General features: G+C 69.9%; 55 protein-coding genes and 1 pseudogene (1 of these 56 cut by a window edge). 21 read left to right on the forward strand and 35 right to left on the reverse strand.

The window, feature by feature from the left end; all coding sequences use genetic code 11:
• The 3 genes and pseudogenes from MMF94_RS01065 to MMF94_RS01075 form a co-directional block, all read right to left on the reverse strand.
• Positions 1-696, reverse strand: a pseudogene (locus tag MMF94_RS01065) (acyl carrier protein); the annotation flags it as partial.
• Positions 697-1,682: 986 nt separating this feature from the next.
• Entirely contained in the window at positions 1,683-2,123 is a 441-nt protein-coding gene (locus MMF94_RS01070; RefSeq protein WP_241034461.1) for a hypothetical protein, read from the reverse strand.
• A gap of 267 nt (positions 2,124-2,390) precedes the next feature.
• Positions 2,391-3,221: an enoyl-CoA hydratase/isomerase family protein gene (locus MMF94_RS01075; protein WP_241034462.1), complete on the reverse strand. Its 831-nt coding sequence runs from the start codon at positions 3,219-3,221 to the stop codon at positions 2,391-2,393.
• 114 nt (positions 3,222-3,335) lie between these two features.
• On the opposite strand from MMF94_RS01075, the gene MMF94_RS01080 reads away from it, so the two are divergent.
• Positions 3,336-3,893: a hypothetical protein gene (locus MMF94_RS01080; protein ID WP_241034463.1), complete on the forward strand. Its 558-nt coding sequence runs from the start codon at positions 3,336-3,338 to the stop codon at positions 3,891-3,893.
• A gap of 13 nt (positions 3,894-3,906) precedes the next feature.
• On the opposite strand, the gene MMF94_RS01085 is transcribed toward MMF94_RS01080, so the two are convergent.
• The 5 genes from MMF94_RS01085 to MMF94_RS01105 all read right to left on the reverse strand — a co-directional run bounded on the left by MMF94_RS01085 (position 3,907) and on the right by MMF94_RS01105 (position 8,409).
• Positions 3,907-4,218 (reverse strand): PadR family transcriptional regulator, encoded by a 312-nt coding sequence (locus MMF94_RS01085; RefSeq protein ID WP_241034464.1) that lies wholly within the window; start codon positions 4,216-4,218, stop codon positions 3,907-3,909.
• A 148-nt stretch (positions 4,219-4,366) separates the two neighbouring features.
• A complete protein-coding gene (locus MMF94_RS01090) occupies positions 4,367-5,794 on the reverse strand; it encodes a DHA2 family efflux MFS transporter permease subunit (protein ID WP_241034465.1) in 1,428 nt (475 codons plus the stop codon).
• A gap of 135 nt (positions 5,795-5,929) precedes the next feature.
• Positions 5,930-6,703 (reverse strand): GNAT family N-acetyltransferase, encoded by a 774-nt coding sequence (locus MMF94_RS01095; RefSeq protein ID WP_241034466.1) that lies wholly within the window; start codon positions 6,701-6,703, stop codon positions 5,930-5,932.
• A gap of 41 nt (positions 6,704-6,744) precedes the next feature.
• Positions 6,745-7,863: a Nickel transporter NicT gene (gene nicT, locus MMF94_RS01100; protein WP_476748547.1), complete on the reverse strand. Its 1,119-nt coding sequence runs from the start codon at positions 7,861-7,863 to the stop codon at positions 6,745-6,747.
• 120 nt (positions 7,864-7,983) lie between these two features.
• Entirely contained in the window at positions 7,984-8,409 is a 426-nt protein-coding gene (locus MMF94_RS01105) for a MarR family winged helix-turn-helix transcriptional regulator (protein ID WP_241034468.1), read from the reverse strand.
• A gap of 79 nt (positions 8,410-8,488) precedes the next feature.
• On the opposite strand from MMF94_RS01105, the gene MMF94_RS01110 reads away from it, so the two are divergent.
• On the forward strand, positions 8,489-10,294 hold the full coding sequence (locus tag MMF94_RS01110; RefSeq protein WP_343962137.1) for an ABC transporter ATP-binding protein: 1,806 nt from the start codon (positions 8,489-8,491) through the stop codon (positions 10,292-10,294).
• A gap of 1,150 nt (positions 10,295-11,444) precedes the next feature.
• On the opposite strand, the gene MMF94_RS01115 is transcribed toward MMF94_RS01110, so the two are convergent.
• Entirely contained in the window at positions 11,445-14,996 is a 3,552-nt protein-coding gene (locus tag MMF94_RS01115) for an indolepyruvate ferredoxin oxidoreductase family protein (protein ID WP_241034469.1), read from the reverse strand.
• Between the two features lie 119 nt (positions 14,997-15,115).
• Here MMF94_RS01115 and MMF94_RS01120 point away from each other — a divergent pair, with 119 nt between their 5' ends.
• The gene (locus MMF94_RS01120) at positions 15,116-16,330 is read left to right on the forward strand and encodes a PucR family transcriptional regulator (protein WP_241034470.1); all 1,215 of its coding nucleotides are present in this window, start codon (positions 15,116-15,118) and stop codon (positions 16,328-16,330) included.
• Positions 16,331-16,358: 28 nt separating this feature from the next.
• Here the strand turns inward: MMF94_RS01120 and MMF94_RS01125 are convergent, their stop codons facing one another.
• The 8 genes from MMF94_RS01125 to MMF94_RS01155 all read right to left on the reverse strand — a co-directional run bounded on the left by MMF94_RS01125 (position 16,359) and on the right by MMF94_RS01155 (position 25,708).
• Positions 16,359-17,018, reverse strand: a complete 660-nt coding sequence (locus tag MMF94_RS01125; protein ID WP_241034471.1) for a methionine ABC transporter permease — start codon at positions 17,016-17,018, stop codon at positions 16,359-16,361.
• Positions 17,019-17,090: 72 nt separating this feature from the next.
• Complete coding sequence (locus tag MMF94_RS01130) at positions 17,091-18,068, reverse strand: methionine ABC transporter ATP-binding protein (RefSeq protein WP_241034472.1); 978 nt, start codon at positions 18,066-18,068, stop codon at positions 17,091-17,093.
• Positions 18,069-18,133: 65 nt separating this feature from the next.
• Positions 18,134-19,027: a MetQ/NlpA family ABC transporter substrate-binding protein gene (locus tag MMF94_RS01135; protein WP_241034473.1), complete on the reverse strand. Its 894-nt coding sequence runs from the start codon at positions 19,025-19,027 to the stop codon at positions 18,134-18,136.
• Positions 19,028-19,313: 286 nt separating this feature from the next.
• A complete protein-coding gene (locus MMF94_RS01140; protein WP_241034474.1) occupies positions 19,314-20,939 on the reverse strand; it encodes an ABC transporter substrate-binding protein in 1,626 nt (541 codons plus the stop codon).
• A 244-nt stretch (positions 20,940-21,183) separates the two neighbouring features.
• A complete protein-coding gene (locus MMF94_RS43245; protein ID WP_277398634.1) occupies positions 21,184-21,312 on the reverse strand; it encodes a hypothetical protein in 129 nt (42 codons plus the stop codon).
• An 87-nt stretch (positions 21,313-21,399) separates the two neighbouring features.
• On the reverse strand, positions 21,400-23,088 hold the full coding sequence (locus MMF94_RS01145) for a PEP/pyruvate-binding domain-containing protein (RefSeq protein ID WP_241034475.1): 1,689 nt from the start codon (positions 23,086-23,088) through the stop codon (positions 21,400-21,402).
• A gap of 349 nt (positions 23,089-23,437) precedes the next feature.
• The gene (locus MMF94_RS01150) at positions 23,438-24,526 is read right to left on the reverse strand and encodes a TerC family protein (protein WP_241034476.1); all 1,089 of its coding nucleotides are present in this window, start codon (positions 24,524-24,526) and stop codon (positions 23,438-23,440) included.
• A 318-nt stretch (positions 24,527-24,844) separates the two neighbouring features.
• Positions 24,845-25,708: an alpha/beta fold hydrolase gene (locus MMF94_RS01155; RefSeq protein WP_241034477.1), complete on the reverse strand. Its 864-nt coding sequence runs from the start codon at positions 25,706-25,708 to the stop codon at positions 24,845-24,847.
• 537 nt (positions 25,709-26,245) lie between these two features.
• Between MMF94_RS01155 and MMF94_RS01160 the strand changes: the two genes are divergently transcribed.
• Entirely contained in the window at positions 26,246-26,425 is a 180-nt protein-coding gene (locus MMF94_RS01160) for a hypothetical protein (protein WP_241034478.1), read from the forward strand.
• 114 nt (positions 26,426-26,539) lie between these two features.
• Positions 26,540-27,889 carry an MFS transporter gene (locus MMF94_RS01165; protein ID WP_241034479.1) on the forward strand — a complete coding sequence of 450 codons (1,350 nt, stop codon included), beginning with the start codon at positions 26,540-26,542 and terminating at the stop codon, positions 27,887-27,889.
• A gap of 26 nt (positions 27,890-27,915) precedes the next feature.
• Here the strand turns inward: MMF94_RS01165 and MMF94_RS01170 are convergent, their stop codons facing one another.
• Positions 27,916-28,335 carry a DUF5313 family protein gene (locus MMF94_RS01170; RefSeq protein WP_241034480.1) on the reverse strand — a complete coding sequence of 140 codons (420 nt, stop codon included), beginning with the start codon at positions 28,333-28,335 and terminating at the stop codon, positions 27,916-27,918.
• A gap of 57 nt (positions 28,336-28,392) precedes the next feature.
• On the opposite strand from MMF94_RS01170, the gene MMF94_RS01175 reads away from it, so the two are divergent.
• Genes MMF94_RS01175 through MMF94_RS01185 form a run of 3 tightly spaced genes read left to right on the forward strand, consistent with a single transcriptional unit; the run spans position 28,393 to position 30,063 of the window.
• Complete coding sequence (locus tag MMF94_RS01175; RefSeq protein WP_241034481.1) at positions 28,393-28,872, forward strand: MarR family winged helix-turn-helix transcriptional regulator; 480 nt, start codon at positions 28,393-28,395, stop codon at positions 28,870-28,872.
• A gap of 43 nt (positions 28,873-28,915) precedes the next feature.
• Entirely contained in the window at positions 28,916-29,677 is a 762-nt protein-coding gene (locus MMF94_RS01180) for an SDR family NAD(P)-dependent oxidoreductase (protein ID WP_241034482.1), read from the forward strand.
• A 14-nt stretch (positions 29,678-29,691) separates the two neighbouring features.
• On the forward strand, positions 29,692-30,063 hold the full coding sequence (locus tag MMF94_RS01185) for a MerR family transcriptional regulator (protein WP_241034483.1): 372 nt from the start codon (positions 29,692-29,694) through the stop codon (positions 30,061-30,063).
• Between the two features lie 22 nt (positions 30,064-30,085).
• On the opposite strand, the gene MMF94_RS01190 is transcribed toward MMF94_RS01185, so the two are convergent.
• Entirely contained in the window at positions 30,086-30,445 is a 360-nt protein-coding gene (locus MMF94_RS01190) for an ArsR/SmtB family transcription factor (RefSeq protein ID WP_241034484.1), read from the reverse strand.
• A 267-nt stretch (positions 30,446-30,712) separates the two neighbouring features.
• Here MMF94_RS01190 and MMF94_RS01195 point away from each other — a divergent pair, with 267 nt between their 5' ends.
• Entirely contained in the window at positions 30,713-31,942 is a 1,230-nt protein-coding gene (locus MMF94_RS01195) for a sodium:proton exchanger (protein WP_241034485.1), read from the forward strand.
• A gap of 9 nt (positions 31,943-31,951) precedes the next feature.
• On the opposite strand, the gene MMF94_RS01200 is transcribed toward MMF94_RS01195, so the two are convergent.
• The gene (locus tag MMF94_RS01200; protein WP_241034486.1) at positions 31,952-32,353 is read right to left on the reverse strand and encodes a GlcG/HbpS family heme-binding protein; all 402 of its coding nucleotides are present in this window, start codon (positions 32,351-32,353) and stop codon (positions 31,952-31,954) included.
• A gap of 372 nt (positions 32,354-32,725) precedes the next feature.
• On the opposite strand from MMF94_RS01200, the gene MMF94_RS01205 reads away from it, so the two are divergent.
• From MMF94_RS01205 to MMF94_RS01230, 6 genes are all read left to right on the forward strand, one after another.
• Entirely contained in the window at positions 32,726-33,112 is a 387-nt protein-coding gene (locus MMF94_RS01205) for a diol dehydratase small subunit (protein WP_241034630.1), read from the forward strand.
• A 2-nt stretch (positions 33,113-33,114) separates the two neighbouring features.
• Positions 33,115-34,824 (forward strand): propanediol/glycerol family dehydratase large subunit, encoded by a 1,710-nt coding sequence (locus tag MMF94_RS01210; protein WP_241034487.1) that lies wholly within the window; start codon positions 33,115-33,117, stop codon positions 34,822-34,824.
• On the forward strand, positions 34,821-35,405 hold the full coding sequence (locus MMF94_RS01215) for a propanediol/glycerol family dehydratase medium subunit (protein WP_241034488.1): 585 nt from the start codon (positions 34,821-34,823) through the stop codon (positions 35,403-35,405). Before MMF94_RS01210 ends, MMF94_RS01215 begins: the two co-directional genes overlap by 4 nt.
• Before the next feature lie 29 nt (positions 35,406-35,434).
• A complete protein-coding gene (locus MMF94_RS01220) occupies positions 35,435-37,300 on the forward strand; it encodes a diol dehydratase reactivase subunit alpha (protein ID WP_241034489.1) in 1,866 nt (621 codons plus the stop codon).
• On the forward strand, positions 37,297-37,686 hold the full coding sequence (locus MMF94_RS01225) for a glycerol dehydratase reactivase beta/small subunit family protein (RefSeq protein ID WP_241034490.1): 390 nt from the start codon (positions 37,297-37,299) through the stop codon (positions 37,684-37,686). The genes MMF94_RS01220 and MMF94_RS01225 overlap by 4 nt, the downstream gene beginning before the upstream one ends.
• A gap of 245 nt (positions 37,687-37,931) precedes the next feature.
• Positions 37,932-38,459, forward strand: a complete 528-nt coding sequence (locus tag MMF94_RS01230; RefSeq protein ID WP_241034491.1) for a sigma-70 family RNA polymerase sigma factor — start codon at positions 37,932-37,934, stop codon at positions 38,457-38,459.
• A 31-nt stretch (positions 38,460-38,490) separates the two neighbouring features.
• Here MMF94_RS01230 and MMF94_RS01235 read toward each other — a convergent pair whose 3' ends face one another.
• The 7 genes from MMF94_RS01235 to MMF94_RS01265 form a co-directional block, all read right to left on the reverse strand.
• Positions 38,491-38,661, reverse strand: a complete 171-nt coding sequence (locus MMF94_RS01235; RefSeq protein WP_241034492.1) for a hypothetical protein — start codon at positions 38,659-38,661, stop codon at positions 38,491-38,493.
• A 21-nt stretch (positions 38,662-38,682) separates the two neighbouring features.
• The gene (locus MMF94_RS01240; RefSeq protein WP_241034493.1) at positions 38,683-39,450 is read right to left on the reverse strand and encodes a GAF domain-containing protein; all 768 of its coding nucleotides are present in this window, start codon (positions 39,448-39,450) and stop codon (positions 38,683-38,685) included.
• A gap of 84 nt (positions 39,451-39,534) precedes the next feature.
• Positions 39,535-40,479 (reverse strand): LLM class flavin-dependent oxidoreductase, encoded by a 945-nt coding sequence (locus MMF94_RS01245; RefSeq protein ID WP_241034494.1) that lies wholly within the window; start codon positions 40,477-40,479, stop codon positions 39,535-39,537.
• Positions 40,480-40,579: 100 nt separating this feature from the next.
• Entirely contained in the window at positions 40,580-40,813 is a 234-nt protein-coding gene (locus MMF94_RS01250; protein WP_241034495.1) for a ferredoxin, read from the reverse strand.
• Positions 40,813-42,117, reverse strand: coding sequence for an NADH-ubiquinone oxidoreductase-F iron-sulfur binding region domain-containing protein (locus tag MMF94_RS01255; protein ID WP_241034496.1), 1,305 nt, complete (start codon positions 42,115-42,117; stop codon positions 40,813-40,815). The genes MMF94_RS01250 and MMF94_RS01255 overlap by 1 nt, the downstream gene beginning before the upstream one ends.
• Positions 42,114-42,749 carry a ferric reductase-like transmembrane domain-containing protein gene (locus MMF94_RS01260; RefSeq protein ID WP_241034497.1) on the reverse strand — a complete coding sequence of 212 codons (636 nt, stop codon included), beginning with the start codon at positions 42,747-42,749 and terminating at the stop codon, positions 42,114-42,116. Before MMF94_RS01260 ends, MMF94_RS01255 begins: the two co-directional genes overlap by 4 nt.
• The gene (locus MMF94_RS01265) at positions 42,746-42,928 is read right to left on the reverse strand and encodes a hypothetical protein (protein ID WP_241034498.1); all 183 of its coding nucleotides are present in this window, start codon (positions 42,926-42,928) and stop codon (positions 42,746-42,748) included. Before MMF94_RS01265 ends, MMF94_RS01260 begins: the two co-directional genes overlap by 4 nt.
• 810 nt (positions 42,929-43,738) lie before the next feature.
• On the opposite strand from MMF94_RS01265, the gene MMF94_RS01270 reads away from it, so the two are divergent.
• The gene (locus MMF94_RS01270) at positions 43,739-44,437 is read left to right on the forward strand and encodes a DUF998 domain-containing protein (RefSeq protein ID WP_241034499.1); all 699 of its coding nucleotides are present in this window, start codon (positions 43,739-43,741) and stop codon (positions 44,435-44,437) included.
• Between the two features lie 12 nt (positions 44,438-44,449).
• Here the strand turns inward: MMF94_RS01270 and MMF94_RS01275 are convergent, their stop codons facing one another.
• Positions 44,450-45,487, reverse strand: a complete 1,038-nt coding sequence (locus tag MMF94_RS01275; protein ID WP_241034500.1) for an aromatic ring-hydroxylating oxygenase subunit alpha — start codon at positions 45,485-45,487, stop codon at positions 44,450-44,452.
• A 1,124-nt stretch (positions 45,488-46,611) separates the two neighbouring features.
• Here MMF94_RS01275 and MMF94_RS01280 point away from each other — a divergent pair.
• Entirely contained in the window at positions 46,612-47,520 is a 909-nt protein-coding gene (locus MMF94_RS01280; RefSeq protein WP_241034501.1) for a universal stress protein, read from the forward strand.
• Between the two features lie 56 nt (positions 47,521-47,576).
• Complete coding sequence (locus MMF94_RS01285; RefSeq protein WP_241034502.1) at positions 47,577-48,146, forward strand: Rv1733c family protein; 570 nt, start codon at positions 47,577-47,579, stop codon at positions 48,144-48,146.
• Positions 48,147-48,190: 44 nt separating this feature from the next.
• Here the strand turns inward: MMF94_RS01285 and MMF94_RS01290 are convergent, their stop codons facing one another.
• From MMF94_RS01290 to MMF94_RS01320, 7 genes are all read right to left on the reverse strand, one after another.
• A complete protein-coding gene (locus tag MMF94_RS01290) occupies positions 48,191-48,451 on the reverse strand; it encodes a DUF1876 domain-containing protein (protein ID WP_241034503.1) in 261 nt (86 codons plus the stop codon).
• A 41-nt stretch (positions 48,452-48,492) separates the two neighbouring features.
• The gene (locus MMF94_RS01295) at positions 48,493-48,966 is read right to left on the reverse strand and encodes an Hsp20/alpha crystallin family protein (RefSeq protein WP_241034504.1); all 474 of its coding nucleotides are present in this window, start codon (positions 48,964-48,966) and stop codon (positions 48,493-48,495) included.
• A gap of 129 nt (positions 48,967-49,095) precedes the next feature.
• Positions 49,096-50,100, reverse strand: coding sequence for an Acg family FMN-binding oxidoreductase (locus MMF94_RS01300; RefSeq protein WP_241034505.1), 1,005 nt, complete (start codon positions 50,098-50,100; stop codon positions 49,096-49,098).
• A gap of 136 nt (positions 50,101-50,236) precedes the next feature.
• Complete coding sequence (locus MMF94_RS01305; RefSeq protein ID WP_241034506.1) at positions 50,237-50,887, reverse strand: response regulator; 651 nt, start codon at positions 50,885-50,887, stop codon at positions 50,237-50,239.
• Positions 50,888-51,003: 116 nt separating this feature from the next.
• On the reverse strand, positions 51,004-51,723 hold the full coding sequence (locus MMF94_RS01310) for a type 1 glutamine amidotransferase (RefSeq protein ID WP_241034507.1): 720 nt from the start codon (positions 51,721-51,723) through the stop codon (positions 51,004-51,006).
• A gap of 130 nt (positions 51,724-51,853) precedes the next feature.
• A complete protein-coding gene (locus MMF94_RS01315) occupies positions 51,854-53,416 on the reverse strand; it encodes an acetyl-CoA acetyltransferase (protein WP_241034508.1) in 1,563 nt (520 codons plus the stop codon).
• A 104-nt stretch (positions 53,417-53,520) separates the two neighbouring features.
• On the reverse strand, positions 53,521-54,126 hold the full coding sequence (locus MMF94_RS01320) for a TetR/AcrR family transcriptional regulator (protein WP_241034509.1): 606 nt from the start codon (positions 54,124-54,126) through the stop codon (positions 53,521-53,523).
• 194 nt (positions 54,127-54,320) lie between these two features.
• On the opposite strand from MMF94_RS01320, the gene MMF94_RS01325 reads away from it, so the two are divergent.
• From MMF94_RS01325 to MMF94_RS01335, 3 genes are all read left to right on the forward strand, one after another.
• Positions 54,321-55,049: an enoyl-CoA hydratase gene (locus MMF94_RS01325; protein ID WP_241034510.1), complete on the forward strand. Its 729-nt coding sequence runs from the start codon at positions 54,321-54,323 to the stop codon at positions 55,047-55,049.
• 337 nt (positions 55,050-55,386) lie between these two features.
• Positions 55,387-55,983: a DUF308 domain-containing protein gene (locus MMF94_RS01330; protein ID WP_241034511.1), complete on the forward strand. Its 597-nt coding sequence runs from the start codon at positions 55,387-55,389 to the stop codon at positions 55,981-55,983.
• A 140-nt stretch (positions 55,984-56,123) separates the two neighbouring features.
• Positions 56,124-56,314, forward strand: partial view of a class I SAM-dependent methyltransferase gene (locus MMF94_RS01335; RefSeq protein ID WP_241034512.1) — the start only. The gene runs 886 nt beyond the window's last position; the window shows 191 of its 1,077 coding nt (coding positions 1-191); the start codon lies at positions 56,124-56,126; its stop codon lies beyond the right edge, outside the window.

Below are 56,314 nucleotides of genomic sequence, written 5' to 3' on the forward strand. Positions count from 1 at the left end.
CTTCCTGACTCGTGCGCAGAAGCGGGCCATGAGTAGTGAGTCGGCGCCGAGGTCGTCGAAGAAGTTGCTGTCGGCGGGCACGTGTTCGACGCCGACGATCTCGGCCATGACGTCCGCGAGGGCTTTCTCGATACCGGGGTCGCCGGGAGCCTCCACGGGTTTGGTGAGCGTTGTCGCGAGGCTTCTGAGGGTGGGGTGTGCGTAGACGTCCTGGATCGACACGGTCGGCAGGTCGGGCCGCTTCCTGACTCGTGCGCAGAAGCGGGCCATGAGTAGTGAGTCGGCGCCGAGGTCGTCGAAGAAGTTGCTGTCGGCGGAGACGTGTTCGACGCCGACGATCTCGGCCAGGATCTCCGCGAGGACGTTCTCGGTGCCGAGTTCTGCGGGAGCCGCCACCGGCTCCCCGAGTGCCGTTGCCAGGCCGCTGATCGTCGGATGCCGGTAGACGTCCTTCATCGACACCGTCGGCAGGTCCGGCCGCTTCCTGACTCGTGCGCAGAACTGGGCCATGAGTAGTGAGTCGGCGCCGAGGTCGTCGAAGAAGTTGCCATGGACGGAGACTCGCTCGGTGCCGATGATCTCGGCCAGCACCTCGGCAAGCTTCCGCTCCGTGCCCGTTGCCGGACGGACGTACTCGACTTGCGTGGTTGAGAGATCAACTACGTGAGCGCTGGGACTCTCGACAAGTTCTCCCACGAATGTGAGCTCCTTCAATCGAGGTGGTCATGGTCATGCGCGTGCGGGGCCGCGCGGCGGCGTGTGCTGAATCGCATGAGGAGAATCTGCGGAGTCGTAGCGACTACGGAGATCGGGGACGGTGACCAGCCTGGATCGAGGAGTCGCCGATCCCCGGACAGGTGGCGATACGCCACCTGGGAACCGGCCTGGCTAGGTCGTCGAGCGAAGGCATCGCTGGTCTTGCTCCTCACGTCGCGGCACGCTGGGGGGTGCCCAGATACCCGATCGCGTGCTTGGGGCGACGTTGGCACTGCACGGGGTACTGCTGGCTGGGATGAATCCAGAGTAACCGCGCGCGGCGCAAGGGTGTCAAGCGAGTGACGATGCTTTCAGAACATAAGTAGCGCGCCGGGATCGACCGAGATCATCGGGTGGTGGCGGTATGGGGAAGCCTTTGTTGGCAGGGTGGGAGATGCTCGCCCGTCAGGCGGCAGGCTGGTCGTCACAGGCCCTGTACCAGGAAGAACCTGGAGCAGTGTCGCGACCGGAGGGGCCGGCGAAGCCGACCTTGAGGCCCGTCACAGAAATACCGGCTTACTGTGGAAGCGTCGTGTTGCTGAAGAACCGATCAACGCCGACTGCTGCCTCGCCTGTTGACCCGATGTCCTTGCCGGTATGTTGACGGTTCGGTCGGTCGCAAATGTTTGCGGGGAAGCGACCGTCTATCGCATCGGCCTGAAAAGTAATGCGGACGCAATGCCCGTACGCTGAGTTTTACTCAGGCTTTGGGCAACAGGCATACGCTGTGCGCATGATTGCTGCGGCTCCGGGCACGGATGTGCGCAGCAAACGAAGCATACTGAAGGTCATCCATCCCGACCGCACTTTGCGGGCGTCGTCACGGTCACCCTCGTCACGTGAGACGTGGACCGCAGGCGCGAATGGTGATCGGTGCCGCGCCGATCTCACCGCGCCCATGCGCTCGTCCCCGCTATGGCAGGGGATCAGCGATGCGTGCACATCGTGAAGGGGCGCCGGCTCGGGGAGATCCGGATTCGCCGTGCGGTCGCCGGCCCGTTCCCCGTCCACGGCACGCGCAGCCGATTCAGGACGACGCCCGCGTCGGCGGCGGCGGCCGCGAACACCTCCGCGAACTGGTCGCGGGCGGCGACGAGGATGACAGGGCGTCCAGGATGAACGAGGGCGGCGTAGCCGGGCAGCCGTCCGTCCAGTACGGCAGTGATCACCTTGTCCAGTACCGGGGCGCGACCGTCCGCCGGGTGCCCTTCAGCTGCGCGGATTCGCCCGTCGTGCCCCCGGTCGAGAACCGCGATGTAGCGCAGCTGAGGCAGTGCCGCTGCGGCCTCTCCGGCCGCCGCTAACTGTGCATCCTCAGGAAAGCTGAGGAAGAGCACGTTCTCCCCCGTGTAGCACATACTGATCACCGATCATCATATGGACGGTGTAGCCGGCGGCAGTGTGGTCGATGCCGGGCTGCCCTCATTTCACGATCACGCGCCCGGTGCCGCCGGTACCCGGCACCTCACATTTCCACCGTGCTGCATGCAGGCGCCGGAAGGAAAGGGAAGCGTGGCCAATCACACAATTGACAGGCGTGACGCTGATTCGTATGAGCACCCGCGCAGCGCCTGGGGTGCTGTCGCAGCACGCCGGCGCGCTGCGACGCACCCGACCGGCTGCGACCTCGCTGGTCACGTGGGTGAGGCGTCAGGTCGGGCGAGCTCCGTACCGAAGTTCAGTTCGAACTCGCTGCGTTGTTGCATACCGCGGGCGAGCAGGTGGGCCACCCGTGCTCGGCCGGCGGGTGAGACAGCGAGCCGCCGGAACTCGCGGGCCGATTCGTTGATGTCCTCTGCCGACACGGGGTCGGCGCGTTGGGTGATGATTCTCTTTGCGGTGCTGAGGGCGTCGCGATCAAATCCGGCTATACGGGTGGCAATCGTGTCGACCACGTCGTAGAGATCGGCGTCCGCGACGGCGCGGTTGATCCAGCCGTACCGCTCGGCGGTGACGGCGTCGAAGTCGTCGGCGGCCAGGACGATCTCGAGGGCCCGGGAGCGGCCGACGAGGCGGGGGAGCGCTTCCAGTGCGCCCCCGCCGGGGACCAGCGCGGCCCCGACCTCGGGCTGGCCGAGGATCGCTCGCTCGCGGCTGGCGAAGCGCAGGTCGCAGGCCAGCACGAACTCGCTGCCCACGCCGCGGGCGCGGCCGCGGATCGCGGCGATGCTGACGAAGGGCGCGCGGTCCAGGCGGACCACGATGTCGGTCCAGGCCGGCAGCCCCGTGGGGCCAGGGCCGGGCATCTCCGCCGCGCGGACGACGTCGAAGTGGGAGATGAAGTAGTCCTCGTCGGCGCTGTTGAACACCACGACCTTGACGGCCTCGTCCGTCTCGAGGGTGGCCAGCAGATCCCGCAGGGCCAGTACGACCTCGGGGTCGAGGAGATTCAGCGGCGGGTTGTCGAAGGTGACGGTCCAGTACTCGGCGGACTTGCGCTCGATCTGCAGGGGTGTCTCATTCATGATCGTCCCATCGTCGAGGTTCTGAGTATAAAATGTAAATTCAGTGTTCCGAGTCTACTGCCGTGCCCGGGATGGACGAGGAGTAGCCGGGACGGGAACGGGAAGTCTCCGGCTATGAGACGCACCCTGCTGGCCGGGCTGGCTGCGGGCGCTGCCGGAACGACCGCATTGGACGCGGTCAGCTACCTCGACATGCTGCAGCGCGCCCGACCGGCGAGTACCACGCCGGAGGAGACCGCGCGTCGCGCGGAGGACGCCCTCCACCTGAGCCTGTCCGCGGAGGGCCCCGACAGCGACGCTGCGGCCAACCGTCGCACGGCTCTCGGCGCGTTGCTGGGCATCGCGGCAGGCCTCGCCACGGGCGTCGCGTACGGACTCGTGCGCCCGCACCTGGGTCGCGTGCCGCTCGCCGCGCTGGGTGCCGGTGCGGGGCTCGTCGCCAACGTCGGCACCACCGGACCGATGGTGGTGCTCGGTGTGACCGATCCGCGTACCTGGTCGGCGAGTTCGTGGCTCTCCGACTTCTTCCCGCATCTGGCCTACGGCATGGTGACGGCGGGTGCGTTCGAGCTGATGTGGCGACCGCCGGACCGTCGTCGCCTGGCCTTCACGCCGAGGTCAGGCACAAGGGCTCTGGCGCGTGCGTGCAAGAGGATTGTGCGTAAGGCGTGAGTATCGCTCCGCGTCAGGCCGCAGACCTGCGCACCACGCCCTGCACCCCGTTCACGAACGACTCCCACGCCTTGCGTTTGGTGGCCAGTGAGCGGCGCCCGGAGTCGGTGAGCTCGTAGCGGCGTCGGGCGGTGTCGGCCAGTTGGACGAGCCGGTTGCGCGCGAGGTGGTGCAGGGCGGCGTACACCACCTGGGAGGAGGGGGTGAACCTCCCGCCGGACCGTTCGCGTAGTTCGCGCATGACGGCGGTGGCATCGCCCGGCTCGTCACGGATCACGGCGAGCAACAGCAGATCCAGGTGGGCCCGCACATGCGACTCAAGCATCTCAACCTCCCCGTCGGGGTACGAGGTCCGGAACTTCCCGGCCCGGGGCGAATGTGAACATGCCGAGCGCTGCGCGTACGCGATTGTGGGCGTGCCGTATCGGGCGGCGACCGCCGGCGGGACGGATGGGCCTCCCGCCTCCCCGGGATCACGCTTCACGGACACGGGGCCGATGTGCTGGTTCCTCGACGAGGGGCACGGCCGGGCCGCCGGCCGTCACGTGTGCTGCGTTCCGGCCGACGCCGAGGCCCGCGATGGCCGCGGCTACGGCGAAGACTGCGCCGACGGCCCACCCGACGAGGTAGCCGTGCACGTTGCCGGCCACCGGGCCCAGGAGCGTCACCAGGACGGCGATCCCGAGCGCCGACCCCACCTGACGGCCGGAGTTGAGGAACGCGGAGCCGGTGGCCGATCGTCCCTCGGGAAGCGCGGTGACACCGGCCGCGATGAGCGTGCCGAGTGCGAGCCCGACGCCGACGCCGCTGGCGAGCATGCTCGGCAGCAGGTCGTGCAGGTATGACGGCTCCGGACCGGCGACGAGGACGCGCCACAGCTGCGCCGCTGCGAGGAACAGACTGCCCAGCGCCGCTAGGGGGGCGGGCCCGAGCCGGTGGACGAGCCGTGTGGTCAGGGCCGTGGCAATCGGCACCATCGCGGGGCCGGGAGCCATCGCGAGCCCGGTCTGTAGCGGGCTGTAGTGCCAGACGTCCTGGCACCACAGCGAGTTCGACAGCAGCATGATCCCGAACGAGACGCTGAACAGGACCATCGCCACGTTGGCCGTCGCGAAGCGCCGTACCCGCAGCAGAGGCAGCTCCAGCAGCGGCGCCGGATGGCGACGGCACCGCAGCACGAACATGACGGTCCCGGCAATCGCCACGACCAGCACCCCGACGGTGCGCGGATCCGTCCAGCCCCAGGTGGGGGCCTGCACCAGCGCGCCGGTCAGCGCCCCCACGCCGACCACGAGCAGCACGCTTCCGAGCAGGTCGGGCACGGGCTCGTCGGTGCGGCCGCGGTCGTGCGCCAGCGCTCGGCGCCCGAGCACCCATGCCAACACCCCGACGGGAAGGTTCACCACGAACACCCACCGCCAGCTCAGGTCGACCAGCAGCCCGCCCAGGAGCGGGCCGGCCACTGCGGCGAGCCCTCCGGCCGCTGACCAGCCTCGGGTTGCCGACATCCGGCGTCCGGCGTCGACCGCACCGAGCAGCAGCGCGAGGGAGGTCGGCAGCAGCGCGGCGGCTCCGGCCGCCTGTACGGCACGTGCCGCCACGAGCACCGGGACACTCGGGGCCACGGCACAGACCAGCGACGCGATCGTGAAGACCGCGATGCCGCCGAGGAACACCCGCCGGTGTCCGAAGCGGTCGCCGAGCCGTCCGGCGGGGATCAGCAGTGCCGCGAGTGTGACCGCGTAGGCGTTGAGCACCCAGGACAGGTCCGCGAGCGACCCTCCGAGCGAACGCTGCATACCGACGAGCGCCAGGTTGACGATCCAGAGGTCCAGGTTCGCCATGAAGGTCGCCGCGATCGCCACCACGACGACGCTGATGAGCCGGGCGCGCCTACCCATGAGGTGATCCGGCTCGCTGATGACGTGCATATCGAAAGCCAGGCATGGTCAGAACGATAGCAACTGGGTTGCTTTATGCAACGTAGCTCAAGGCAGATGTGCGCCGCCACACTCCCGTCGAAACGGAAGCTCGGCTCAGGTTGCGGTGCGGAAGTGAAAACCGCACATCTCTCGGAAGCCGGCCCGCTCGTACAGCCGTCGTGCTGGAAGGTTGTCGCGCTCCACCTGGAGATACATGCTCTCGGCATCGTGCGCACCGGCCCAGCCGGCCAGCGCGGCGAGCACATTGCGGGCCGCGCCTCTGCCCCGTGCTCGCGGAAGCGTGGCCATGCCGAACACTCCCGCCCAGCCCGTGTCGGCGACTGCACGTCCCACGGCGACGACGTCATCTCCGCCCATCGCGCAGGCGTAGGCCCCTGGCGGTTCCACGCGGGCGAGCATGTCCCATTCGGCCCGGGAGTCGCCGTGGCCGGACGCGGCGCACCAGGCTTCGAACCACGCGCGTGTCGGGCGGTCGTCCAGCCGAACCCGCAGCGAACCCGTCGGCACCTGTTCCAGGACGCGAGCGGTCGGCGCCACCTGCAACGACACCGGGCTCCGGCGGCGGTAGCCACGCTCTGCCAGTACGGCATCGAGCCCGTCCGGACATGCCGGCGGGCTGATCTGGAACCGCGCGGTCGCGCCGTGACGGGCGTAGAACTTCTCCGCGTCGACGACCCTGTGCACCAGCCCGCCTGGCTCGGCATCACCGTGTGGCAGCACCGTGCCCGCCCACCAGGAGCAGTTGGGCGCATGGCGCAGCCACCACCCGCCGGCATCCTCGACGTGCTCCGCCGGAAGAGCGCGGGCTGCTCGCTCCTGCAGGCCCCGCACCGTTTCCGGGCTGTTCGCGGCAGGTGGCGCCGACACGGACTCCCCTCCACCCGTGTGGCCCCATCGCACCGGTGGAGCTAGGTGGCCTCGTCGCTGGCGTGCGCCGCGGCACTCTCCCAGCGCTCCTCGATCTTCCCGTACCGCCAGATGGCCACTGCCATCGCCCAGACGACGACGAAGCCGCCGACGATGACGAATCCGGCGGTGTTGAGATCGAAGTCGTTGGTGAAGTCCCAGATTCCGCCGGTCAGGTCGAACTCCTGGCCCAGCAGTCCCAGCAGTTCGATGCTGCCGATGAAGAATGCGAGCGCCACGGACAGAGCCGTGATCACGATGTTGTAGAAGACCTTGCGGACCGGCCGGGCGAACGCCCAACCGTAGGCGACCTGCATGAAAGCGCCGTCGACCGAGTCGAGGAGGGTCATCCCGGCGGTGAAGAGGATCGGCAGGCAGAGAACGGCGTACCAGGGAAGCCCGACGGTCGCCGCGCCCGCGGTGGCGGAGAGCAGCGCCACCTCCGTGGCGGTGTCGAATCCGAGCCCGAAGACGATCCCGACGGGATACATCTTCCATTCCTTGTTGATCGTGCGCATCCAGCGGCCGAAGAACCGGTACATGAGTCCTCGGTTCTCGAGCTGAGCCTCGAGTTCCTCCTCGCTGTAGGTGCCCCGGCGCATGGCGAAGAAGAGCTTGAGGATGCCGACGAGGATCACGATGTTGAGGACGGCGATCAGGTAGAGGAAGCCGCCGCCCAGGATCGTGCCGATGAGCCCGCCGAAGGAGTGCAGGCCACCGTGCTCGTCGGTGACGGCCTTGAACACCGTCTTCGCCGCGATGGTGAGCCCCACGCCGATGACGCAGACGATGGTGGAGTGGCCGAGGGCGAACCAGAATCCGACCGATACGGGGCGCCTGCCCTCGTTCATCAGCTTTCGTGTCGTGTTGTCGATCGCTGATATGTGGTCGGCATCGAAAGCGTGGCGCATTCCGAGGGTGTAGGCCGTGACGGCCGCGCCGATACCGAGAAGCGGGAGATGCTGGGGCGCCACCAGGAGGGCGAACATGCCCCAGCCGACGACGTGCAGGGCCACGATGACGATTCCCATCGCGGAAAGGCTGCGTCGCTGCGCGTCGGTTGTGCGTGAGAGGAGCTGTCCGATGCCCGTTGTCCGGCTCGACAGATCGGCCACGTGGATACCTCCGGTAGCTTCGACTGATCGATCGAAACTACCGCCACATTTGATGATCTGTACAGATGAACGTACAACGCCACTGGCGCAATACGTGCAAAAGGAATAAAAATCCGGACCGGCCGGTCAGTTCCTGAGGCTCCGCAGGATTCGTGTCAGGGAGGCACGGTCGGCGTCGTCGAGGCGCGCGAAGAACTCCTCGGCCTCGGCGGCCCGCGCGGCACGGACACCTGCCGACACCTGGGCGCCTCGGTCGGTGAGCGCGACGAGGGTGGCGCGGCGGTCGCAGGGGTCGGGGCGGCGCTCGACCAGGCCGTCCTTCTCCAGTGCGTCCACCACCTCCGTCGCGGAGCGCGCGGCGATGCGCAGGTGCTCGGAGAGGGTGCCGAGCCGCACCGGCCCGTGCCTGGTGAGGACACCGAGCGCTCGGGCCTCCGACGGTGAGACGTCCCACGGAGCCAGTGCGCGCTGGGCCTGGTGTCGCAACTGGCGCGCCACCCCGCGGAAGGCCTCGGCGAGCGTCTCCTCGGGTTCGTCGGGCTCCTCGGGCATCGGAATACCCTAGCAACCTGTATGGTTGTTCCCTCATGTTGAGGTAACCTCAGCAACATCGACGGAGGGAACACCCGACTTGGGGACCGACATCTCGACGGACAAGCTGCTCCGATCCGGCAAACGCACGAACACTGCATCGGAGAAGGCGCAGGCACAGGACGTGTCCCTGCGCCGGATCGCGCGACTCTTCGTCCCGCACCGCTGGGCCATCGCCACGGTCACCGCGATCATCGTGGTCTCGTCCGTGGTCGCGATGGCAACGCCCTTCCTGCTGCGTGCCGTCATCGACGACGCCCTGCCACAGCGGAACCTGAAGCTCCTCGTCTGGCTCGTCATCGGCATGGTCGCCGTCGCCGCGGTGACCGCGGCACTCGGCGTGGTGCAGACGTGGATCTCCACCGGTGTCGGCCAGAAGGTCATGCACCGGCTGCGCACGGACGTCTTCTCCCACCTACAACGCCAGTCGCTGGCGTTCTTCACCCGCACCCGCACGGGCGAGGTCCAGTCGCGGATCACCAACGACATCGGCGGCATGCAGACCGTCGTCACCTCGACGGCCACCTCGCTCGCCTCGAACCTCACAACCGTCGTGGCCACCCTGGCCGCCATGCTCGCCCTGAGCTGGGAGCTCACGCTCGTCTCGCTGCTGGTGCTGCCGCCGTCGATCTGGCTGACCAGGCGGGTGGCGAGGATGCGCCGCGTGCTCACCGCGGCGCAGCAACGTGAGCTGGCCGACCTGAACGTCATCATCGAGGAGGGGCTGTCGATCAGCGCGGTGCAGCTCACGAAGACGATGGGCACCGGGCCCGCGCTCGTGGAGCGGTTCACCACCTCGTCCGAACGACTGGTCGATCTCGAACTGCGCGCCCAGCTGGCCGGTCGCTGGCGGATGGCCGCCACCACCGTCGTCTTCGCCGCGATCCCCGCGATCATCTACCTCAGCGCCGGTCTGCCGTTCACTGCCGGAGCGATGACGATCGGGACGCTCGTCGCCTTCACCGCGCTGCAGGCCGGGCTCTTCCGGCCGATCCTCGGCCTGCTGAACGTGGGCGTGTCGTTGATCAGCTCGCTGGCGCTGTTCGCCCGGATCTTCGAATACCTCGACCTGCTGGTGGAGGTCGACGACCCCGACTCGCCGGTCGACATCGAACCGGCCCGGGTCGAGGGTCACGTCCGCGCCGAGGACGTCACCTTCACCTACCCCGGCAGCGAGGTCGCCGCCGTCGCAGGAATCTCGCTGGACGTCCCGGCAGGCTCCAGCCTCGCCCTCGTGGGGGAGACCGGATCGGGCAAGAGCACGTTCGCCGCCCTGGTCGCCCGGCTCTACGACCCCGACGCCGGCCGCATCACGATCGACGGCGTCGACCTGCGGGACATGCGCCTCTCCGACCTCGCCCGGATCGTCGGCGTGGTCAGCCAGGAGACCTATCTGCTGCACACCACCGTCCGGGAGAACCTGCGCTACGCGCGCCCGGACGCCACGGACGCCGAGATCGAGGCCGCGGCTCGCGCAGCGCAGATCCACGACCTGATCTCGGGCCTGCCCGAGGGGTACGACACGGTCGTGGGGTCGCGCGGCCACCGTTTCTCCGGCGGGGAGAAGCAGCGCATCGCGATCGCGCGCACCCTGCTGCGTGACCCGCGGGTACTGGTGCTCGACGAGGCGACCAGTGCCCTCGACACCGAGACCGAACGCGCCGTGCAGCGCGCCCTCGACGAGCTCAGCCGCGGCCGCACGACCATCACCATCGCCCACCGGCTCTCCACGGTGCGGGACGCGGACCAGATCGTGGTGATCGACCACGGCCGGATGATCGAGTCGGGCACCCACGACAGCCTCGTCGCCCGCCGCGGCCGCTACGCCAGCCTCGCGGCTGCCTGACCAGCGCTGATCAGCTCGCCCCAGGCGGCCACCACAGGTCGGCGCCCGGCCGGCTACGGTCGCACGCCGCTTGCGAGGCCGACCACCGCTTGCCTCGGGCACCAGCCCGCCCACGTCCGGCGGGTGGGAAACGGCCATTCACCTCGGCCGCCTTCGGCCTCACCGGCTCCGACGATGATCACCGTTGGGGGCCGCGCAGCCGCGATTTGCTGATCACGCTCCGTCCGCCTTAGGGAAGATCACCGTTTGGGGCCGCACAGCGGTGTCCAGCACGGTTGCCGCTCCCGAACTGCCGATCATGCGCCGGTTCGCCACCGGCGGAGGTCGTCAGTGGGGGGCCGCACCGGCGTGTGCCGCCCGGATGGGCGCGGGCAGCCGCCCGGCTGAGGGGGTTGGCCGCCCGCCGGTCCGGTGATGATCGTCGTTCGGGGCCGCGTAGCCGTGTATTGCGCCGTTCTCGACCCCGATCTGCTGATCATGGTCGGGTGCCGGTCCGGCCGCCTGGCTTGGCGAGGCCCGCCTGCCCGGTGATCATCGGTTGGGGCCGCGTAGCCGCGTCCAGGGCGGTTGTTGGTCCCGAACTGCTGATCATGGGCGGGGGGTTGTGGTGCGGCGCGGCGACGGCTCGCGGCCGGTGCCGTTCGGGGCCGCGCTGGTGTCCCGCCGGGTTGGTCGGTGTCGGCCTGCAGGTTATCGACGCGTGCGGCTGTCCCTCCTGCTTGGCGGGGGCCCGTCTGCCCTGAGGCATGATCGTCGTTTGGGGCCGTGTAGCCGTGTATTGCGCCGTTTTCGACCCCGATCTGCTGATCATGGTCGGGTGCCGGGCCGGTCCCCTGGCATGGCGAGCCCGGCCGCCCCATGATCATCGGTTGGGGCCGCACAGCCGCGTCCGGCGCGGTTGCTGGTCCCAAACTGCTGATCATGGTGGGCCGCCCCGCCCATCGCTCGAGGATGATCATCGGTTGGGGCCGTACAGCCGCGTCCAGCACGGCTGCCGGTCCCAACATGACGATCATGCTCGCGGGTCGTCTCCCGGCGAGCACCGGCCGGTGGTCGGCAATCCGGTTGTCCGCACCGACCTGCTGATCATGGATCAGCGCGGCCGGCCCTCCTGCTGAGGCGAGGGCCGGTCCGCCCAGAGCGGTGATCGTCAGTGGAGGCCGCGCAGCCGTATGCCGCCCGGTTGCCCGTCCTGAACTGCTGACTCGCCCTGCAACTGCTCCTGCAGCGACCCGAGCCGCTCCCGGTAGCGGGCGACGTTGCGCAGCTTGACGTCCTCGTAGCCGCGCACGTCGTCGGGCAGGTTCGCGATCTCCACGGCCAGGGGGAGGGTGCCGGGTCCGACCACGTCGAGCAGGCGCTCGATCACGTGGCGGTACTCGACGATCAGCTCCCGCTCGACCCGGCGCACTGCGGCCCGGCCGAAGACATCCAGCGGCGTGCCCCGCACCCGGCGCAGCGCCACCAGCAACCGGAACACCGGCGTGAACCAGGGGCCGAGGCTGATCTTCTTGCGCATCCCCATGGCGCGCAGTACCGGTGGGTGCAGCCGGTAGGACTTCTTGGCTCCGGCACCGAAGCGCGCGGCGACCGCGGCGTCGACCGCGGGGTCGAGCGAGAGGCGGGCGACCTCGTACTCGTCCTTGTAGGCCATCAGCTTGTACAACTGGCGTGCGACGGCCTCGGTGAGGGCGGTGGATCCGGGCACCCTCCGGGCCTCGACATCGAGGGTTCGGGCGATGAACGCGGTGTAGGCCGCGGCGTAGTCCGCGTTCTGGTAGTCGACGAGGTCAGGCACCCGGATCTCCAGCAGCCGGGCGAGCTCCGAGCCCTCGGGCGCGGCCACGGAGGAGATCAGCTCGCGGGCGCGGGCGGACGGCGGCGCCGGCGCGGGCGACTCCCCACGCAGCCCGGCGACCGTCGCCTCGAACGCAGCCGGATCGGCCACGAACTGCCGTCCCCGCCGGAAGGCCTGCACGTTCTGCCGCGTGCGCACCCCGTTGACGCCGATCGCCTCCTCGACGGCCTCTGCCGGCAACGGCAGCGCGCCCGCCTGAAGGGCCGCCCCGACGAGCAGCATGGTGGCGAACTGATCGTCACCGAAAAGCGTCTCGGCCAGCCCGCGGGCGTCGAGGAACACCGCCTCCTCGCCGCGGGTGGACCGCCGGATCCGCTCGTTGACGTCCGCGATGTCCGGGAAGGCCACCGCCGTGTCGGTGACCATCGGGCCCGTGGGCACCTGTGCCGTCGACACGACGGCGACGGTGCGCGACGGGCTGGTCGCGACAAGGTTCTTCGGGTCGGCCGCGACGAGCAGGTCGGCCGCCAGGTAGAGGTCGACCTCGCCCCTGGCGGCCTTGCTCGCCCCGTCCACCGCCTCATCGCCGATCTTGATGTCGCCGACGACCGCGCCGCCCTTCTGCGCCATCCCGGTCTGGTCGAGGGAGCTGACCTGCCGCCCGGCGATGGTGGCCGCGACCCCCAGGATCTGCGACGTCGTCACCACTCCGGACCCGCCGACGCCGAGGATCCGCGTGGTGTGCCGATCGGCAGGTACGACCAGGAGCGGCGTGGGCAACGCACCGGCGTCGAGGTCCGGCGCCGTGGTGCTCGTGCGCCCGTCGGGCGGGGGCACGATCGTGAGGAACGACGGGCAGTCGCCGTCGAGGCACGAGTAGTCCTTATTGCAGGACGACTGGTCGATGCGGGTCTTGCGGCCGAACTCCGTGCGCACCGGCTGCACCGACAGGCAGTTCGAGGCCACCCCGCAGTCGCCGCACCCCTCGCAGACCCGTTCGTTGATCATCACGCGCTGCACAGGGTCGGGGGCGAGCCCACGCTTGCGCTTGCGGCGCAGCTCGGTGGCACATTCCTGGTCGTGCACGAGCACGGTGACGCCCTCGACCTTGGCGAGGGTCTCCTGGGCTTCCAGCAGCCGGTCGCGGTGCCAGACATCGACGCCCGCCGGCAACCCCGTGCGCCGGTAGTCCTCGGGCCGCTCGGTCGTGATGATCATCTTCCGCACGCCCTCGGCGGCGAGGGCGCGCGTGATCTCGGGAACGCTCATCACCCCCACGGCCTGCTGGCCGCCGGTCATCGCGACCGCGGAGTTGTAGAGCAGCTTGTAGGTGATGTTGACGCCGGCGGCGATCGCGGCGCGGACGGCCAGGCTGCCCGAGTGGTGGAACGTTCCGTCGCCGATGTTCTGCAGCAGGTGGGTGCGGGTCAGGAAGGGCGCCATGCCGATCCACTGGGCGCCCTCGCCGCCCATCTGCGTCAGGCCTGCGACGTCGCCGACCTGCTCCGGTGGCATCAGCAGCACCATCGCGTGGCAGCCGATGCCGGCGCCGACCATGGAGCCTTCCGGCACCTTCGTGGAGCTGTTGTGCGGGCACCCCGAGCAGAAGTACGGCGTGCGCGGGACCAGCGGGAGCTCGATCACGTTCCGCGCCGGCTGCTGCGCCGCGCGCCATGCGGTGACCGTGGGGAAGTCGCCGTGCTCGTCGAACCGCTCGGCCAGCGCGGAGGCGACGATGTCGGCGTCGAGCTCACCCTCGCTGGGCAGCAGGGGAACGCCGACGCTCGCGTACTTGCCGGTCACGGCGGGCGCGTCCGCGCGTCCGTAGAGGAGGTCCTTGATCGCGGTCTCGAGGAACGAGCGCTTCTCCTCGACCACGACGATCTCGCGCAGGCCGCGCGCGAACTCGGTGACGACGGTCGGCTCCAGCGGGTGGACCATCCCCAGCTGCAGCAGCCGCACGCCCCGCCGTTCGAGCTCGGCGTCGTCCAGGCCCAGGATGTGCAGCGCCTGGCGCAGGTCGAGGAACGTCTTGCCCGGCGCGACGATCCCGATGCGGTCGGACTGGCCTGACCGCACGATCCGGTTGAGGCCGTTCAGGGCCGCGTAGCGGCGCGCGACCTCCAGCCGGATGCCGTTGCGGCTGCGTTCCAGCGGCGTGAGCGCGGGTTGTATCAGCCGCGTGGTCACCTCGTGGACGAACGGGCGTCCGTCCACCTCGAGCTGGGGGAGTACCGGCACGACTCGGTCCGGGTGCACCTGCACGGTCGCGGCTCCGTCGGCGATGTTGGTGGCGATCTTGAAGCCGACCCACAGCCCCGATGCCCGCGACATCGCGACCGCGTGCAGGCCGAGGTCGAGTACCTGCTGCGGGTCCGCCGGATACAGCGTGGGCATGCCGAGGTCGGCGAGCAGCTGCTCCGAGGCGCCGGGGACGGTGGAGGACTTCGCGCTCGGGTCGTCGCCCACGAACGCGACGGCCCCGCCGAGGTGATGGGTGCCTGCCAGGTTCGCGTGACGCAGTGCGTCGGTGGCCCGGTCCAGGCCGGGCGACTTGCCGTACCAGAAGCCGGTGACACCGTCGACGCGCCGGTCGGGCGACCCCGCAGCGAGCTGCGTGCCTTGCACGGCGGTGGCCGCCAGCTCCTCGTTCACCGCCGGCCGGAACACGACGTCGTGCGTGTCGAGCAGCTCGCGATGCCGGTTCAGCTCCAAGTCGTAGCCGCCGAGCGGGGATCCCTCGTAACCGGAGATGAAGACCGCGGTACGGCGACCGGCGCGCTGGTCCGCGCGGCGCACGTCCAGCGGTAGGCGCGCCAGGGCGTGGATGCCGGTGAGGTGGATCAGGCCGTCGTCCAGCTCGTAGCGATCGTCCAGCAGCGAGCGCGTGGTGGGTGCTGCCACAGCTGCGTCTCCTTGAGTTATTCGGGCTTGTCACGATGGTGACGGGACAACGGGCCCAGGGACATGGGGCAGATCCAGAAACTTGCGGTCGAATCCCGTGCTATCCACGAAGGATGGGGATGGAGCGGCGAGCGGCGGCCACCGAGGCGCACCTGCGCGCAATGGCCGAACGGCTCGACGAGCTTGCGCCGATGATCACCGCGCGGATACGCGCCGAGGTGCCCGACTACGCGGCCCTGCCGGTGGTCGAACACCTCCATGATGTGGATTCGCAGATCAGGGGTGTCGTCGACGGGCTGCTGGCCAGGCAGCCTCCGCCCGCCGAGGCGATCGAGCGGGCACGGAAGGTGGGCAGGCGCCGGGCCGCCCGCAATCTGCCGCTGCCCAGCGTCGTCGAGGCCTACCACATCGCCTACCGCGAACTGTGGAACGAACTGCTCGGCCGGGCGCAGGCCGAGGGCCCGGAACAGGCCGGTGCCCTCGTCGGCGAGGTTGCTCTGCTGTGGAACTGGTTCCATCGGCTCAGCGCCACCGTGGCCGAGTCCCACGCGGAGGAGACCCGGCTGCGGGCCACCACGCGCGCGGCACTGCAGCGCCGGTTCGTCGGGATGCTGCGTGGATCCTCGCGCGGGGCGGAGGAGCAGGACGCGCTCGCGCGACAGCTCGGATTCGACCCCGACGAGGAGTTCGTCCTCGCCCGGGCCGACGAGATTCCTGAGACCCGGGTCGAGGAGCTGGACAACCGGTTGGCGGAGGCGGCCGGCACCGTGCAGTGCTCATGGGACGCGGGCTCCGTGGTCGTCATGGCCCAGGGCTGCAGCGACACCGACCTGCTCGACGCCGTGCACGCCGTGATCGCGGACGCCCGCGTCGCGGTGGGCCTGCCGCGACGCGGCGTCGACGGAGCGCGCCTCAGCCTGCTCGACGCGGACGACGCGTTGCTGCGGTCCCGGGCGGTCGGTGCCGACGTGCGTTTCGCCGACGAGTGGCTGCTCGCGACGCTCGGGGCGAGCAGTCACCGGCTGGAAGCCCTGCTCTCGCGTGGCGCAGGCGTCGCCCGCGCCAACCCGGTTCTTGCGGCGACCGTGCAGGCTTTTGCCGATGGCCGCAGCTCCGTCACGGCGTGCGCACGGATCCTGCAGATCCATCCCAACAGCGCCAAGTACCGCCTGGACCGCTGGCGGGCACTCACCGGGTGGGACCCGCAGACGTTCCCCGGCCTCGTGTCGTCACTGGTGTGTCTGGGTCTGTTCGCCCCATCCGAGGAGCGCGCCCCTGCTGAGGGGAACTGTTCACCGTCTCGTCGGACGAACGGCACGTCGGTCCCGACCTGACGGGCGAGGTGCCGCTCGTCCGACGAGCTCACCGGTGCAGAGCGCGGCGCGCCAGCCAGTTTCCGAGCAGCTGTGCCACCTGCACGATCACGATGATGATCACCACCGTGACCAGGGTGACGGGCCAGTTGAACTGCTGGTAGCCGTAGCTGATGGCGAAGTTGCCCAACCCGCCCCCGCCGACGTAGCCGGCCATCGCCGACATGTCGACCACCGCCACGAAGATGAACGTGTAGCCCAGGATCAGCGGGCCCAGCGCCTCGGGCACCAGCACGCTCCAGATGATCCGGAACCGGCTCGCGCCCATCGAGCGGGCGGCTTCGATCACCCCCGGGTCGACGGAGACGAGGTTCTGCTCGACGATCCGGCCGATGAAGAACGTGGCCATCGCCGACATCGGGAACAGCACCGACCGGGTGCCGATCGTGGTGCCCATGACGAGCAGGGTCAGCGGCCCGACCGCGGTGATGAAGATGATGAACGGGATCGGCCGGATGATGTTGACCAGCACGTTGAGCACGTGGAATGCGGGCGCGTTCTGCAGAAGCCTGCCGCGGCGGGTGGCGTAGAGGGCCACACCGAGCGCGAGCCCGAGCAGTCCGGCGATGAGCATCGTCCAGAAGACCATGTAGACGGTTTGCTGGAACGAGAGCCAGAGCACGGGGGTCAGCTGGCCCCAGTCGGTCATGATGCCGCCTCCGCGGGAGGAAGTGCGTCGGCGGTCATGACGCCGCCTCCGCGGGAGTAAGTACGTCGGCGGTCACGATGCCGCCTCCGGCCGAATCTCCTCGACGCGCGTGTGCACGGCGAGGTCGGCGACCAGCGCGTCGATTGCGTCGTTGTCGCCGGTGAGTTCGAAGGTGATGCTCCCGAACGGCTTCTCGGCCAGCTCGCGGATCCCGCCGTAGACGATCGTGCTGTGTACGTCGCTCGCGGCGAGCGCGCTGGACAAGGCAGCACGCGCACCAGGATCGTCGCGCACCCAGACGGTGACCATCCGGCCCTCGAAGTGCTCCCGCAGCCGGGCGAGGGTGTCCTCGGACGGGCGGTCGTGCAGCACGCTGTGCACGAACCGCCGGGTTGCCTCCTGCTGCGGGTCGGCGAACACGTCGTAGACCGGGCCGTGTTCGATCACCTGGCCCTGCTCCATCACCGCGACCTTGTCGCAGATGGAGCTGACCACCTCCATCTCGTGGGTGATCACCACGATGGTCGTGCCGAGCTCCCGGTTGATCCGCTTGAGCAGGGCGAGGACGTCGAGGGTGGTCTCGGGGTCCAGCGCACTGGTGGCCTCGTCGGCGAGCAGGATCCGCGGCGAGGTGGCCAGCGCCCGCGCGATGCCGACCCGCTGTTTCTGTCCGCCGGAGAGCTGGTGGGGGAACTGGCGGGCCTTGTCGGAGATCCCCACGAACTCCAGCAGCTCGGCCACCCGTTGCCGGCGCCGCTCGCGCGGCCACCCGGCGATCCGCAGCGGATAGCCGACGTTGCCCGACACAGTGCGTGAGGAGAACAGGTTGAACTGCTGGAAGATCATCCCGACCTCGCTGCGCAGCTCCCGCAGCCCCCGCTCCGCGAGCTCGCCGGTCACGCGCCCGCCCACGCTGACGGTGCCCGCGGTCGGCAGCTCGAGGGCGTTGATCATCCGGACCAGCGTGCTCTTGCCCGCCCCCGAGTAGCCGATGACACCGGTGATCTCGCCGTCCTCGATGTCGAGGTCGACATGATCAACGGCAAGCACACCTGATCCCCGAGGCCCCGGGAACTCCTTCGCGGCGCCCCGGAAGCTGATCACTGGAGCCACGATCAGCTGCCGATCTTGCGGATGTCGTCCTCGATCCGGACCGTCTCGGCCTGCAGGTCCGCGGCGTCGTTGTTCTTGAAGATCGTGTCCTCGCCCAGATCGGCGCGAATCGCCGCCTCCACCTCGGGGCTGTGGTAGATCGCCACGAGCTGCTGGTAGGTGGGGTTGTCCTTGTCGGCCGCGCGGGCGACGAAGGTGTTGATGTAGGGCTTGGACGCGTCACTGTTCGGGTCGTCGGCGAAGATCCGCTTGTCCTTGCCCAGCTTCGCGGCGGTGGCGTAGTTGTTGTTGACGATCGCGCCGTCGACGCTGGCCAGGTTCGCAGCGGTCTGAGCGGCGTCCACCGGTAGCACCGTGACCTTCGACGTGGTCTGGTCGATGTCGTTGATGGTGGAGAGCGAGTTGCCTCCGCCGCGGAGGCTGATGAGCTTGGCCGCCTGCAGCACCAGCAGCGATCGCGCCTCGTTGGTGGGGTCGTTGGGGATCGCGATCTGGCCGCCCTGCGGGATCTGGTCCACCGAGGTGTGCTTGAGGGAGTACAGCGGCAGCGGATAGACGGCAGTGGCGCCGATCGGCACCAGCGTGTCGTTGTTCTTGACGTTGTAGTTCGCGAGGTACTGCAGGTGCTGGAACTGGTTGAGCTGCAGCTGGTTCTGGGAGAGCGCGGGGTTGGGCTGGTTGTAGTCGGTGAAGTTCACCAACTGCACCGTGATGCCCGCGGCCGCTGCCTCGTCCTTGTAGACCTTCCAGTAGTTCTCGCTCTCGTCCGACACCCCGATCGTGACGACCGGTGCGCCGCCGGATCCGGCGGCCGGAGTCGAGCCGGGTGCGGCGCAGGCAGCGGCCAGGATGAGCGCAGGCAGGAGCAGGAGCAGTGCTCGTCGAGCACGTGGCATGTCGGGGAATCCTTTCGGCGCGCGGGCCGCTCACTCGCGGCCGCGCGGAAGTACCGGTGATCCGGACGGTGGCGTCCGGAGAGACGTGAAGGTGGGCGGGCTCTCGGCCCCGACCGTCCGGCGCGGGAGGCGCCGGACCGTGGTCAGCGGGAGCGAGAGCCCCGGCGACAGCCGTGGCAGCGACAGGGCGGACGAACGGCCGCGACGCAGGCGGCGCGCCGCGCGCCGACTACGGCGCCGCGCTCTCCGCTCGCTCCCCCCACGAGGGTGAATTTATCAGGACGGGCTACTGGGCCTTCCAGGCGTCGTAGAGCTGGATACGTGAGGAGGCGTCGAAGCGGACACCGTGGACGTCGGCTGCGACGCCCAGCACGGTGGTGAGCTCGACGACCGGCACGGTGTAGTAGTTCTGCAGGAGTACCTGCTGGGCCTGGCCGACCACGCCGGTCCGCTTCGCCGGGTCGGCCTCGGCGGCCTGGGCGGCGAGCAGCCCGTCGAGTGGGCCGGGTGAGAGCCGGTAGAAGTTGTTGCCGGTCGTCGCGAACTGGGAGCGCAGGATGTCCGGGTCGGCGCGGGTGAGGTTCCCCCAGGTCGCCACGAAGTTCCCGCTCTGCTGCACGGGCGTCGCGTCGGTGATCGGGCGCTCGCCGAGCTGCAGGTCGATGCCGACCGCCTTGAGCTGCTGCTGGATGAGCTCCAGCGCCGGCCTGTTGGTGCCGGCGTTGGCGAACCAGGTCAGCGGGATCGTCAGCGCCTGGCCGGCCTTGGTGCGGATGCCGTCGGGGCCGGAAGCCCACCCGTCGGCGTCGAGGACGGCGGCGGCCTTGGCGGGGTCGAAGCCCAGCAGGGCGGACTCGTCCTGGTAGGAGGGCGTGCTGGACGCGAGCACGCTGGTGGCCGGCTTGGTCTGGGACGTGTACACGGCACCGACGAGCTCGGGCCGGTTGATCGCCAGCGAGATCGCCTGCCGCACGGCGGGATCGGAGACGATCGGCTTGCTGAGGTTGAAGCTGATCCCGAACGGGATGCCGGGGTTGGCCCGGGCCGGCAGCTGGACGCCCACGGCGGTCAGTGGGGCCTCGTCCTGCTGCCCGATGCTGCCGACGGCGTCGACCTCGCCCGACTGCAGGCTGCCGGTCCGCACACCCGACTCGGGGACCACGCGGAACTCGATCCCGTCCAGGTACGCCTCGCCGGTGTGCGCCGACAACGCCGAGCCCCAGTCGTAGCCCGCGCGCTTGGTGAGGACGGTCGACTGGTTGAGCGTGTAGCTCTGCACGACGAAGGGGCCCGACCCGATCACGGCGGCGCAGCGCTCGTCGTCCGTCTTGGCCACGGTGGCGGGGGAGAGGATGCCGAGGCTGTGGGTGGAGCTGCCCTGCAGGAACTGAACGTTCGGCGCGCTGAAGGTCACCGTGAACCTGGTCGGGCTCTCGACGGTGGTGCCCTGGTAGTTCGCCAGGTAGCCCTTCGGGAGGCTGCCGCGTGCGCCGAGCTGGGGCACCTTGTCGAAGTTCGCCTTGACGGCGGCGGCATCCAGCGGCGTGCCGTCGCTGAAGGTCACACCGGGCCGCAGGTCGAACGTGTACTCGGTGGCGTCGGCGTTGATCTGCCAGCCGGTGGCGAGCCACGGCACGATCTCGCCGGTGTCGGGGTTCTGGTCGGTGAGCGAGTCGACGATCTGGCGCAGGGAGTAGATGGAGTCGTTGCTGGTGACCTGCTGCGGATCGAGGCACCCCTGGTCGCTGCTGACCGCGAACGCGAGCGTGCCACCGGGCTGCGGGGGCCCGGCGTCCGCGGCCGACTGGGCGGACGTGCCCCCGGAGCCGCACGCGGCCAGGCCGAGGACCGCGACGGCGGCGAGCAGGGCCGCCGGCAGCCGCCGTCGGAAGGGGACAGGGAGCGATCTCATGGACGGTGTCCTTCGGGGAGGCTGGGGGTTGGTGCAGAACGGCCCGCGAACCTCGGGGGAACGCCTCGCGGAGTTGCCTCGCCGGGGCGTGGTTCGCGGGCCCGCGCTCTTATCGGGTCAGGGAAGTCAGCGGTCCTGAGCGCGGTTGCTGGGTCGGGCCTCGCAGGCGCTGATCGCGGGGCCGTCCGCCGTCAGCAGCAGGACGGCGGACGGCACAGGGCGCGCTGCAGTGCGGGTTGCGGCGTCACTGCTCGTCGTAGGCGTACCCGCGGCGCGATGGCCAGAAGACCTCGAGATCCGGCCGCAGGCTCCCCGACATCGACACCTCGTCCGCGGAGCGGAGGGGCCGAGGCCCCGGCTGTGCCGATGTCATGCATGCATGCTGCGTTCCGGGCCCCCCGAGAAACAACCCGGCGTCCGGGTCGTGGAAAGGCAGGTCGAATGTCCGGACTCCGGTCCGTCAGTGCGGAACGTGGACCCGGTCGGAACCCGAGGGGGGCGTTCCCCGCGACTCGGGCCGCACACCCAGCGCATCGAACAGATCCTGCTCGTCCAGCGGTGCGCATTCGGTGACCGGGATTCCGCAGGCCGCGAGGAAATGCTCCACCGCCTCCGGCGTTTCCCCCGCCAGACCAAGGCTCGCCTGAGCGGCACCGGGCCAGAAGGTGAACTGGAGCCGCACGTCGTCGACGTCCGCGGTTTCGATCCGCCGTTGCCAAGCCGGCTGCTCGGTGTGGTGCAGGCCGCGCAGCAGGTTCACCCCGATTCCCGCCGTGTCCACGTCCACACGGACGTCCTCGTCGAAGCGGAACGGACGGTCGGGCAGCAGGTTGGTGCGCGTGAACTGGACCCGCGAGCCCGCCCCCGTGGTCTGCACCAACGTGCCGATGCGGCATCCCGAACGGTCGGCGTCGTCGAAGGGAAGGATCTCCTGCACCCGATCCCGAATCTCGACGCCCCGGGCACGCAGATGTGACCGTACGACGTCCTGGAACACCGGATCGACGAGCACCGTCTTGTACAGGCCTTTGTAGTGAAATCCCGACGCACCACGGATACCGGCGTGCCGCACCCCGGCGAAGATCGCTTTCTTCCGCTCGACCAGAGGAAGAGCGAGCAGGGGAGTGACGCGCCCGTCCACCGCGTCCACGAGTAGGGGCATGCCGTCGAGTTCGCGGCCCGGCGTTGCGACGTTCGCGACCACGGCGGGAATTCCGAGTTCGCGCGTCAGCCGGGCCGAGTGGGAGAGGGCGTTTCCCGTGCGAACGATGAGTGCCGCCGCCTCGCTGAGCCGCCCCAGCTCGCCGGCTGTCGGCATCGTGTCCAGCACGACGACCCACCCGCGGACGGGCTTCCCGTCGCCGGCCGCCGTCGCCGGACCGATCCCGTAACCGGGAGAGACCACGACGTCGACGGGCCGGGCGCCGTTCGTGTCGGGGCGGGCCGCGGGCAGGGGCCTGGTCACGGGCGGGGTGACGATGTCGCGCGACTGGAACACGTACAGCCGGCCGTCGTGCACACCCCACTCCACCTCCTGCGGACCGCCGAACTCCGCCTCCAGCAGGTGCCCGAGAGTTTTCAGGGCTGCCGGAAGGTCCGCATCCGTGACCGCCCAGTTCGCCGGTGCGGGCGCCGGGACGCCTGCCCGTGGAAGCGTGTAGCGCTCTTTCGCGCCCAGCCCCCTGACGACTCGCGTGTCGGGTCCGTCGGCGAACTCCACCAGCATGGTGGCGCTCTCGGCGATCGGGTTCCTCGTGGACAGCACGCCCGAGACCGCACTCGGAACCATGCGCTGGACGACCACATGCATCGGTGCGCGCGTGCTGGCGCCGTGCAGGGCCTGATAGGCGATCGCCGACAGGACCTCGTCGGCGGTGTGGAGATCGGCGTACGACCCGTGCACGCCGCCCGGGACGATGTCCTTGTCGGCGGAAGAGCTGTGCACCATGACCGGCACCCCGGAAAACACGGTGTCCATCAGCTCGCGCACATCTGCGGCCACGATCTCGGAATGGGTTGTCGCGTAGTGTTCGTCATTGAGAACGTAGGCTTCGGGAACCGGGAGACCGGCGTTGAGCATCGTGCGCAATCGCCCCCCCTTGATGCCGACGTCCAGCGGGCATGCCTGTAACGCAAGCAGCAACTCCACGATTGACAGCCTCTCTAGCAGGGCCTGGTGCCGGATTGGCGCTGTGCCGCGCCGCTATCCGGGGAAACGGAATTCCTGCAGAGACTGTTCACGCGTATGACCCGCGACATAGGGGGGACCCCGGGGCGTTGATCACTGTTCACATTACGCGGCGATCACCTCAGGCATCGCCGGGAGCCCGAAAAACGGCACGGGGATTGATCTTTCACGTTCTGCCCGCGGCGGCCCCAGGCGGTTCGCGCCGCGCGGTCCGGCCCGGGCCGTCGCGGCCCTGGAGAGAGAACATCCCCCGATGCTCGTTGCGGGGACGAGCATCGGGGGATGGGGCAGGCTCCCGTCGGGGCGGGCCTCAGTCGCCGGCGACGCTACGCCCGCTCTTGGGCGTGTGCGCCTGGTCGTGGTCGGAACGCTCGTCGTCGGAGTGGCTGTGGTCGGAGTGGTCGTTCCCGGCCGCCGTCGGCGGCGCGTGGACGACCGAGGGGTCGCGCTTGGCCTTCACCAGGCTCGCGATGGTGGTGATGACCAGGACGCCGACGATCACGCTGAGCGAGAGTTCGATGCCGACGGTGGGGACCGGCACGGGTTCGCCGCCGTTGATGAACGGCAGGTTGTTCTCGTGCAGCGCCTCGAGCACCAGCTTCACGCCGATGAAGGCGAGGATCACCGAGAGCCCGTAGGACAGGTAGACCAGCCGGTTGAGCAGTCCGCCGAGCAGGAAGAACAGCTGTCGCAGGCCCATCAGCGCGAACGCGTTGGCCGTGAAGACGAGGTAGGGCTCCTGCGTAAGGCCGAAGATCGCCGGGATCGAGTCGAGGGCGAACAGGAGGTCGGTGAAGCCGATCGCAAGCATCACCATGAGCATCGGGGTGAGCAGGCGCTTGCCGTTGACCCTCGCGAACAGCTTGGTGCCGTGGAAATCCTCGGTGACCGGCAGGTACTTGCGCAGCAGTCGCACTGGGGCAGGCTCACCCGCGTCGTGCTCGGTGCCCTGGCGCGCCAGGTTGACCGCCGTGACCACGAGGATGACCGCGAACAGGTAGAAGATCCAGCTGAACGCCGCGATGGCGGCAGCACCGATGGCGATGAAGATGCCGCGCATGATCAGCGCGATCACGATTCCCACCAGCAGTACCCGGTGTTGGTGCACCGACGGCACGCTGAACGCCGCCATGATGACCACGAACACGAACAGGTTGTCGACCGAGAGTGAGTACTCGGTGATGTAGCCGGCGAAGAACTCCCCGGCGAAGGCGCCGCCGGCGAAGAACCAGATCCCTATGCCGAAGAGCACGGCGAGTGCCACGTAGAAGAGCACCCAGCGGGTGGCTTCCTTCATCGTGACGGTGTGCGGTTTGTGGTCGACCAGGAACAGATCGGCGAGGATGATGGCCACCAAGCCGCCGATGGTGGCGAGCCACAGCCAGGTAGGCACGTTCACTGAGGGGACCTCCGGGGGTCGCTCGGGCAACGCGGAACGGCCCGAGGTCTCTCCCATCGGCCCTGGGTGAGGTGGTGCGGGCCGATCGATGGCGCCGGGTCCCGATGGCGGTGGGCTCCGTGCTGACGACGCCACCGCGAGCGGGATACTCCCCTACGGTGCTGTGGACATTCCATCATGATCCGAACCGGTCGGCACAGGCGGAGTGACGTTGGACACGTCACGTTTGAGCAAGTTGCCCGGATCGAGGGTATCTGCTGCGGGCACTAAGTCGCAGCGGCAGACGTTCCCCGCCCGCGGCCCGCTCCGGTGTGGAGCTCATCCGAGGAAGGTGTTGACCTCCGCGGCGAACTCGGTGGGGTACTGGAAGAGGAACCCGTGGCCCGCGTTCGGGTAGATCGAGAGCGTGGCGTTCTGCAGGTTCGACGCCAGTAGCCTGCTGTTCCTCGTCGGTATGAGGATGTCGCAGTCGCCGTTGGCCACCAGCGTGGGACGCCCGATCCCGGCGAGCCGGTGCAGGCGGGTCGGATCCGGGATCCCCCAGGCGGTGACCGCGTCGAGCTGGGCGTCGCGGGTCTGGAGGCTGGTCGGTTCGTCCCGGTCGTGCGTCCGGCTGCAGATGCGGTCGATCGCGTCCCAGCCCTTGCCGACGCTCGTCGGAGTCCGCTCGAAGAAGAGATAGAGGAAGTCCTCGCCCGTGGGCTCGTCGGGTGTCGCCGCGTCCAGGACGTCCGGGGTGTAGCCGTGCATCTGCTCGCCGCCCTGTGGGCCGGTGCCTGCCAGTACGAGGCGGCGCACGAGTTGCGGCCTGATGAGGGTGAGTTTCTGGGCGACGAAGCCACCGAGGCAGAACCCGAGGATGTCGAGTGTGCGTAGGCCGAGGGCGTCGACGAACGCGAGTGCGTCGCGCGCCATCGCCGTGACGCTGCTCGGTGTCCGTCCCGAGGATCCGCCCACACCGGTGTTGTCGAGCAGGATCACTTCACGTTCGGCTGCGATCGCGTCGATGAGCAGCGGGTCCCAGTTGTCGAGGTTGCCGCGGAAGTGCTGCAGGAACAGCAGTGGTGTCGTCTCGGGCCCGGTGCTGCCGAAGCGGCGGTAGGCGTACGTGATCCCGTTGCCGGCCTCGATGTGGAGGTTGGGGGCGGTGACCTGTCTCGGACTGGTGGTGGGTGTGGACATCGCGTGGGCCGTCACGCCGCCGGCACGGCTGCGACGTAGGGATCGAGCCGGTCATCGCTGCGGTACGGACCGGCTTCCGGATGGTGCGACACGGGCAGGGGTGCTCCTTCGGGGAACGGGCTGACGCGAGGTCGGCCGACATCGGCGTCTCACCCCACTGTCGTGCCGCACGGCCCGGGGCGACACCCGGGAACGCCCGTGACAACTCCCTGGCGGGTGTGGTCTCGACCTCTACCGGGTGGGTTCTCGCCACTGGCTCCGTAACTGCGTCCGGGATATCGGATTTGCGCACATCCGGTGCCACTCCGAGGTGAAGCGGGCGGCCGCGGCACGCTGAGCCGGGGTTTCCGCAGGGGGCCACCTCGGCGTGACGACGTGGATTCCGCCCGTGTCCTGATTCCGCTGCCCCGGGACCGGACCCAGGGGTCTCACGGGTGCGGTTCCCGGGGGCGGTGCGTGACAGTTGTCCTCGATGTCAGCGAACGGAGGGTGCACTTTCCGGCCCGTGGCCCGTGCGCTCACCCATGGGAGGCAGCCATGCCGGTAGACGAGACCTGGACCGGAGGATGGATCGTCGTGGACCAGGACGGCCACGAGCTCACTCGTGACCCCCTGTCCGGGGAACGGTTCACCGAGGCCACCGCGAACCAGGAAGCCGCCGCATCACGCTTCGCGGGGGTCGACGCGCGCGCTGTCTTCCGGCAAGCGGCCGCCTGAGATCCCCGGCCGGCCCCCGTCACGTTTCGCGCCGGCCGTCATCGGCGCGCATGCGGGTTAGCATCCCGCGAGGTCCGGGCACGAGGCCGGGCGGTGACGACGGGGGAGACTGCGATGGCGCAGGACACGGTCGCGGACGCGATCGACGACGGCTCCGGCAACCTGGTCGACAAGCGCAACCTGCGCACGGCCGCCTGGGGCGGACTCATCGGAACCGCCCTCGAGCAGTACGACTTCGTCATCTACGGCACTGCCACCGCGATCATCTTCAACCGCATCTTCTTTCCCGACGCCGATCCCGCCATCGCCGTGATCGCCGGATTCGCCACCTATGCGGTCGGGTTTCTCGCCCGGCCGCTCGGAGGCCTCTTCTTCTCCCGCTACGGCGACCGGCTGGGCCGCAAGTTCGTGCTCGTCACCACCTTGTTCCTCATGGGCATCTCGACGTTCCTCATCGGTGCCCTGCCGAGCTACGAACAAGCCGGTCTGCTCGCGCCCGCGCTGCTGGTCGTGCTGCGGCTGCTCCAAGGGTTCGGGGCCGGCGCCGAGCAGGCGGGCGGGGTGGTGCTGCTCACCGAGGTCGCCCCGCGCGAGCGGCGTGGCCGCTACGCGTCGCTCGTGTTCGTCGGCGCGTCCGCAGGTACAGCGCTCGGTGCCGTCGTCTGGATCCTCGCGCAGTTGCTCCCCGACGAGCAGTTGCTCGCATGGGGGTGGCGGCTCGTGTTCTTCTCGAGCGCGTTCGTGACGCTTGCCGCGTACATCCTGCGCAGGCGGCTGCGTGATGCACCGGTCTTCGAGCAGGCGAAAAAGGAGCGGGAGCAGGAACGCACCGTCGCCGAGTCGCCGATCAAGAGCGTGTTCACGGTGGGCCGACGGCCGTTCTTCCGCACGTTTGCCCTCAACATCGGCGGCAACACCCAGTCGTACGTGTTCCAGGTCTTCATGGGCAGCTACCTGATCCAGACCGTGGGCGTCGACCAGCGGCTGGTGCCGCAGGCGCTGCTCGTCGGCGCGATCTTCGGGTGCGTCTCCGCGTTCGTGACGGGTGTGCTCACCGACAGGTACGGGCGCAAGCCGGTGATCATCGGCGTGGCCGGGTTCCTCGTGCTGTTCCCGGCACCCGCGTTCCTGATGCTGGACACCGGCAACACTGCGCTCGTCGTGCTCGTGATCGTGCTCGGGTTCATCTTCGCCGCATACGGCACGGTCGGCTCGCAGGCCGCCGCCTTCGCCGAGCTCTCGGGCTCGCGGTACCGCTATGCGGGCGTCGCGCTCGGGCGCGAGTTCTCCGCGGTGCTCGGGGGTGGCATCGCACCCCTCCTGTCGGGAGTGCTCGTCCAGCTGTTCGCCGGGTGGATCGGTGTGGTGGTGTACATGACCGCGATCATGCTCGTCACCCTCGTCACGGCCGTCCGGATGCCGGAGACACGCGGTCGGGACCTGAGGCTCGAGGCGGACGCCTGACGCACTGCGCGGCCGTGGCGGCCCGGTCAGCCGCCGCCGCTGCTCTGGCCAGAGCGCCAGCGCTGCTCGTAGCGACGCTCCTGTTCCTCGCGCTCGGCGGCCCCGTGCATGCCCCGGATCCGGCCGGCGGTGCCCCGCGGGTAGCCGGCCTTGACGGCGCGGTGCTCGGTGGTCTCGTAGACGTAGGCCCCCGAGTAGAAGTACCCCAGCAGGAGCCCGGCGAGAACGGCGCACCCCCTCACCCAGGCCGGGCCCGGGATCAGCAGGTAGAGAACGACGGCGATCGGGAGCAACTGCACTGTTGCACGGATCATGTGTCGCAGCACCCACGTGCGCGCGGTCACGTCGTGCAGGACCCATTCCCGGTACTCGGGCGGCAGGCCGCGCCCGAAGGCGTACAGCAGCCATCGCACCGGTCCTGGGCGACGCGGTGAGGTCTCGCTCATTTGCGCCCCAATGCTTTGTGTCCAAACTGAACCTGTTCCTGACGCTACCCTGGACGCGTGCCCGAAGTATCCACAGGTGACGCATCAGACGTCGTCGAGCTCGTCGACCCCCTGCAGCTCGACCGCCAGGTCTGTTTCGCCCTATCCGTGGCCGCTCGCACCGTGGTGTCGCTCTACCGCCCCCTCCTCGAACCGATGGGCCTGACCCATCCCCAGTACCTGGTGATGCTGGCGCTCTGGGAGCGCTCACCCCGCTCGGTCAAGGACCTCAGCTCGGCGCTCGCCCTCGACCCGGGGACGTTGTCACCGCTGCTGAAGCGGCTGGAGGCTGCGGGCCTCGTGATGCGCGGTCGCGCGCCGGCCGACGAGCGGACCCTCGCTGTGACCCTGACGGATGCCGGGCGCCGGCTGCGGGCCGACGCGGAGCGGGTTCCGCCTGCGATCGTGGCGAGGCTCGGGATGGAGATCTCGGAGCTGGAAGATCTGCACGGCGTCCTCACCCGGGTGATCGCGGCGGCTCGCGACCCCCAGGGGTAACGCTTGACCCTGCCACCTGCGGCAGGGTTCGACGATCAGCGGTATGCACAGCAGCAACGAGGAGCACAGCGGCAGGGTTGTCGTCGTCACCGGGGCAGGAACGGGCATCGGGCGGGCCACCGCCCGGGCGTTCGCGGCCGAGGGTGCGCTGGTGACGGCCGTGGGACGGCGGGTCGAGCCACTCCGCGAGGCCGCCGCAGGATCCGGCCGGATCACCCCGCTGGTCGCCGACATCACCGCCGACGGCGAGCCCGAGCGGATCGTCTCGGCGGTGTCGGACGCGTACGGAAGGCTGGACGTGCTGGTGAACAACGCCGGCATCGTGCGCAGCGGCGCCCTCGGTGCGCTCGAGACCGAGTCGATCGACGCCCAGATCGCCACCAACGTGGTGGCGCCCATCTTGCTCACGCAGGCGGCGCTACCTGCACTGGAGAACACCCGCGGCGTGGTCGTGAACGTCAGTACGTCCGTGGGGCAGCGCGCCTTTCCGGGCAGCTCGGTCTACGCGGCGACCAAGGCCGCGCTCGACCTGCTGACGCGTACCTGGGCGGTCGAGCTCGCACCCCGCGGGATCCGGGTGGTCGCGGTCGCACCAGGGGGCATCGACACCCCGATCGGCGAACACCAGGGACTGACACCGGAACGACGGGCCGCGGTTCGCCAGTGGCAGTTGACGCACACGCCACTCGGCCGCATCGGGCGTCCGGACGAGGTGGCGTGGACGATCACCCAGCTGGCGGCCCCGGCGGCATCGTTCGTCACGGGGGTCGTGCTCCCGGTCGACGGGGGAGCGGTCGTGGCCTGACTACTGTCGCCGGGGTGCGGATCGGCGAACTGGCGACGATGACGGGGGCGACCGTCCGCGCGCTGCGGCACTACGAACAGGCCGGGCTGATCGTCTCGGAACGGGCGCACAACGGCTATCGGATCTACGACGAGTCAGCGGCGGTGCGGGTGCGCAACATCCGCCTTCTGCTGGCCGCGGGGCTCACGCTCGACGACGTGCAGGCCTTCCGTGTCTGCTTGGACGGGGACGTGGCGGCGGTCCCGCCGTCCGTCGAGGGCTTGCGGGTCGCGGCGAGGCGGCTGGCCGTGATCGACCAGCGCATCGCCGCGCAGGCCGAGGTCAGGGACAGGCTGGCGGCCGCGTTGCGGCTGGCCGGGGCCGATCGGGACCGGCCGGTGGCCTGAGCGGCTCGTCCGGGCCAGGCCCTCACGGGTCGGGCGCGAGCGTCCCGTCCGCCGCGATGTGGCTGAAGATCTGCTCGATCATCGCGAGGACGTGCGGGTCGTCCACCGCGTAGTACGTGTGCCTGCCGTCGCGGCGGGCCGAGATGACCCCGGCGAGCCGCAACTTGCCGAGGTGCTGGCTGGTGGTGGCGATGCTCAGCCCGACCCGGTCTGCCAGGGTGCCCACGTCGAACGTCTCGTGTGCCATCAGCCATGCCAGGTGTAAGCGCGCCGGGCTGCTGAGCAGTGCGAATGTCGCCGCGGCCGACCGCAGCTGTGGCTGGGTCGGTTCCACGGCGTGACTCGAAGGTCCTGGAGCGCTCGCCGCGGGCAGGTTCGCCATGGAGGAATCCTCCCGTCCCGACGCCGTCGTCGCCAGCCGCCTCGTCATTCGTCAGTTGCGCAATCGACGAAACGTATGTAAGGGTATGCGCACTGAAGGGGAGTAGTCCGGCAGACCTGATCGTCGACATGCTGAGGACCCGGTGGTCCTCCGGCGACAGGGCCCGCGAGTAGCGGGTGGACGAGACCTTCGGCCAGTCGAGTCGTCTGGCCGGAGTGTCCCCCGAGGCCTTCCGGTCACGGCGACGCGCCGTCCTGGAAGGTCGTCATGGTCTACAAGTCGGTACGCCCCTTTGCGCTGTGCGTGCTGCTCACGCTCCCCGCCCTGGTGGTGCGTCTCGGTGGCATCGAGCTACCACCGGTGCTCGGGTTGGCGGTGTTCGGTGCCGCCGTGGTGGCGGCGTCGTTCCTGCTGGCCTGGGGCGCCGAAGCCGCGCGTATGGACATCTCGGGCGCCCTGGCGATCGCGGTGCTGGCCGTGATCGCCGTGCTGCCGGAGTACGCGGTGGATCTCTACTTCGCCTACACCGCCGGCAGCGATCCGAGCTACGTGCCGTACGCGGCTGCGAACATGACCGGATCGAACCGCCTGTTGCTCGGGCTGGGCTGGTCGGTCGTGGTGATCATCGCCCTGTTCGTGGCCTCGCGCCGCTCGGGCCGGAAGGTCCGCGAGCTGCTCCTGGCGCCCGGGCACCGCGTCGAGCTGGGCTTTCTCGCCATAGCGTCGGTCGTGGCGTTCATCGTCCCGCTCTTCGGGCAGATCCACCTCGTCCTGGGCTTCGCGCTGCTCGGGCTGTTCGCGTTCTACCTCTGGAAAGTCTCCCGGGCGGAGGCCGAGGAGCCGGAGCTCATCGGGCCGGCCGCCAGGGTCGGGGCGCTGCCGACGCCGGTGCGGCGGCCACTGGTGCTCGGGTTGTTCCTCTTCGCCGCCATGGTCATCCTCGCCTCGGCCGAACCGTTCGCGCACTCGCTGATCGGGACCGGTGCCGAGTTCGGTGTCGACGAGTTCCTGCTGGTGCAGTGGCTGGCCCCGCTGGCGTCCGAGGCGCCGGAGTTCATCGTGGCGATCCTCTTCGCGGTGCACGGCCGGGGCACCGACGCGATCGGCACGCTGATCTCGAGCAAGATCAACCAGTGGACGCTCCTGGTCGGAAGCCTGCCCATCGCCTACCTGCTCGGCGGCGGGCCCACCGCACTCGTACTCGACAGCCGCCAGATCGAGGAGTTCCTGCTCACCGCGACGCAGACGTTGCTCGGGGTCGCCGCGTTGCTGGCGTTGCGGTTCCCGCGCTGGCTGGCCGTCACGCTGCTCGGCCTGTTCGCGTTGCAGTTCGTCTTTCCGGGCCAGCAGGCTCGCTACGTCCTCTGCGCCGTCTACGCAGTGCTGGCGGCCGCTGCGCTCATCCGCAACCGGCGCCACATCCTGGCCACGCTCGCCGCGCCCTTCCGGAGCGGCGAGACGAGGGTGGCGAGCGACGCCGGGCAGCTCACGCGGTGACCTGGCGGGTCAGCTGACGGCCTTGGCTGCCGCGGACGCCACCGTCACGTCCTCGTCCACGGTGCCGGCGCTCACGCCCACCGCGCCGACGAGATCGCCATTCCGGTACAGGGGGATGCCACCGCCGAACGTCACCATGCCGCCGGCGGTCTGCTCCAGCCCGTAGAGCTCCGCCCCCGGTTGCACCAGGGGGGTCAGCTCATCGGTCGGGCGGTTCATCAAAATGGCGGTGACCGCCTTGCGCTGTGAGATGTCGATGCTCGCGCGGATGGCGCCGTCCTGGCGTCCGAATGCCAGCAGGTGGCCACCTCCGTCCACCACTGCGACGTTCATCGGTTGTCCGATTTCGTCGGCTTTCTTGAGTCCGGCTTCGAGGACTTTCTGCGCCTCGGCGAACGTCAGCACGCTCATGATCGGTTCGTCCTTTCATGGTCGTTCCCGGTTTTGAACCCGGCTGGGTGCGGGGCCCGGGATTCGACCCAACCCCAATCGCGTCCGAAGCGATAGGCCCGCGATCAGCGAACACTGTCCCCCCTCACCCAGAGGTGAGGTACAGCCGGGTGTTTCGTCCTCACCCGTTCTCGCTCGGCACGCCGTCGACCGCTTGCTTGCGGGTTGTCGTCGGCGGGTCGTAAGCATGCCGCCCTTGACCTGCGGGACAACGAAGGCGCAACGTGTTTCCCGGTGACGGTCGGGGCATCGGGGCCGCCGCTCCGGCCAGTGATGAGAGGTGATCGCGTGGAAATCCCCGCGAAACTCCAGAAAAGTGACTATCCGCTGTCGATGAACCGTCCGGAGCTGATCCGGACGCCGACCGGAAAGCCCCTCGCCGAGGTGACGATGGCGGCGGTCGTCGCGGGCGATCTCACGAATGAGGATCTCCGGATCAGCGCGGAGACGCTACAGCTACAGGGTGAGATCTCCGACGCCGCCGGCCGACCGCAGCTGGCGAACAACATGCGCCGGGCCGCCGAGATGACCGCGATTCCGGACGCGGAGGTTCTGGAGATCTACAACGCGTTGCGTCCGCGGGCATCGAGCCGGGAGCGGCTCGATGCGATCGCCGATCGGCTCGAGTCGCACTATTCGGCGCCCGTCAACGCGGCGCTGGTCCGCGAGGCGGCGCAGGTCTACGCGGCGCGCAACCTGCTCGCCCGTGAGGAGGACTGACGATGACGGCCACCGCACCGAAACCCACGGCCACGAAGGTCTCCAAGCGGACCGAGATGTTGGAGAGCCGTCCGGTCAATCTGGACGGCTTCGTCGAGGAATGGCCCGAGAAGGGCCTCGTCGCGATGGAGAGCGAGTACGACCCGAAGCCGAGCATCCGGGTCGAGGACGGCGTCATCGTCGAGCTCGACGGCAAGGCCCGCGCCGACTTCGACTTCATGGACACCTTCATCGCGAACCACTCGATCGACGTCGCCTCGGCGGTGGAGGCCAACGCCATCCCCTCCGACGAGATCGCCCGGATGCTGCTCGACCCCAGGGTCAGCCGGGCGGCCGTGCTCGAGGTGACGCGTGGCCTGACCCCGGCGAAGCTGCTCGATGTCGTCAAGCTGATGAACGTCGTCGAGATCATGATGGCGATGCAGAAGATGCGCTCCCGGCGCACGCCCGCGAACCAGGCGCACTCCACCAGCGCGCGGGACAACCCGATCCAGGTCGCCGCGGACGCCGCCGAGGCCGCCCTGCGCGGCTTCGCCGAGCTGGAGACCACGCTCGGCGTGGTGCGCTACGCGCCGCTGGTCGCGATCGCGCTGCAGATCGGGGCGCAGACCGGACGCGGTGGAGTGATCACCCAGTGCGCCCTGGAGGAGGCCACCGAGCTGGAGCTGGGGATGCGCGGCATCACCGGCTACGCGGAGACGATCTCGGTGTACGGCACCGAGTCGGTGTTCGTCGACGGTGACGACACGCCGTGGTCGAAGGCGTTCCTCGCCTCGGCGTACGCCTCGCGCGGGATCAAGATGCGCTTCACCTCGGGCACCGGCTCCGAGGTGCAGATGGGCAACGCCGAGGGCAAGTCCATGCTGTACCTGGAGATCCGCTGCATCCTGATGGCCAAGGGTGCGGGCGTGCAGGGCCTGCAGAACGGCTCGATCAGCTGTATCGGCGTGCCGGGCGCGGTGCCCGGCGGCATCCGTGCGGTGGCGGCCGAGAACCTGATCGCCTGCATGGTCGACCTGGAGTGCGCGGCCGGCAACGACCAGTCGTTCTCGCACTCGGCCATGCGGCGCACCAGCAGGCTGATGCCGCAGATGATGTCCGGCCAGGACCTGATCTGCTCGGGCTTCTCCGGGGTGCCGAACTCGGACAACATGTTCGCCGGGTCGAATCTCGACGTCGAGGACTACGACGACTGGAACACCATCCAGCGCGACCTGCAGATCGACGGCGGTCTCCGGCACGTCCGCGAGGACGAGATCCTGCAGGTCCGCAACAAGGCGGCCAGGGCCTTGCAGGCCGTGTTCGCCGAGCTGGACCTGCCCCGGATCACCGACGACGAGGTGGAGGCCGGGACCTACGCGAACTCCAGCGCCGACTACCCGTTCCGGGACGTCCTGGAGGACCTCAAAGGTGCCCAGTCGGTGATGGACCGCGGGATCACGGGTCTGGACCTGGTGCGGATCCTCGAACGCACCGGCTTCGCGGACGTGGCGGACAGCTACTTGCAGGTGCTGCGCCAGCGCGTCTCGGGGGACCTGCTGCAGACCGCCGCGATCCTGACTCCGGACTTCGTGCCGCTGTCGGCGATCAACGACGCGAATGACTATGCAGGCCCGGGCACGGGATACCGGCTCAGCGGGCAGCGGTGGGAAGACCTGAAGAGACTGCGCCACGTCACCAGCGCGAGCAACCCGGAGACGGAGGTCTCGTGAGTACCCCCTCGGCCACTCGCACCTTGTCCCTTCGCGAGATCGGGCAGGCCCAGCGTGGCACCCGGGAGGACGAGGTCGTGATCGCGGTGTCACCGGCCTTCGCCTCGACGTTCACCAAGACCATCGTCGACGTCCCGCACGCGGAAGTGCTGCGCCAACTGCTGGCGGGCGTCGAGGAGCAGGGCATGCACGCCCGGGTCATCCGGGTGTGGGACACCGCGGACCTCGCCGCGATCTCGCACCTCGGAGCGCGGCTGTCCGGCTCGGGTATCGCGGTGGGCATCCTGTCCCGCGGCACGACCATGATCCACCAGAAGGATCTGGCGCGCCTGTCCAACCTCGAGCTGTTCCCGCAGTCCCCGCTGCTCGACGCCGAGGTGTTCCGGCGGATCGGCAGCAACGCGGCGCAGTACGCCAAGGGGGAGTCGCCGGAGCCGGTGCCGACGCGCAACGACCAGATGGCCCGCCCCCGGTGGCAGGCCAAGGCGGCGTTGCTGCACCTGAAGGAGTTCGACTGCATCGTGCCCGACCGCAAACCGGTCGAGGTCGAGCCGGCGTTCGAGCTGAGCAACACAGGTTGAGCCGCGCCGACCGGGAAGGAAGTGGGTCGGTGCGGCTCGTCGTCGGCGTGGACATCGGCAACTCCACCACCGAGGCGTGCGTCGCGGACGTCGACGAAGCCGGTGGCGTGACGTACCTCGGCACCGCCCTGACCCACACCACCGGGGTCAAGGGCACACCGGACAACACCGCCGGAGCCGTGTCGGCGGTACGCCGGGCCTTGGAGCGGGCGCGCCGCGACCCCGCGGACCTCGACACCGTGCTGCTCAACGAGGCCACGCCCGTGATCAGCGGGCTCGCCACGGAGACCATCACCGAGACGATCATCACCGAGTCCACGATGATCGGGCACAACCCGACGACGCCGGGCGGGGAGGGTCTCGGGGTCGGGACGACGGTTCCGATCAGCGAGCTGAGCGGTGCGACCCATGACGGGCCGCTGGTCGTCGTGGTGCCGTTCGGGTGGGACTTCGACGACATCGCCGTCACGCTCAACACCGCAACCGGCTCCGGTGCCGAGATCGTGGCAGCGGTCCTCGGCCACGATGACGCGGTGCTCGTGGCCAACCGGCTGGAACGAGCGATCCCGATCGTCGACGAGGTGGCCGCGGTGGACCGGGTCCCGCTCGGGATGCTCGCCGCGGTCGAGGTGGCCGCACCCGGCCAGACCATCCGCACGCTGTCGAACTCCTACGGCCTCGCCACCGTCTTCGAGCTCGACCCGGACCAGACGCGCAAGGTCGCGCCGGTGGCACGCGCGCTGACCGGCAACCGGTCGGCCGTGGTGGTGCGCACGCCCAGCGGTGACGTCACCGACCGGCGGATCCCGGTGGGGCTGCTCGAGCTGACCGGGGCGGGCAAGACCCTGCGGGTGGACCTCGACGCCGGTGCCGAGCAGATCATGGCCGAGTTGGCGCGCGTGCAGCCGCTCGAGGATGCGACGGGCGAGCCTGGCACGCACGTCGGCGGGATGCTCGCGCAGGTTCGCGACACGATGACCGACGTGACCGGGCAGCCGGCGTCCGAGGTCCGGATCGGGGACGTCCTCGCCGTCGACACCTTCGTGCCCGCCGAGGTGCGGGGTGGGCTGGCCGGTGAGATCGCGCTGGAGAACGCGGTCGCCCTTGCGGCGATGGTGAGCACCAGCGGCAGCCGCATGCAGGTGGTCGCCGACGACGTGGCCGCCGCGCTGGGCTGCGCGGCCCGCATCGGAGGCGTCGAGGGCGAGATGGCGGTGCGCGGCGCCCTCACCACGCCCGGGGTGGACAAACCCGTCGTGGTGCTCGACATGGGCGGGGGGTCTACGGACGCGGCCCTGCTCACGCGCGACGGGACGGTCGGCGCGGTCCACGTCGCCGGGGCGGGTGAGCTGGTCACCAGGCTGATCGATTCTGAGCTGGCGCTGGACAACCGGGAGGTCGCGGAATCGGTCAAGTGGTTCCCGCTCGGGAAGGTGGAGAGTTTCTTCCACATCCGCCACGAGGACGGCACGGTGCAGTTCTTCACCACGCCACTGCCGCCGACGGTGTTCGCCCGGGTCGTGGCGATGACGCCCGAAGGCCCCGTACCGATCGCCACCCGGCACTCGGTGGATCACGTGCGGCGGGTGCGGCGCGAGGCCAAGCGGAGGGTGTTCGTGGTGAACGCGCTGCGGGCGCTGCGGCAGATCGCCCCGCAGGGGAACCTGCGGATGCTCGAGTTCGTGGTGCTGCTCGGCGGCTCGGCGCTGGACTTCGAGATCCCGGACATGATCGCCGACGCGCTCGCCGGGCACGGGATCGTCTGCGGCACGGGCAACGTGCACGGGACGGAAGGCCCCCGCAACGCCGTGGCGTCGGGGCTCGTGGACGCGTTCGCCGCCGAGGTCGCCGGTGCCTCCCGGGCGACGGCTGTGAGGGAGAGCAGGGCGTCATGAAGTGCAGCGGGCCGCCGTCAGGCGTCACGGAGAACGCGGAGATCCCCTCGGTCGTCGTGCTCCGGCCGGCCGAGGCCGGGGCTCAGGTGCTGCGCGAGGTGTGCGCGGGCATCGAGGAGGAAGGCGTGCCGACGCGCGTGGTCATGCCCTCCGGTGACACCGACGCCGACGTCGAGACCGTGCTGCTGGCGCACGAGGCCGCTCAGGAGTCGCGGCTGGATGTCGGCGTCGCGCTGGGCGTGGAGGTCGTGGTGGTGCACCACGCAAAGCTGCCGGAACGCTCCCCGGCGCAGGTGGTGCCCGCCGAGGCCGGCACCGTGGGCTGGCGCGGCGCCGGCCGGGCCGCGGCGAGGATTGTGAAGGGTCTGCCCTACGGCGAGGTCTGAGCGCCGGAACCGTTGATCGGACGCCGGAGGGCGTCGCCGATCCGCTCTTGTATATCCCTGGTGTACATCCCCAGGGATACGGCCAGGGACCGTACACGGACGCGATCGGAACGCCCGCTGCACCACGGTGTGGACGTGCTCTCGAGACGGAGGATGCCCCGTGGCTGTGGGGCGGACCTCGGGCGATGCTCCGTTGCCGCACCCGGTGCCATGTGGCTGCCATCCGGGAACAGCGACGAGCGCTGATGGTGGCCAGTCTGCCCGACTGTCAGGAATCGACCGAGGCGTTCGTCCGTGGCTTGTACGAGGACGCGTTCCGCCCGCTCCTCCGGTTCGTGCTGCCGTTGACCGGTAGCCGCGAACGGGCCGAAGAAGTGGTTCAGGAGACGATGGTGCGCGCCTGGCGGCAACACGCCACGGGGTTCGAATCCGGAAGACCGCACGGGTGGTTGTACACCGTCGCCCGCAACCTGGTGACCGACCTACGCCGCCACGACGCCATCCGCCCCGTGATCGTGCACGACGAGATCGCACTGAAAAGGGCGTCCGAATCCGACCCGTTCGAGAAGGCGGTGCACCGCCGGGTCGTCGCCGACGCCCTCAACCAGCTCAGGCCCAAACATCGCGACGTCCTGATCGCGATCTACTACCAGGACTGCTCCCTGGCCGAAGCCGCCCACCGGCTCGGCATCCCGGTCGGGACCGTGAAGTCACGCAGCTACCACGCCCTGCGCGAGTTGCGGGGCGTACTCGAGCAATCAGGAGCGCTGTAACGAGGGCTGCTCCGAACCGCGGGCCTCTGGGTTAGACGCGGCGGGCCCGGAGCCGGGCGGCGAGGAAGCGCCTGGCATGTGCGTGGGCTTCCTTGCGGGCATCCGCGTAGTACCCCGTGGGATCGCGCAGGATGCGGGCGAGCCGCAGCCGTTGCGTCTCGTCGCCGTTTCCGTTGCCGTTGCAGCTGATCCCCTCGTCCACGTGCTCAGGATAGCCCCGCAATCAGGCGGCGAGGGCGATCGCGAGCAGCCGGGCGAAGACCCGGACCGCGGCGACGTCGGCCTCGGTGAGATCGCCGACGTGGAGTCCGTCGATCGTGAGGACCCCGAACTCGCGTTCCTCGGTGGCGACGGGCACCGCGATGAACGTGCGGTAGTCGTGGCCCCCGGGTTGCCAGCCGGAGGGCGGACGCGCCCTGGCGTCCTGGCAGAACAGGTCCTCGCGCTGCCTGAGCAGCTGGAATGCCTGGTCGCCGAGCGGAGTGCCCGCGACGAAGGTGGTGCGCGGAGCCGAGGCGCGGCCGTGGAACCCGGCCGGGACGAGCCGGGGCGGGTGGTCCTCCACCAGGGCGAAGTAGCAGGCACGCAGGCGGTCGCTGCCGAGCACCTCGGCGGCCGCCGCGAGGACGACCGCCTTCGCCTGGCCCTGCAGCTCGAGCAGTTCGCGGCCGCGGGTCCAGCGTGGGCGGTCGGTGATCCTGCCGATGAGGTAGGTGAGGGGATCGAGGGCGTCGTCCAGGACCAGCTGCATCCGCGCGGCGGCGTCCTCGGCGATCTGTACGGCGGTGGCGGCGCGGACGCGGGCCCGGCGCTCCGCCCACAGCGGCAGGCCGACGGCGAGTGCGGTGAGGGCTGCGCCGGCACCGGCGGTGACTCCGAACGACCAGCCGGAGAGGCCGTTGAGGACGGCACCGATCACCCACGCCGCCGTCGCCGCGGTGACGGCCAGGGGTCGGGCCACCTTGACGACCCGCGCGGAGATCACTCCCATCGTGATCGCAGCGTATCCAGCATGACCGACCGTGAGCGGAGAACCGTGGCCGAGCGCACCGCCCGGCCTACCGTGATCGGTCGATCAGGCCTGCCCGGTCGCCGGGGTGGTCGACAGCTCGGGCATCACCTCGGCGGCCAGGCGTTCCATCTGCTCCGCGTCGTCGAAGAGCGGGTTCAGGTGGATCAGCTCGGCGCCGGCCTCGGCCACCTCGCGCAGGCCCCGGACACAGTCGGCCGGTGGCCCCCACACCGCCGTGGAGACGAGATCATTGCGCCCGGCGTGGGAGTAGAGCTGGCCGAGCGCGTCGGACAGACGTGCCTCGGCGCGGGCCGCGTCGTCGTCGACCGCGATGTAGACGCGTTTGGCGATCGGGAAACCGGTGCTGTCCCGACCCATGTCGCTCAACGCCCCGCGTACGACCTTCACCTGGTCGGCGAACTGCGCTGTGGTGGACGAGCCTGCGCCGAAGAAACCGTCACCGAGCCGGACCGCGCGGCGCAGTGCGTCCGGATGCGCGGCTCCGAACCAGATCGGCGGGTGCGGCTTCTGGAGCGGTTTCGGCTCCATCGTGGCGCCGTCCGCCTGATAGAAGCGCCCGGAGAAGCTGACGCGGGGCTCGGTCCACAGCTCCTTCATCAGGCGCAGGCCTTCGGTGAACCGCGTGACCAGCCCCTCGGGATCCACCCCGAACGTGGCGAAGCTCCGGTGGCGCCCACCGGTGCCGACTCCCACCTCGATGCGCCCGCCGCTGAGCTGGTCGAGCGAGCTCAGGCTCTTGGCCAGCTGAACAGGGTTGTGCAGCGGCGTGACGAACACCGCGCACCCCAGCCGGAGCCGCTGCGTGCACGCGGCCGCGTAGGTCATCGTCTCGATGGCGCTCAGGCGGGGCGCGGACCCCAGGACCTGCTCCTGCGTCCAGGCGCTGTCGAATCCGAGCTCCTCCACCCGCGCGAGGTGGGCCTGGAGCGCACCCGTGTCGTATTTTCCGCCGTGAACGGTCTGTGGGATGGATATCGCGAATCGCACCTCTGCAGCGTAGTTACCGGACGCACCACGGTTCGGAATCGGGCGAATGACCATGGGTGAGGAAATGGACTCTCGTGACATATGCCTGCGACTGCCCTGCTCACGAGGTGCGGTTCTGTCCGTCGAGGCGACGTAGCCGGAGCGCCAGCGTGGGGCACGCGCTCGCCGCGGCCCGTGCCTGCGCCCGGAGCGACGGTGGCACCTCCCGCGATGCGAGATGCGGGTAGCCCCATTCGTCGAGCAGGACCTGCTCGGGGAGGAGTTCGGCGCAGAGTCCGTGCCCGCGGCACATGATGGGATCCACGTCGAGGCCGAGCCGGGTGTCGTCCCTCATCACTCTCCCCCTCCACGACGGGCCGGACCGGGCACCGGCATCCACGGCTCGGTGTCCGCCCACGGGCACGGGTGGCCGGCGACGTGATCGGCGATGTGGTCGGCGAAGACGCGCAGAGCCGAGGCCGCGAACCGGGTGGTGCCGTCAGGATGCGCGCACGCGCCCCGGCCCTCGATCATCCCCAACCGGTTGCGCAGACGGTCGAGCGTGGCCCCCGACGGGTCGGTACCGCGCACGAGATCGTCCAGGTCGTCGGCGATCGCCGGCAGTCCGAACATGCACGGCCCGCACTGCCCTGCCGACTCCACCGCGAGGTAACGCACGGTGCGGGCGGTCTCGGCGAGGCCGCAGGCACGTTCCGGCAGAGCGACGAGCGCCGCTGTGCCCATCACAGCTCCTGCTGCGCGGCAGTCCTCGTGCGCGAGCGGCAGCGCTCGTGCCTGCCGGATCGCCATCCAACTGCCGCCGAGACCGCCGACCTGCATCGCCTGCAACGGCTCGGACTCGCCTCCGGCCTCGGCCAGCACCGCGCCGACCGGCGTGCCGAGCTCGACCTCGTACACACCGGGTCTGCACACCGCGCCCCCCACCGTGACGAGGGTGGTGCCCGGAGACTGCGCCGTGCCCGCCGTCCGGAACCAGCTCGCGCCGAAGCGCGTGATCAGTGCCAGGTGAGCCAGCGTCTCGACGTTGTCGACCAGCGTCGGACGGCCACCGACCCCTCGTTCCGCCGGCCGGGGCGGGGTGACGGTGGGCCGGGCGTCGCCGCTGTTCAGGAAGTTGACCAGCGCGGACTCTTCACTGGCCACGTAGCGGTGCGGCACCTCCACCGCGCGGATCGTGACGTTCTCGTCGTGGCGTGCGTCGAGGGCGGCGTGCATCGAGCGGGCGTGTGCGTCTCCTTCGCGCATGCAGATGACCGCCTCGTCCGCGCCGACGGCGTGGCAGGCGAGCAGGACACCGTCGATGACCAGATGGGGGGCGAACTCGAGCAGCTTCGCGTCCTTTGCGGTGGCAGGGTCGCCGTCACAGCCGTTCGCGACCACGATCGGCCGGCCCCGGCCGGCTGCGACCGTCCTCAGCTTGCGGCTCATCGGGAAGCCCGCCCCGCCTCGGCCGCGCAGCCCCGACCGGTCGACCGCATCGATCAGCTCCGCCGGCCCATCAGCGCCGGTCGGAAGCGGTCCGAAACGGGCGAGGTGGTCGGCCAGCCCGGCAGGGGAGCCGCTCTCGGCCGAGCCGGCCAGCAGCCGCACGCTCCCGGCCGGGGGATCCGGGAGGGGCGCGGACGTCGCCGCGGTCACCGCTGACCTGCCTGTGCGGCCCGCCGGGCGTCACGGTCGGCGTCGACGGTCAGGCATCGCCGGGTGATCGCCGCCGCGACCGCCACCGCACACCCGAGGTAGACGGCCATCACCCAGCCGAGCCTCCTGTCGGTCGTGCCGAGACCGAGCCCGTGCGCGAGCGCGAGCGGCCAGCTCGCGTATGCCACCGCATGCACGGCGCGCCACCAGCGGAAGCCGATCCTGAGCCGCAGCAAGCCGGTGACGATCGCGGCGAGCAGGAGTTCGAGTGCCACGGTTCCCATCCCGAGCCAGATCGGGTGGGGGGTGGTGGAGTAGGGCACCACGGCGACGGGCCAGGAGAGCCCGGAGCCGGGTTTGCCGATCGCGACGACGATGTGCACGACGAGGAAGGCGATCGCCAGCAGCGACGCGTTGCGGTGCACGGCGTGCACCGCGAACCGCGGCCACTTCGCACTCGACACCCGTCCGGAATGCAGGATGCCGAGCACCACCGTGGCCGTCAGCAGGAGCATCGCGACGAGCCCCGTGGCGTGACCGGCAGCCGTGAACCCGTCCTCGACGGCGACCGCCACCGTCGGGCGTGCGCCGGTGGCGCCGAACCAGTGCGGATCGGAGATGTCCACGTTCATCGGGGAGAAGTCCTCGTCATGATCGCCGCCACTGCGCCCGGGCCCACTGCCGCGGATGAGGGGTCGTCGATCTGCACCTCGACCATCGCGGACGTGTGCGTCTGAGTGAGCACGAGCCAGAACAGGGCCGCCAGCACTGCGCCGGCGACCGCACCCGCGATCGTGACGATGACGATCAACGTCCGTGCCCGTGCGCGACGGAGGGTGTGACTGCGTAGGGACGGATCCGACGGTGGTGGCTCGTCGTGGCGACGGCTCGCTCGCGATTTCGGGGAGCGCGGTTTGATGCCGTTGTAGAGGAGACCTGCCGGACGGGGAGCTGACACCGCTCGATCTAGACCCGGGGAGCCTTCGCGCTACTACACATATCTCGAAGCTCCTTTCGTGGATACAGTACAACGCCCGCGAGGTTAGCAACGGGTGGCCGGTGTCGAAAGGCTCGGGCTGACTTGATCATTCGAGCCGGCAATATTTTCGGATTGGAACACAAGGTAGCGCCGAGTTTCGGTAATGAGGAACGTCGAGCGCGATGCGGGCCGATTCGCCCGTGGACGGCGCCGGTGCCGAACTACCTGCGGACGACCATGCGGGCACGCAACGAGCGGCGGACTGTTCCTCGGCGCGTGCCCAGGCCGCGGCCGGCGATTCGTTCTCCGAACCCGATTCGCCCGCATCGGCCGGTGCCGAGCCGAGCCGATCATGTCGCCCACCACGCCGATCGGATTTCCCCGTGCCTGCGCCGGCCGAAACCTGGTATGGCGGATCGCCGCCGTGTCGGCGGCTGATTTCACGATGGAAATCGTGGTCGATCCGGAAATTCCCATGATCTGCACGGCTGGATCGCCGGTCAATCATGGGCGGGACAGCGGGTCGGTCCGCATTCTCCGAACGCGGGGTCGATCCGGGGGTGGGACGGGTACCGCAGGCGCGGCGCCGGCGGAAGGATGTTGCCCGGCCGGTGTCCCGGCGAGACCCCCAAGGAGGGTGAAATGGACCCGTCGTGGTTCACCCCCAACCGGAACGCCGTGCTGTCGTACATGAGCCTGCGCAGGAGCGTGGGCGCGATCGGTGTGGCCCTGCCACCCGTCCTGGCCATCGGTGCGGCAGTCCTCTTCGACGTTGGCCTGCTGTCGTCGGTGAGCGCCTACTACTACACGGGGATGCGGGGCGTGCTCGTCGGGAGCCTCTGCGCGATCGGGGTCTTCCTGCTGTCCTACCGCTTCGGCAAGGCGGACGACCTGCTCGGCGATATCGCCGGCATCGCGGCCATCGGTCTCGCCCTGTTCCCGACCGCGCCGGAGGGGGGCGGGACGGGCCGGGTGCAGATCGCAGGCGTGGTGCACCTCGTGTTCGCCGCGGTGTTCTTCATCGCACTGGCGCTCTTCTCGCTGTTCCTCTTCACGAGGACCGACGGCGACATGACCCCGCGGAAGATCGTGCGCAACGTCGTCTACCGCGTCTGCGGGTGGGTGATCGTCGCCTGCCTGGTGCTCGCGGTGGTCACCGACCTGTTCGTCGGTGACGCCGTGAAGGCCGAGTACCGGCCGCTGTTCTGGCTGGAGACGGTGGCCGTCCTCGCGTTCGGGGTGTCCTGGCTGGTCAAGGGGGAGGCGCTGCTCGGTGACCGGCCGACGGAGGACGGCCGGGGCCGGCGGGAGGCCGCCCAGGTGCACGAGGGCCCGGCCTGAGCGGCCTGCCCGTCACGCGCGGACGCCGACGGGCTCCGCAGGAGCCGCCGACCTGGCCCTGCGAATCTCCTGGACGACGTGCTTGGTGGCGCTGCGGTAGTTCAGCGTGTAGACGTCCGCGGCGCACGAGACCTCCTGCACCTGGTTCGCCAGCGGCACCTCCTTGGGGTCGAGCCCCTCCAGGATCGGGGTGTCCTCGTCGAAGACCTTCGTCTCGATCGCGAGGACCTCCTCCACCGTGCCGCCGGTGAAGTCCTTGTCGGTGGCGACGGCCCAGAAGATCACGCACTCGTCGTGGCTGACGGGCGAGGGGAAGTCGACGAGGTAGCGCTTGCCGATCTCGGGCCCGAAGTCGTAGAGGATCGTGGCGATGCCGGGGGCGTAGGTGTGATAGTGCATCCACGCGTCGCCGGTGTCGGAGAAGTCCGATCCGGCGACCTGCTCGTAGAAGAACGAGGCACGTACCTCCCTGCCGTCTCGCTGCACGTCGAGATCGGCGACCACCGGGTTCACCTCGCCCATCGACTCCGCGTGCACGAACGGGAAGTGCGCCATGTCCCGGAAGTTCTCCACCGCCGCCATGAAGCCGCACTTGGCGGGGATCGGCGTCGCCGCGCGCCAGTCGAGGGTGAGATCCGCGATCTCCGGAGGGTCCGGCAGGTCGAAGACCGGGTCGCCCAGGCACGTCCAGACGTGTCCGAAGCGCTCGATGACGGGGTAGCTGCCCACCCTGGCCTTCGGTGGGATGCGCACCCCGTCCCGGAGCGCGGGAATGTGTGAGCAGACGCCGGTGGCGCCGTCGAACTCCCAGCCGTGGTAGGGACACTGCAGGCCGTCGCCGCGGACCGTGCCCGCAGCCAGGTCGGCGCCACGGTGGATGCAGCGGCGATCGAGGACCCGGGCCTGGCCGTCGGAATCGCGGAAGACGACGAGCCGCCTGCCGAGCAGTTGGGCCGGCTGCGGTACGTCGATGTCCTGTGAGCGGGCGACCACGAACCAGATGTGCTGGTAGGCCTCGTGCAGTGCTTCCGGGGAGTAAGAGTCGTTCACGTGTTCTCCGGTCGATGGCGGTCGTCACCGTTGATCCAACCAGGATGTTGATCACCGTGCGTGGTTCGGGCGAAATGAGGAAGTCGGCCCCGAGGTTCTCCTGACCGCTCCGAGTGACCGCCCCTTGATCATCGGTTGGGGCCTGGCGACCGCACCGGACACGGCTATGCGCCCCCAATCGGTGATCACCGGGGCGGTCTGCTCATCTGTACTCCGCCGTGGCGCCCGGCGAGCAGCCCCTTGATCACCGGCTGGGGAGCGCTGACGGCGCCGTCGCACGGTTGTGTGGCCCCAACCGACGATCTTCGCGGCGACGGGTGCCCGCCCCGGCCGGGCGCCGGGGGCGACCGGTTGCGTGCCCTGCAACACGCGCCTGCCGGGGTCCCCCCTGCGGCTGGTTCGCGGAGCCGCCCCGGCTCGCCGGTCCTTGATCATCGGTCGGGGGCGGGGACGTCGGCCCGCCCGGTTGTGCGTCTCGATCTGGTGATCATCGGGCCGTGGCCGGCCGGCTGATCTGCATTGCTGCGGTGGCCGCCCGGCGAGCCGCCCTTGATCACCGTTTGGGGGCCGGGAACGGCGGCCCGCCCGGTTGTGCGTCCCGATCTGGTGATCATCGGCCCGTGGCCGGCGGGCTGATCCGCATTGCTGCGGTTTCCGCCCGGCGAGCCGCCCTTGATCATCGGTTGGGGGCGAGGGCGGCGGCCCGCGCGGTTGCGCGTCCCCAACTGGTGATCTTCGCTTCAACGCGTGCCGCCCCGGCCAGTACTCGGGACGGCCACCCCGTTCCGTGCCCACGCGGCCAGCCGCCCTGCCGGGATGGCGACCCTGCCGGGATGGCGGCCTGCCGGCCAGCCTCTCAGGGTCGCTCGGCCAATTGTCCGTGATCATCGGTTGGGGGCGGCGACCGTACCTCCACGCACCTGTGCGGCCCTGATCAGCGATCCATGGGTACCCCTCGGCCGCCCCTGCGTCTCGCAGCGATCCGACTGACGGATTCAGACGATATGACTGAATTGTCGGTTACGTGCTCCTGAGGTCCGAAGACCCTCCAGACAGGGCCGGGAGCCACTGCCCGAAGCCGGTCAGCCGGGACACGCTCGGGGACGACCGAGCGAGGAGGGGACATGGCGGATGGGCGACACCATGGCCGGACGGTGGTCGTCGGGGTCGACGGGTCGGAGAGCGCGCTGGAGGCGGTGCGGTGGGCCGCTGCCGAGGCTGCCCGTCGGAACGTGACGTTGCGGCTGGTCACGGCGATGGCCTGGAACCAGGACCATGTGATCGGGCGGATCGGGCTCGGGGGCGACTACCGCGACATCATGCTCGCGGCGGCGAGGCGTCAGCTGGCCGAGGCTGCGGGGGTGGCGGAGGAGGCCGCCGAGGGGAGGCCTGTGGAGCAGCAGCTCGTCGTGGGGTTCCCGGTTCCGGTGCTGCGGGAGGAGTCGCGGCGGGCGCACTTGATCGTTCTCGGTGACCGTGGCCACGGGGGCGTGAGTCGGCTGCTCGTCGGCTCGGTCTCCGTCGCCATGGCCGCACAGGCGGAGTGTCCGGTGGTCCTGGTCCGGCAGGGGGAGGGCCGGACGGAGGACGAGGGGTCGCGTCCGGTCGTCGTGGGCGTGGACGGGTCGGAGATCAGCGAGGCTGCGCTGGCCTTCGCCTTCATGGCGGCCACCACGCGGGGTGTTCCGCTGGTGGCCGTGCATGCGTGGTGGGACCTGGTGATGGACCCGGCGATGGCTGCGCTGCTGTTCGACCGGGAGGCGGTCGAGACGGACGAGCACGAGGTGCTGGCGGAGCGGCTGGCGGGATGGAGCGAGAAGTACCCGGACGTGCGGGTGTATCGGGTGGTCACGCACGACCGCCCGGCCCACGCTCTGATCGAGGAGTCGCAGCGGGCGCAGCTGGTCGTGGTCGGTTCCCGTGGCCGGGGTGCGGCAGCGGGTCTGCTGCTCGGCTCGGTCAGCCACGCGGTGCTGCACCGCGCGCGCTGCTCGGTGGCAGTGGTTCGGCCCCTCGACGAGAAGGAGAAGTGATCAGCGCGGTCGCGACGCGGAGGAGCTGAGACGGAGAAGGGGGCGAGGTGGTCGCGGTGCCCGGTGAGCAGGACGAACAGCACGCCGCGGTCAGGAAGCTGCCCCGCCGGGCGACGGATCTCATCGAGGACGTCGTGGTGTGGGTGCTGCTCTCCGCGTCCCTGCTGCTCGTCGCGGCCGCCCTGATCGCCGGCGTCGGCGCGCACGGCCGGGTGAACGAGCGCATACACACCCAGTCGCAGGACCGGACCATGCTGCCTGCCCGTGTGCTCGCGCAGGCGCCCGTGGTGCCCCTAGACCCGGGAAGCCGGATCGCTGTCGAGGTGGAGTGGGTCGGTCCCGACGGTGTTCGGCGTACGGGCTTCGTGCCCGTGCCGGCCGCGGCGCCCGCCGGCTCCGAGGTGCCGGTGTGGGTGGACCGCACCGGCGCGACCGTGGATCCGCCCCCGGCGAGGGTGGACGCCGTGGCGGCAGGAATCTTCACCGGCATCGCCGTGCTGGCCGTCGGGGCGTCCGTGCTCGGTGTGGTGTGGTTGCTGGTGCGGCGCGGGATCGACGCGGTCAACGCCCGGCGATGGGCGCGCGAGTGGGCCGACATCGGACCGGAGTGGACCGGACACCGGTAGCAGGCCACCCGCACGTGCCGGCGGCCTGGGATCGCGACGAGGGGTCAGACCCGCAGGTCGCGTCCCATGTTCCTGCTGATGTCGAGGGTGGCGTCCCTGAGCAGCCGGTCGCTGAGGTCGGCGAGTGCCCGTGCGACGGCGAGCTCGTCGCCGATCTCGGGCACGTCGTGGTCGGTCGGGTTGCACCGAGCCAGCCCGGTGCCGACCAGTCGATCGCTCTCCGGGGTGTGCAGACGGGCCGTCGCGCGGGTGTTCCCGTCCTGCTCGTCGATCGTGATGTCGATGTTCCAGCGCTTCTCGATCATGTCGTGTTCCTGGTGTGAGCCCGGCGAGGCGTGTCCGATCGTCAGCTCTTGCTGATCTCGATCTTCTTGCGCTCGCTGGTGGTGGTCTTCGGGATCGGGATGTGGATCTCGAGGATCCCGTCCTTGTAGGTGGCGGTGATGTCGGAATCGGTCACGCCGTCGGGAAGGGGCAGCGTGCGGCCGAACCTGCCGTAGCGCAGCTCGTGGCGCAGGTAGCCCTTGTCCTCGGTCGTCTCCTCGACGCGCCGTTCGGCGTTGATCCGCAGCACCCCGCCGCCGACGGTGAGGTCGATGTCCTTCTCCGGGTCGATCCCGGGTAGTTCAGCGCGGATGACCTCGGTGTCGCCCTCACGGAACTGGTCGACGCGGATCGCGTCCTCGACGAGCCAGTCCATGCTCACGCCGAAGGGGCGACGGCCCGGCAGCGCGCGCATCCACTCGTCTAGGAACCGGTCCATCCGGTTGAGGCGGTTGGCGACATCTCCGCCTCGGTCGCGCCGCATCAAGCTGCTCATCGGCGGCTCCTCTCCATGCTGACGGCCATGGTCCGGATGCCGGTCCACCCTGCTCGCTCGACGAACCGCCGGGCAGAGTCCTTCGGCCCGATCGCCAGGGGACTCGCGAACTTGCCGGGCGCGCGGACCTCAGCCGGGCAGAAGGACCGAGCGCAGCGCGCGCCGTGGCGTCACCGGCAGCTCGTCGGCTCCGGTGGCCGGCAGGCCGACCCGGACCACGAGCTGCGGGTACTCGGGCATGCGCAGCACTTCGGTGCGTATCCGGTGCCGGCAGGAGTCGATCTCGAGTGCCTGGCTGAGCGGGGTGGTGGCCAAACCCATCCGAGTCGCCGCGAGCAGGACCGCGCTCGTGGCCTCCCCGGCACGGATGTGGTCCAACACGGTGTCGGTCGGGGTGGCCACGACCAGGAACTCCGCGGCGTCGTCCGGAGTATGTCCCGGCGACAGCGGAGGCTGGGCGAGGGTGGCGGGTCCGAAGCGCCGCAGCCCGGTCGGTCGCGCGCCGCAGACGGAGGCCGCCACCGCGTCTGCGGGGATGCCGTCGTGGCTGCCGGGAAGCCGGTGGGTCCACAGCCGCAGTTCGGACGCGTAGCCCGGTTCGTGGCGCTGTTGTTCGTTCGCCTCGGTGAGTGTGGCGACCAGCTGCTCCCGTGCGTGCGGCTCGGTCACCGGCACGAGCAGGCCACCGACGTGCCCGGCGTGCTCCTGCAAGGCTTCCACCTGGTCGGGAGACACCGGGTCGTCGCTCATGCGGCGCCGGTCGGTCCGCCGAGCGGCGATCGCGGGGTAGAGCGAGGCGGTGAGTGCGTCGGGCGCCGATGCGGGGTTCACGGCGACCGTGGCGAGGTGGTCGCAGTCCTCGGGGTCGGGCAGGCGCGTCACGTCGGTCCCGACGCCGCGGGCGGCGAGTGCGACGAGGAGGTGATGCAGGGCGGCGCCGCAGCTCAGGACGAGGTCGCGCTGCTCGGGATCGGTCACGTAGAGGTGGCGGTCCTCATCCGCGTACAGCTGCACCGAGTCGTCGAGAATGCGCCACTTCCAGGGCTGGGTGTTCTGAACCGAAGGTGCTCGCAGGGCGTCCGTGACCGCCCCGGCCAGGTCGGGATCGCTCATCGCTGCTCGCTCGCTCGTCATCGCGCTTCCCCGGTGCACGGGGCTATGCCGAGCCTGCGCCTCGGTAACGTCCACGGACGAGTGCCACTCGTTCCCCGCAGTCGGGCCGTTGGTCCTGGGACCGCCGCGTCCGCGCCAGGCACCGACCCGCGGGTCGTCAGGTTCCGCTGCCCCGGCGGTGTTCCGTGGCGTAGACGGCGGCTTCGGTGCGGCGGGAGAAGCCGAGCTTGTGCAGCAGCGAGGAGACGTAGTTCTTGACCGTCTTCTCGGCGAGGTACATCTCGGCGCCGATCTGGCGGTTGGTGAGGCCGTCGGCGATGTAGCCGAGGATGCGTCGTTCCTGGGGGCTGAGTGACTCGTAGCGGGGATCGGGGGGCTCCTCGCCCTTGCGCAGGCGCTCCAGGACGACGGCGGTGGCCTTCGGGTCGAGGAGGGAGCCGCCCTCGGCGATGGTGCGTACGGCTCCGATGAGGTCGATGCCGGTGACCTGTTTCAGCAGGTAGCCGGAGGCCCCGGCCATGATGGCCCCGAACAGGGCCTCGTCGTCGGAGTACGAGGTGAGCATCAGGCAGGCCGGAGGCGGCACCACCGTGGAGCGGATCTCGCGGCAGACGGTGACGCCCTCGCCGTCGGGGAGGCGGACGTCGAGGATCGCCACGTCGGGTCGCAGGGCGGGGATCCGGGCCAGGGCCTGGGCCGCGCTGCCGGCCTCGCCGACGACCTGGATGTCGTCCTCGGACTCGAGTAACTGGGCGATACCACGCCGGACGATCTCGTGGTCGTCGAGCAGGAACACGGAGATGCTCACGGCAACCGGCCTCTCGTCGGCCTCTCTCCTCGTAGATTCGCATCGAACGTACCGGCGCCCCCCAGGTTCTGCCGCCCGCGAACGACCCCGGACCCGCGGGCCCTTCGCCTCTGCCGTCAGGACACGGACTCGCCGAAGAACGACGCGTACAGGCGGAAGGCGGCGTCGCGGGCTGCGGTGCTGCGCCGTTCGGACTCATCGAGCATGCGGCGGGCGTCCTCGGCGTTCACCGCCGGCCGATCCTGCCGCGACGTCTTGTCCAGCCACACCTCGATGTGCGCGGGTGAGACCTCGGGGTGGAACTGCAGAGCCAGGTGCGGCCCGTGGCGGAACGCGTGCACGCAGTTGCTCGTCGCGGCGAGCACCGTGCTGCCGGGGGGCGGCTGGAACTCGTCGTAGTGCCACGCGAACCACGTGCCGAGCACGACGGCGTCGGCCGGATCCGCAGCGGCACCGTTCTGTGCCGAATCCGGCAGGGCTGCGACATCGACCCAGCCGATCTCGGTGACGTCGGCCTTCGTGACCTGACCGCCCAGCACGTCGGCGATCAGTTGCCCGCCGAAGCACAGCCCGAGAACCGGTGTGCCGATCGCCATGGCCTGCGCCAGGTAGGCCTTCTCGGCGGGGAGCCAGGCCACCGTGGGGTCGTACGCGGCCTCCTCGCTGCCCAGCACCACGATCGCCCGGTGCGGTGTGACCGGTGGCAGCGAACCGGCGGAGACGTCGACGAGCTCCCACGGAATTCCGTGCTCGTCGAGCCACGTCACGACGTTGCCCGGGCCACCGTCGTGCTGGTGCTGGAGGAGAAGGACGGTCTGCGGGTCGGGCTCAGACATTGTTGCTCCGGGGCGGGCGGCGCGGCGGGTGTCGGTGTTCAAGGTTGCGGCCTCCCCGCCGCAGCGCGATACGCATCGACCGTGATGTGCCTCTCTCATCCTCGCGCCACCCGGCTGGGCGCGGGATCCGTTACAGCTGTTTCCGGAAGGAACTGAACCGGTTACCGCAGTCGAACGACCGGACGTGGATGGGCTTTCCGACCGGTTCACCGACGGTCAGCAGGTCGATCGCCGTGTCGTCACCGTCGGCGTTCCTGGCGAGGAAGCGGGCGCCCCCGTCGTCGAGCCGTCCGACGACGATTCCCGTGCGGGCGCCTTCGCGGGTGTGGGTGACCGTGCAGGTCTCGATCGTCGCCCGGCCGTCGGCGCGCACCACGTGTTCGGGCGCGGGCCACGCGTCGATCTCGGCCTGGATCTCGCCGCTGCGGTCCGGCCGCCACTCCACCGGAGTCGTGGAGTAGATCCCGGCCGAGTACTTGGTCATCGTGCCGCCGTTGGCACCGACGAACCCGAACGCCCCCGGCAGGGCACGCATCCGCTGCACGGTCTCGGCGATCGCGTGCATCGAGTAGTTGTTGCCTGCACCGCCGAAGAACGGCAGGCCACCGGTGACGGTGAGACCTCGCGGGTCGGCGGGGTCGATGCCCAGGCCGTCGCAGATGTTCGACACCGCGATCGGGAAACAGCTGTAGAGGTCGAACGTCGTGATCTGGTCGGGGCCGATCCCGGCGACGTCGAGCGCGTGCCGTGCCGCGAGTACCGACGCCGGTGACGCGCTGAGGTCAACGCGTTCGAAAAGATCACGTTCGCGCAGGTCGGCGTGGCCGTGCAGGAACACCCACCGCTCGCGGGGCACGCCCAACCGCCGCGCCGAGGCCACCGACATCAGCAGCACCGCCGCGCCCTGGTTCACCTGGTCACGTGCCACGAGGTAACGGGTGTACGGGTCGGCGAGCGGCCGGTTGGCGGCGGAGGGCGTGGCGAGCTCCTCGGCGGTGCGCACGGTAGGGGCCGCGGCGTGTGGATTCGCGGCGGCGACCTCGGTGAACGGAGCGAAGAGCCGCCCCATCCCGAGTGCGTACTCCCCGCGGGTCTGTCCCAGCCGCGCTCGGCGGGCGGTCTCGACCAGCGCGAATCGGCTCGGCATGCCCACCAGCCCGTGGTCGGTCTGGTGTCGCGACAGGATGCCCCGGAGGCCGAATCCGCGGTCCTCGAGATCCCCGTCGACGTGCTCGGTGAAGTCCGGGCGATCCACGGCGGTGCGCAGGTGGCGGGCGGTCGAGATCGCCTCCGAACCGAACAGCAGCGCCACCTCCGACCGGCCTGCGGCGATCGTGGCCGCCAGCTCGGTGACCAGGTGCTGGGGGGATTGACCTCCCACGACCTCGAGGATCGCGCGCGCAGGCGAGGCGCCGATGCGGGAGGCGACCGATCGCGGGTAGTTGTCGGACCTGCCCAGGGGAGCGCGGACACCGGGGATCGAGTTCTCGATCTGCCGTACCCCGGCGACCGTGTCGACCGCAGCCGCCACCGCGACAGGATCCGACGCCGTGTCGGTGAGCGCCTCGGTCGCCGCCGCGGCGGCCAGTTCCACGGCGGAACGCCGTCGGTAGCCGGGGTCGTCGAGGCGTTCGGAGGCCTGTCCGACCCCGACCAGGACGGGTGTGCGGGGGTCGAGCTCGCGCGTGGTCATGAGGTGGGCGGCTCCAGCCGGACGGGACCCTTCCTAGACGTATCTCGTCTGAATCGGCGGTGACCATAGCCGCGCTGCCGGATCGACGGCAACGCGGGTGTCAGTCAGGATCCGGCGTCGACGCTGCGCAGGAGGAAGTCCACGAGGCTCTCCGCGTACCGCGGGGCGTCGGTGAGGAGACGGTGGCGCAGGTGCGGCGGTGTGGCGACCACGTGCATCACGACCCCGCCGCACAGGGCGTCGAGCAGCAGGGTGACGGAGGTGTCGTCGCTGACCTCCCCGCGCCGCATCGCGCGGCGGACCATGGCGCGAGCGGCGAGCACCTGCGACTCCTGCAGCGTTGCCCAGCGGTTCGCCACGCCGGGGATCTCCGAGGCCTCCACGCTCATCCGCAGCACGGCCTGGCGGCATTCGCCCAGGTAGAGGTCCAGTAGCTGGCGGGCCAGGTGGACGAGGTCCCCGCGCAGGGTGCCGGTGTCGGCGTCGGTGAGGTCGACGACCTGGGTCTCCAGGGCGTCGGAGAGCAGGCGTTCCTTCGTGGGCCACCGCAGGTAGATCGACGCCTTCCCGGCGCCGGCCTGCCGGGCCACGGCCTCCACGCTGAACCCCGCCCAGCCGGCCCGGCCGAACAGTTCCACCGCAGCGAGCGCGATCCGCCGGTCGAGCGCGGGATCGCGCGGCCTGCCGACCGCGGGGCCCGATGTCGGCATACTGCAGCTCCACTGTGGACGAGGTGGCCGGGGACACCTTCTGGACGGTGGTCGTCACCATAACGCCGCGGAGGCAACGGGGCCCGCCTCACGCGGATGAGCGGGGCGTGGGGCAGGGTGGGCGGGGGACTGGGCGCGCGGGGGACTCCCTCGGCCCCCTCCGATCACCCCGACGCCGTGCGGAAGGCGCTCCATTGATCGTCCGGACAGACCATGGGCGGGTCGCGGTGCTGACCCTCGACCGCCCGCAGAAACGCAACGCGCTGAACGCCGAGCTGTGCAACATGCTCCGCGACTCGGTCCGCGGCGCCGTCGCCGACGGCGCGAGGGCGCTCGTGCTCACCGGCAGCGGCACGAGCTTCTGCTCGGGTGCCGACCTCGACGACGTCTACACCGCCGACTTCCGCGACGCGCACTACGCGATGCTGCACGCGGTGGTCGACGCGCCGGTCCCGGTGGTCGCCGCCGTGAACGGACCTGCGATCGGCGCGGGCACGCAGCTCGCGATCGCCGCGGATCTGCGGGTCGTCGCGCCGACAGCGCTCTTCGGCGTCCCGACCGCGAAGATCGGCCTCGCGGTGGACCCGTGGACCATCCGGCGGCTGTCGGTGTTGGCAGGCAACGGCACGGCCCGGGCACTCCTGCTCGGCTGCGCGCAGCTCGACGCCGACGCCGCGCTGGCCTGCGGGCTGGCCGAGCGCGCCGGGTCGGGTGCCGATGCGATCACCTGGGCGACGGAGATCGCCGAGCTCGCCCCGCTCACCCTCGCGTACTCCAAGCGCGTGCTCAACGACATCGTCGAGCCGGTGAGCGACGCTGCGGAGCTTGACGCCGCGTTCGCGGCCTGCTGGGGGAGCGAAGACCGCGCCGAGGGCCGCCGGGCCCGGCAGGAGAAGCGTCGTCCCGAGTTCCGCGGAAGGTAGGCGCCCGGAGCTGGATCGTCCTGCCCTGCTGCAGGCCGGGATCGGCTGAGCCGCCACGGTGACGTACACCGGCGGCGTCACCTCACGGTCGCCGAGCCGGTCAGCGGGCACATACGATCACCGCCGTGCCGGCCGGAGAAACGAGGCACGGACCAGACACCGTGCACCACAGTGACGCGCCTTCATCTCCCCAAGGGCCGACACGCTGACCGGCTCACGGCGAGCCGCACGCCGGACTCGCAATAACAGTTATCGGCAAAACCCGGGCGGAGAGAGGCCGGGCCGGCTTCGCGGGCACAGGCCGTCGACGCCGGTGCGCGGCACATTCTCGCCCTCCATGGAAGGCATCGTGGTGAATTCGCATCCCCGCACCTCCTCGTTCGCGACGGCTCGCGTGAGGAGCGGTGCGTCCTCCCTGCTCCGGCTGTACGTGATCCGTGGCCTGATCGCAATCTTGTGGGCCGTCGGGTTCGCAACCGTCCTCGACTCTCTCGCGGCCGGCACGATTATCCTGCTGGTCGTCTATCCACTGATCGATGCGGTCGCCGTGTTCATTGATTTTCGCGATCGGTCCGGCATGCCCGGACGAGGTCTGCAGCTGTTCAACATCGCAGTCAGCACCCTCGCAGCGGTCGCTCTGGCGATAGCCGGGAACATCGACGTGCCCTCCGTGCTGCTGGTGTTCGGCGGCTGGGCCATCGTCTCCGGCGTGGCGCAGTTGGTCGCGGCGCTGCACCGGCACCGCCCCGAGATGGGTCGACAGTGGTCGCTGCTGCTTGCCGGAGCGCTGTCCGTCCTCGCCGGCGGCGGCTTCGGCGTCACCGCACTCGGCGACGATCCGCGGCTGAACGCCATCGTCATGTACGCAGGAGCCGGTGGAGCGTTCTTCGTCATCCAGGCCGGTCTGTTGTACTGGCGCCTTCGTCGGCGGTGAGTGCCGAGAATCGCGAACAATGGTGCATTCCTCGTGATGGAGGGAAGTGACCACGCGCGTGCCGAAACTGCCCGATCGGGATCGCCGATGTGGTGCAGGTAACCTAATGGTCACGATTTTCGGAGTGTAGAAAATCAAGTATGACGAAGAGTCTCGACCTGGATCGTGGACGGCAGACCGAGTTCGCTCAGCACCTCTTCGGCGTGTACACCAACGGGTTGCTGACCTACATGATCGACCTCGGGTACCGCACCGGCCTGTTCGAGGCCGCGGCGCAAGGTCCGGCGACCGCGCAGCAGCTGGCCGACCGGGCCGGCCTGCAGGAGCGCTA

It is taken from the genome of Pseudonocardia alaniniphila (genome assembly GCF_022524485.1).
Lineage (GTDB): Bacteria > Actinomycetota > Actinomycetes > Mycobacteriales > Pseudonocardiaceae > Pseudonocardia > Pseudonocardia alaniniphila.

Excerpts from the sequence above, each read along its gene's own strand:
- MMF94_RS01085 (WP_241034464.1), bottom strand. The coding sequence starts at position 4,218 with ATGCTTGAGTCGCATGTGCGGGCCCACCTGGATCTGCTGTTGCTCGCC.
- MMF94_RS01270 (WP_241034499.1), top strand. The coding sequence starts at position 43,739 with ATGGACCCGTCGTGGTTCACCCCCAACCGGAACGCCGTGCTGTCGTAC.
- MMF94_RS01195 (WP_241034485.1), top strand. The coding sequence starts at position 30,713 with ATGGTCTACAAGTCGGTACGCCCCTTTGCGCTGTGCGTGCTGCTCACG.
- MMF94_RS01210 (WP_241034487.1), top strand. The coding sequence starts at position 33,115 with ATGACGGCCACCGCACCGAAACCCACGGCCACGAAGGTCTCCAAGCGG.
- MMF94_RS01155 (WP_241034477.1), bottom strand. The coding sequence starts at position 25,708 with ATGTCCACACCCACCACCAGTCCGAGACAGGTCACCGCCCCCAACCTC.
- MMF94_RS01240 (WP_241034493.1), bottom strand. The coding sequence starts at position 39,450 with ATGGGAGTGATCTCCGCGCGGGTCGTCAAGGTGGCCCGACCCCTGGCC.
- MMF94_RS01225 (WP_241034490.1), top strand. The coding sequence starts at position 37,297 with ATGAAGTGCAGCGGGCCGCCGTCAGGCGTCACGGAGAACGCGGAGATC.
- MMF94_RS01080 (WP_241034463.1), top strand. The coding sequence starts at position 3,336 with ATGAGACGCACCCTGCTGGCCGGGCTGGCTGCGGGCGCTGCCGGAACG.
- MMF94_RS01260 (WP_241034497.1), bottom strand. The coding sequence starts at position 42,749 with ATGAACGTGGACATCTCCGATCCGCACTGGTTCGGCGCCACCGGCGCA.
- MMF94_RS01295 (WP_241034504.1), bottom strand. The coding sequence starts at position 48,966 with ATGAGCAGCTTGATGCGGCGCGACCGAGGCGGAGATGTCGCCAACCGC.
- MMF94_RS01280 (WP_241034501.1), top strand. The coding sequence starts at position 46,612 with ATGGCGGATGGGCGACACCATGGCCGGACGGTGGTCGTCGGGGTCGAC.
- MMF94_RS01250 (WP_241034495.1), bottom strand. The coding sequence starts at position 40,813 with ATGAGGGACGACACCCGGCTCGGCCTCGACGTGGATCCCATCATGTGC.
- MMF94_RS01290 (WP_241034503.1), bottom strand. The coding sequence starts at position 48,451 with ATGATCGAGAAGCGCTGGAACATCGACATCACGATCGACGAGCAGGAC.
- MMF94_RS01075 (WP_241034462.1), bottom strand. The coding sequence starts at position 3,221 with ATGAATGAGACACCCCTGCAGATCGAGCGCAAGTCCGCCGAGTACTGG.
- MMF94_RS01230 (WP_241034491.1), top strand. The coding sequence starts at position 37,932 with ATGGTGGCCAGTCTGCCCGACTGTCAGGAATCGACCGAGGCGTTCGTC.
- MMF94_RS01135 (WP_241034473.1), bottom strand. The coding sequence starts at position 19,027 with ATGCCACGTGCTCGACGAGCACTGCTCCTGCTCCTGCCTGCGCTCATC.
- MMF94_RS01140 (WP_241034474.1), bottom strand. The coding sequence starts at position 20,939 with ATGAGATCGCTCCCTGTCCCCTTCCGACGGCGGCTGCCGGCGGCCCTG.
- MMF94_RS01125 (WP_241034471.1), bottom strand. The coding sequence starts at position 17,018 with ATGACCGACTGGGGCCAGCTGACCCCCGTGCTCTGGCTCTCGTTCCAG.
- MMF94_RS01200 (WP_241034486.1), bottom strand. The coding sequence starts at position 32,353 with ATGAGCGTGCTGACGTTCGCCGAGGCGCAGAAAGTCCTCGAAGCCGGA.
- MMF94_RS01180 (WP_241034482.1), top strand. The coding sequence starts at position 28,916 with ATGCACAGCAGCAACGAGGAGCACAGCGGCAGGGTTGTCGTCGTCACC.
- MMF94_RS01300 (WP_241034505.1), bottom strand. The coding sequence starts at position 50,100 with ATGACGAGCGAGCGAGCAGCGATGAGCGATCCCGACCTGGCCGGGGCG.
- MMF94_RS01190 (WP_241034484.1), bottom strand. The coding sequence starts at position 30,445 with ATGGCGAACCTGCCCGCGGCGAGCGCTCCAGGACCTTCGAGTCACGCC.
- MMF94_RS01120 (WP_241034470.1), top strand. The coding sequence starts at position 15,116 with ATGGAGCGGCGAGCGGCGGCCACCGAGGCGCACCTGCGCGCAATGGCC.
- MMF94_RS01170 (WP_241034480.1), bottom strand. The coding sequence starts at position 28,335 with ATGAGCGAGACCTCACCGCGTCGCCCAGGACCGGTGCGATGGCTGCTG.
- MMF94_RS43245 (WP_277398634.1), bottom strand. The coding sequence starts at position 21,312 with ATGACATCGGCACAGCCGGGGCCTCGGCCCCTCCGCTCCGCGGACGAG.
- MMF94_RS01205 (WP_241034630.1), top strand. The coding sequence starts at position 32,726 with ATGAACCGTCCGGAGCTGATCCGGACGCCGACCGGAAAGCCCCTCGCC.
- MMF94_RS01165 (WP_241034479.1), top strand. The coding sequence starts at position 26,540 with ATGGCGCAGGACACGGTCGCGGACGCGATCGACGACGGCTCCGGCAAC.
- MMF94_RS01320 (WP_241034509.1), bottom strand. The coding sequence starts at position 54,126 with ATGCCGACATCGGGCCCCGCGGTCGGCAGGCCGCGCGATCCCGCGCTC.
- MMF94_RS01315 (WP_241034508.1), bottom strand. The coding sequence starts at position 53,416 with ATGACCACGCGCGAGCTCGACCCCCGCACACCCGTCCTGGTCGGGGTC.
- MMF94_RS01105 (WP_241034468.1), bottom strand. The coding sequence starts at position 8,409 with ATGCCCGAGGAGCCCGACGAACCCGAGGAGACGCTCGCCGAGGCCTTC.
- MMF94_RS01090 (WP_241034465.1), bottom strand. The coding sequence starts at position 5,794 with ATGGGTAGGCGCGCCCGGCTCATCAGCGTCGTCGTGGTGGCGATCGCG.
- MMF94_RS01330 (WP_241034511.1), top strand. The coding sequence starts at position 55,387 with ATGGAAGGCATCGTGGTGAATTCGCATCCCCGCACCTCCTCGTTCGCG.
- MMF94_RS01310 (WP_241034507.1), bottom strand. The coding sequence starts at position 51,723 with ATGTCTGAGCCCGACCCGCAGACCGTCCTTCTCCTCCAGCACCAGCAC.
- MMF94_RS01160 (WP_241034478.1), top strand. The coding sequence starts at position 26,246 with ATGCCGGTAGACGAGACCTGGACCGGAGGATGGATCGTCGTGGACCAG.